The 57,671-nt window shown below is 46.5% G+C and carries 40 protein-coding genes (2 of these 40 running past the window's edge); 32 read left to right on the top strand and 8 right to left on the bottom strand.

Features of this window, described 5'->3' with window-relative positions:
* The 5 genes from J2Z66_RS16380 to hmpA all read left to right on the top strand — a co-directional run.
* Positions 1-22: the final stretch of an SWIM zinc finger family protein gene (locus tag J2Z66_RS16380; RefSeq protein WP_209972518.1), read on the top strand. 707 nt of this gene lie to the left of the window's left edge; the window shows 22 of its 729 coding nt (coding positions 708-729); its start codon lies off the left edge, out of view; the stop codon is at positions 20-22.
* A gap of 968 nt (positions 23-990) precedes the next feature.
* Positions 991-2,265 (top strand): DUF445 domain-containing protein, encoded by a 1,275-nt coding sequence (locus J2Z66_RS16375; protein ID WP_209972517.1) that lies wholly within the window; start codon positions 991-993, stop codon positions 2,263-2,265.
* A gap of 5 nt (positions 2,266-2,270) precedes the next feature.
* Entirely contained in the window at positions 2,271-3,620 is a 1,350-nt protein-coding gene (locus J2Z66_RS16370; RefSeq protein ID WP_209972516.1) for a DUF445 domain-containing protein, read from the top strand.
* Between the two features lie 30 nt (positions 3,621-3,650).
* Complete coding sequence (locus J2Z66_RS16365; protein WP_209972515.1) at positions 3,651-4,313, top strand: Rossmann-fold NAD(P)-binding domain-containing protein; 663 nt, start codon at positions 3,651-3,653, stop codon at positions 4,311-4,313.
* A 173-nt stretch (positions 4,314-4,486) separates the two neighbouring features.
* The gene (gene hmpA / locus J2Z66_RS16360) at positions 4,487-5,701 is read left to right on the top strand and encodes an NO-inducible flavohemoprotein (protein ID WP_209972514.1); all 1,215 of its coding nucleotides are present in this window, start codon (positions 4,487-4,489) and stop codon (positions 5,699-5,701) included.
* 97 nt (positions 5,702-5,798) lie between these two features.
* On the opposite strand, the gene J2Z66_RS16355 is transcribed toward hmpA, so the two are convergent.
* From J2Z66_RS16355 to J2Z66_RS16345, 3 genes are all read right to left on the bottom strand, one after another.
* A complete protein-coding gene (locus J2Z66_RS16355) occupies positions 5,799-6,314 on the bottom strand; it encodes a Crp/Fnr family transcriptional regulator (protein ID WP_209972513.1) in 516 nt (171 codons plus the stop codon).
* Between the two features lie 902 nt (positions 6,315-7,216).
* Positions 7,217-7,801: a GNAT family N-acetyltransferase gene (locus J2Z66_RS16350; protein ID WP_209972596.1), complete on the bottom strand. Its 585-nt coding sequence runs from the start codon at positions 7,799-7,801 to the stop codon at positions 7,217-7,219.
* Between the two features lie 117 nt (positions 7,802-7,918).
* Positions 7,919-8,818, bottom strand: a complete 900-nt coding sequence (locus tag J2Z66_RS16345) for an AraC family transcriptional regulator (RefSeq protein ID WP_209972512.1) — start codon at positions 8,816-8,818, stop codon at positions 7,919-7,921.
* A 307-nt stretch (positions 8,819-9,125) separates the two neighbouring features.
* Between J2Z66_RS16345 and J2Z66_RS16340 the strand changes: the two genes are divergently transcribed.
* From J2Z66_RS16340 to J2Z66_RS16310, 7 genes are all read left to right on the top strand, one after another.
* On the top strand, positions 9,126-10,559 hold the full coding sequence (locus J2Z66_RS16340; protein ID WP_209972511.1) for an ABC transporter substrate-binding protein: 1,434 nt from the start codon (positions 9,126-9,128) through the stop codon (positions 10,557-10,559).
* Positions 10,560-10,648: 89 nt separating this feature from the next.
* Positions 10,649-11,578: a carbohydrate ABC transporter permease gene (locus J2Z66_RS16335; protein WP_209972510.1), complete on the top strand. Its 930-nt coding sequence runs from the start codon at positions 10,649-10,651 to the stop codon at positions 11,576-11,578.
* A complete protein-coding gene (locus tag J2Z66_RS16330) occupies positions 11,575-12,399 on the top strand; it encodes a carbohydrate ABC transporter permease (protein ID WP_209972509.1) in 825 nt (274 codons plus the stop codon). Before J2Z66_RS16335 ends, J2Z66_RS16330 begins: the two co-directional genes overlap by 4 nt.
* A gap of 32 nt (positions 12,400-12,431) precedes the next feature.
* Positions 12,432-13,544: a Gfo/Idh/MocA family protein gene (locus tag J2Z66_RS16325; protein ID WP_209972508.1), complete on the top strand. Its 1,113-nt coding sequence runs from the start codon at positions 12,432-12,434 to the stop codon at positions 13,542-13,544.
* 48 nt (positions 13,545-13,592) lie between these two features.
* Positions 13,593-16,271 (top strand): glycoside hydrolase family 38 N-terminal domain-containing protein, encoded by a 2,679-nt coding sequence (locus J2Z66_RS16320; protein WP_209972507.1) that lies wholly within the window; start codon positions 13,593-13,595, stop codon positions 16,269-16,271.
* Between the two features lie 3 nt (positions 16,272-16,274).
* On the top strand, positions 16,275-16,433 hold the full coding sequence (locus J2Z66_RS16315) for a hypothetical protein (protein ID WP_209972506.1): 159 nt from the start codon (positions 16,275-16,277) through the stop codon (positions 16,431-16,433).
* 544 nt (positions 16,434-16,977) lie between these two features.
* The gene (locus tag J2Z66_RS16310; protein ID WP_209972505.1) at positions 16,978-17,742 is read left to right on the top strand and encodes a spermidine synthase; all 765 of its coding nucleotides are present in this window, start codon (positions 16,978-16,980) and stop codon (positions 17,740-17,742) included.
* A gap of 6 nt (positions 17,743-17,748) precedes the next feature.
* On the opposite strand, the gene J2Z66_RS16305 is transcribed toward J2Z66_RS16310, so the two are convergent.
* Both J2Z66_RS16305 and J2Z66_RS16300 read right to left on the bottom strand, forming a co-directional pair.
* Positions 17,749-19,413, bottom strand: coding sequence for a helix-turn-helix domain-containing protein (locus J2Z66_RS16305; protein ID WP_209972504.1), 1,665 nt, complete (start codon positions 19,411-19,413; stop codon positions 17,749-17,751).
* A 131-nt stretch (positions 19,414-19,544) separates the two neighbouring features.
* A complete protein-coding gene (locus tag J2Z66_RS16300) occupies positions 19,545-20,501 on the bottom strand; it encodes an ABC transporter substrate-binding protein (protein WP_209972503.1) in 957 nt (318 codons plus the stop codon).
* 238 nt (positions 20,502-20,739) lie between these two features.
* Here J2Z66_RS16300 and ilvD point away from each other — a divergent pair, with 238 nt between their 5' ends.
* From ilvD to J2Z66_RS16280, 4 genes are all read left to right on the top strand, one after another.
* On the top strand, positions 20,740-22,431 hold the full coding sequence (ilvD, locus tag J2Z66_RS16295; RefSeq protein ID WP_209972502.1) for a dihydroxy-acid dehydratase: 1,692 nt from the start codon (positions 20,740-20,742) through the stop codon (positions 22,429-22,431).
* A 1,006-nt stretch (positions 22,432-23,437) separates the two neighbouring features.
* Positions 23,438-25,198 (top strand): class I adenylate-forming enzyme family protein, encoded by a 1,761-nt coding sequence (locus tag J2Z66_RS16290; protein ID WP_209972501.1) that lies wholly within the window; start codon positions 23,438-23,440, stop codon positions 25,196-25,198.
* Positions 25,191-26,267 (top strand): acyltransferase family protein, encoded by a 1,077-nt coding sequence (locus J2Z66_RS16285; protein WP_209972500.1) that lies wholly within the window; start codon positions 25,191-25,193, stop codon positions 26,265-26,267. Before J2Z66_RS16290 ends, J2Z66_RS16285 begins: the two co-directional genes overlap by 8 nt.
* Before the next feature lie 105 nt (positions 26,268-26,372).
* Positions 26,373-27,131, top strand: coding sequence for a YheC/YheD family protein (locus J2Z66_RS16280; RefSeq protein ID WP_209972499.1), 759 nt, complete (start codon positions 26,373-26,375; stop codon positions 27,129-27,131).
* A 66-nt stretch (positions 27,132-27,197) separates the two neighbouring features.
* Here the strand turns inward: J2Z66_RS16280 and J2Z66_RS16275 are convergent, their stop codons facing one another.
* Both J2Z66_RS16275 and J2Z66_RS16270 read right to left on the bottom strand, forming a co-directional pair.
* A complete protein-coding gene (locus tag J2Z66_RS16275; RefSeq protein ID WP_209972498.1) occupies positions 27,198-27,734 on the bottom strand; it encodes a chromate transporter in 537 nt (178 codons plus the stop codon).
* 17 nt (positions 27,735-27,751) lie between these two features.
* Positions 27,752-28,429 (bottom strand): chromate transporter, encoded by a 678-nt coding sequence (locus J2Z66_RS16270; protein WP_209972497.1) that lies wholly within the window; start codon positions 28,427-28,429, stop codon positions 27,752-27,754.
* A 367-nt stretch (positions 28,430-28,796) separates the two neighbouring features.
* Here J2Z66_RS16270 and J2Z66_RS16265 point away from each other — a divergent pair, with 367 nt between their 5' ends.
* On the top strand, positions 28,797-29,315 hold the full coding sequence (locus tag J2Z66_RS16265) for a C40 family peptidase (RefSeq protein WP_245375599.1): 519 nt from the start codon (positions 28,797-28,799) through the stop codon (positions 29,313-29,315).
* A gap of 317 nt (positions 29,316-29,632) precedes the next feature.
* Positions 29,633-31,912, top strand: a complete 2,280-nt coding sequence (locus J2Z66_RS16260; RefSeq protein ID WP_245375598.1) for a TOTE conflict system archaeo-eukaryotic primase domain-containing protein — start codon at positions 29,633-29,635, stop codon at positions 31,910-31,912.
* A 214-nt stretch (positions 31,913-32,126) separates the two neighbouring features.
* Here the strand turns inward: J2Z66_RS16260 and J2Z66_RS16255 are convergent, their stop codons facing one another.
* Positions 32,127-33,242, bottom strand: a complete 1,116-nt coding sequence (locus J2Z66_RS16255; RefSeq protein ID WP_209972496.1) for a stalk domain-containing protein — start codon at positions 33,240-33,242, stop codon at positions 32,127-32,129.
* A gap of 471 nt (positions 33,243-33,713) precedes the next feature.
* Between J2Z66_RS16255 and J2Z66_RS16250 the strand changes: the two genes are divergently transcribed.
* The 14 genes from J2Z66_RS16250 to J2Z66_RS16185 all read left to right on the top strand — a co-directional run.
* Positions 33,714-34,637, top strand: coding sequence for an ABC transporter permease (locus tag J2Z66_RS16250; protein ID WP_312894608.1), 924 nt, complete (start codon positions 33,714-33,716; stop codon positions 34,635-34,637).
* Between the two features lie 50 nt (positions 34,638-34,687).
* A complete protein-coding gene (locus J2Z66_RS16245) occupies positions 34,688-35,545 on the top strand; it encodes a carbohydrate ABC transporter permease (protein ID WP_376774425.1) in 858 nt (285 codons plus the stop codon).
* Between the two features lie 32 nt (positions 35,546-35,577).
* Entirely contained in the window at positions 35,578-37,200 is a 1,623-nt protein-coding gene (locus tag J2Z66_RS16240; RefSeq protein WP_209972494.1) for an extracellular solute-binding protein, read from the top strand.
* A 58-nt stretch (positions 37,201-37,258) separates the two neighbouring features.
* Positions 37,259-38,368 carry a Gfo/Idh/MocA family protein gene (locus J2Z66_RS16235; protein WP_209972493.1) on the top strand — a complete coding sequence of 370 codons (1,110 nt, stop codon included), beginning with the start codon at positions 37,259-37,261 and terminating at the stop codon, positions 38,366-38,368.
* 85 nt (positions 38,369-38,453) lie between these two features.
* Positions 38,454-40,784 carry a helix-turn-helix domain-containing protein gene (locus J2Z66_RS16230; RefSeq protein ID WP_209972492.1) on the top strand — a complete coding sequence of 777 codons (2,331 nt, stop codon included), beginning with the start codon at positions 38,454-38,456 and terminating at the stop codon, positions 40,782-40,784.
* Between the two features lie 77 nt (positions 40,785-40,861).
* Positions 40,862-42,178 (top strand): Gfo/Idh/MocA family protein, encoded by a 1,317-nt coding sequence (locus tag J2Z66_RS16225; protein WP_209972491.1) that lies wholly within the window; start codon positions 40,862-40,864, stop codon positions 42,176-42,178.
* Between the two features lie 15 nt (positions 42,179-42,193).
* On the top strand, positions 42,194-43,258 hold the full coding sequence (locus J2Z66_RS16220) for a dienelactone hydrolase family protein (protein WP_209972490.1): 1,065 nt from the start codon (positions 42,194-42,196) through the stop codon (positions 43,256-43,258).
* Positions 43,259-43,956: 698 nt separating this feature from the next.
* The gene (locus J2Z66_RS16215) at positions 43,957-44,892 is read left to right on the top strand and encodes an AraC family transcriptional regulator (RefSeq protein WP_209972489.1); all 936 of its coding nucleotides are present in this window, start codon (positions 43,957-43,959) and stop codon (positions 44,890-44,892) included.
* Between the two features lie 218 nt (positions 44,893-45,110).
* On the top strand, positions 45,111-47,357 hold the full coding sequence (locus tag J2Z66_RS16210; protein ID WP_209972488.1) for a NosD domain-containing protein: 2,247 nt from the start codon (positions 45,111-45,113) through the stop codon (positions 47,355-47,357).
* A gap of 38 nt (positions 47,358-47,395) precedes the next feature.
* Positions 47,396-48,766 (top strand): ABC transporter substrate-binding protein, encoded by a 1,371-nt coding sequence (locus tag J2Z66_RS16205; RefSeq protein WP_209972487.1) that lies wholly within the window; start codon positions 47,396-47,398, stop codon positions 48,764-48,766.
* 298 nt (positions 48,767-49,064) lie between these two features.
* Positions 49,065-51,353, top strand: coding sequence for a NosD domain-containing protein (locus tag J2Z66_RS16200; protein ID WP_209972486.1), 2,289 nt, complete (start codon positions 49,065-49,067; stop codon positions 51,351-51,353).
* 1,015 nt (positions 51,354-52,368) lie between these two features.
* Complete coding sequence (locus J2Z66_RS16195) at positions 52,369-54,399, top strand: NosD domain-containing protein (RefSeq protein ID WP_209972485.1); 2,031 nt, start codon at positions 52,369-52,371, stop codon at positions 54,397-54,399.
* 21 nt (positions 54,400-54,420) lie between these two features.
* On the top strand, positions 54,421-55,785 hold the full coding sequence (locus J2Z66_RS16190; protein WP_209972484.1) for an ABC transporter substrate-binding protein: 1,365 nt from the start codon (positions 54,421-54,423) through the stop codon (positions 55,783-55,785).
* Positions 55,786-55,882: 97 nt separating this feature from the next.
* A protein-coding gene (locus J2Z66_RS16185; RefSeq protein ID WP_209972483.1) for an extracellular solute-binding protein crosses the window boundary here: on the top strand, positions 55,883-57,671 show its 5' portion. Its footprint extends 1,214 nt past the window's final position; 1,789 of the gene's 3,003 nt are visible here — the first part of the coding sequence; its start codon is at positions 55,883-55,885; its stop codon lies off the right edge, out of view.

Here is a 57,671-nt window from a genome sequence, read left to right as displayed (position 1 = left end):
GTTCGGGATTGATGTGGAATAGAAACACGCCTTTGCAGCGTCCTATGAGGAGCGTGTTCATGGCATTGGCGCTTTGCCGAGGGAATGGATGTGGGCTCCAGCCGCACGAATCGCAGAAACACCAAGCTCAAACGGACAGCCAGCAAGGTTTTTTCTCTTGATTGGAGGAGATTTCCCTGGTGGTCGCACGCGGTGTGGATGAAGAGCGCGCGCAGCTCCCACTGCTACTTTAACGATGTTTTTCATCGTTAAAAGCACGGAGTCGTCTCCACAACCTTACTTTAACGATGAAAAACATTGTTAAAATCCCTTTTTTCCACCCAGAGGAGCCATTCGTCCACTTTTAACGATGAAAAACATCATTAAAGTGACGAATCGACCTGGAAAACTTACTTTAACGATGAAAAACATCGTTAAGTGAGCGCATGCGCATTCGGGGGAGGCTGCTACGAAGCGTGAGACGGTGAGCGTTACGAGATAACGCTATTGACGAAGGAAATCTACCACATCCAAAACGTAAATGCATACCACCGGCTAATCAAAAACTTCTTATCTCCTTTTCGAGGAATGCTACGAAATACGCTAATCATTATTTTGGCTTGGCATCGTTTCCTCAACGAAAGGTCGGTTTTTCCCTCTTTGGTTAAAGCAAAATGATACAAAGTTGAAGCTTGTCATTTCCGGGGAAATAATTGGACATTATGACGAAATAACAACACTACTTTCTTCAATGATCTTCAATGATTTTCAACCATCTTCAATGATTTTCGCTCCACATCTGCTGCAAAACTACCCTCTCCAACGATGTAAATCCGCATTTTATACGAAACTGCGTGCATTCTCGCCCTCTCTTTTTCCAATACAAGGAATATTTCCGGGCAAACATACACATACAGGTACTAACAGGGTGATGCAATTTAAAGGAGTCTCCCGTCGAATTGTGGAATTAGTCATAACACGATTCATGGCTGGCATAAGGGGAGCACGGAGATGATAAGAAAACATATTAAAAAAATAGCTAATATCGGCATCATCGTTTCTGGTCTGGGAATACTTATTACTTTTCCATTCAAGGATGCTTTCTGGGGAGGTATGCTGTTTTCGGCGTTTAGTGCAGCGACAATCGGCGGCTTGGCGGATACGTTTGCAGTGAAAGCTCTTTTTGGTGATCCCTTGGGAGTGAAATGGTGGGATTGGGTTGGGACGCGGGTCCTTTCGAAGAAAAGGAAACACTTGATTGGCGAGCTCGTCAAAATGGTTAAGGAAGATTTGCTCAGCATATCTAATATTGAAGCGAAGCTGAATGCATATAATTTTGCAGCTGTTATGCTTGCTTATTTGAAGGAGCATGGAGGCGAAGAAGAGGCGAATGCGATCCTGCAGCGATTAGCCGGGGATGTGATCAATAGGGTAGACACAGAGGATTTGGCGAAAACGATTCAGGCTTTTTTGCTGGATCATGCTGACGCGTTACAAGTGGCTGAGATTGCTGCGGACATCGGCGACTGGACGCTTCGCAATCATTATGATGAACAAATTATCGATTTTGTTATTCATGAATGCATGAAGCTGGTGAAAACGAGAGAATTTCTGCTTATTATTGAGAGAATCGTGGATTCGGCACTTCGTTCCTACGAACAAGGCAAGTTCGGCCGAAAGCTGGTGGACTCTGCAGCAGGACTAAATGCATCTAAGGTGAGTGAGAGCATCCAGCAGTGGATCATTTCCTTCTTAAGGGAATTCGCTTCTACCTCTCATCCTTATCGGGAGCATCTCAAGAAGCAATTGGAGCAAATGGTTGGCAGGTTAAGAACGGATAATCAGCTTCGTGAACGTGTGGAAGCGGGCAAAATAAAGCTCTTGCAGTCGATCAAAAAGCATATCCACCTGGATGTGCTGCTTCAAGAATATCTAGAAGCATTCCAGCAGGCTGTAGCGGCCAAGTCAACGGTAAACGCAGACATATTTCCTTGGATCACGAACAAGCTTCATGATGGAATCACAAAAATATCTGAGGATAGCGCAGCAATTGAAAGGCTCGATCAATTTCTGAAAAAGCCATTATTAAATTGGCTCAGTCAAAAACACGATTACATCGGACAGGTCGTTTCCGATAAGCTCCACTCGTTTTCAGAGAAGGATCTTATCAAGCTGCTCGAGGAAAAAGTGGGCCATGATTTACAATACATTCGTTTAAACGGTATAGCAATTGGTTCACTTGTTGGAATTGTCCTGCATTTGTTTACATTTTGGATAGGAGGGTAACTGCGATGAAAAACATGCGAAGCAAAGCGAACCTCAGTCTGCTCATGGCAGCCCTCTTATTTGTAGTTTCAGCTGTATGCTCCTACTTCTTTCCGGGCCAGTGGTGGCCAAGATTTCTTCTGTACATATCAGAGGCGGGGCTGGTTGGTGCACTTGCTGATTTATTTGCGGTTACGGCCTTATTCCGTCATCCCCTTGGCTTGAAATGGATTCCGCATACAGCAATCATCCCGAAAAACCGTGACAAGCTCATTGAAGGCGTGGTGATCATGGTGGAGCAGCAGCTGCTCAGTAAAGATACCCTGAAGCAGCAGGTGCAGCACATCCATTTGGTTGATACGGCTATTCGCTGGATAGAGGGTAGAGAGGGGGGACGAAAAGCTGCTGAGCAAGGCTGGTCCCTGCTGTCGGGCATGCTGGCTAAGATAAATTTGGCGGAAGTTTCCGGGCAACTGGACAAGCAGATACGCAAGGGTTTGCAGAAAACAAACGTCTCCCTGTATGCAGGAAAGGCTCTGAAATGGGCACTGGACAGCGGGGATTTTCAAAATGTGGTTGGCAAAATTGTGGAGTATGCCGCGAAGCGTGCTTCAGGTTTGGAAACCAAGCTGGCAATTAGAAGGATGTTGGAAAATGAAAAAGACAGATACGTGAATAAAGGAAATAAGGTCGGTGGTTTCTTCAGGAAAATAGGTGTTTGGTTAGCGGAATCAACGAATTCCTTAAATCTGGACGATGCGGTTGAGGCGTTCTATGGAGATATACAAGTCTTTTTGATTGAGCTGCGCAGTCCTCGTCACGAGCTTCGTGTACTGATTGAAGACATGATTGTTCAGTTAGCCGATACTTTGCAAAACCGGACTGATGTCTCCGCCGCGGTAGATGCTTGGAAAAATGAGGTGATTGAGCGCATTTCGCTGCTTCCCTCGATTGAAGCTTTGCTGAATAACTTCAAGCAACTGCTTCAAGATGATTCTCCAATGAAATATTTAGCTATCGATAAGGAACTGCCTAGCCTGAAGCAAAGTGATGTAAAAGAATGGGTGGGCCGCTTCATTCAAAAGTATTGGGACTGGTTTAAATCCGACCGGGAGATCAAGGACTGGCTGGAGCAGTATATACAAGAGTTTGTTCGCAAAATCATCGACACGGAGCATGCATTAATCGGGCAAATCGTCCGCAAAACCTTGGATGATTATACAGATGTAAAGCTTGTTGAATTCATAGAGAGTAGAGTGACTGAGGATTTACAGCGTATTCGAATCAATGGCGCCGTAGTGGGAGGATTTGTGGGAGCCTGTATTTATGGTTTGCTGTATGGTGTGTATCAGCCGATTCTGGACAGGTTGATGTGAGAAATGAAAAAAGAATGAGGGGGGCGAGCTATGAAGATCAGGGCTGTTCTGACAGGGGCTACGGGTATGGTGGGCGAGGGCGTACTGCATGAATGTTTGCTGCACGATGATGTAGAACATATTCTCGTCATTAATAGAAAGCCATGCGGCCTTTCACATCCCAAGTTGAAGGAAATTATCATCCATGATTTTTTTGATCTTTCCTCTATTAAAGACCAATTGGCGGGTTATCAGGCCTGCTTCTTTTGCCTAGGGGTTTCATCTGTCGGTATGAAAGAAGAGGAGTACAAACGGCTAACATATGACCTCACTCTTTATTTTGCAGAGCAGCTTTTGGCGTTGAATCCTGGGCTGGTTTTCTGTTACATATCTGCATCTGGAAGCGATCGTACAGAGCATGGCAAAACGATGTGGGCCCGAATAAGAGGGAAAACCGAAAATCATTTGCTGAAGCTGCCTTTCAAAAAAGCCTATATGTTCCGCATTGGTTATGTTCAGCCCACACCCGGATTGAAAAATGCCCATAAATGGTATGCGATCTTTTCCTGGCTTTACCCGGTCTGGAGGTTACTATTGCCTAAATATGTATCCACTTTAAAAGAAGTTGGCCTTGCGATGGTTAACAGTGTTAATAAAGGCAATGAAGAGCCAATATTAGAAGCTAGGGATATTGTTAATTTGGCCAAATTGTAATCTCAAATGAACTAATAAACAGATGAACAAATGAGCTAATGAATATTAACATCAAGCAAATGGCAGGGGTTTTCACAAATCGTTGCTTTTTGTTGTGATTGCAATCACAGGGCAGCTTCCTCTCTCACTATATACTTGGTTTATACCAAGTGAATGAAAGTGAGGAGAATATCATGCTCAGCAATCATACGATTCAAATTATTAAATCAACAGTACCGGTGTTGGAAGTGCATGGGACTGATATTACAAAAAGGTTTTATCAAATGCTGTTTACGAGTCATCCGGAGCTCTTGAATATTTTTAATCATGCGAACCAGAAGCAGGGGAGACAACAGGCGGCTTTAGCGAATGCCGTGTATGCCGCCGCGCTGCATATCGATAAGCTGGAGACGATTCTTCCGGTTGTGAAGCAGATTGCGCATAAGCACCGCAGTCTTGGCATTAAAGCGGAGCATTATCCGATAGTGGGGGAAAATTTACTTGCGGCCATTAAGGACGTGCTTGGCAGCGCGGCTACTCCGGAAATTTTGCAGGCATGGGCGGAAGCATACGGTGTCATCGCAGATGCCTTCATTAGCGTTGAGGCGGAGCTCTATGATCAGGCAGAACGGCAAAGTGGAGGCTGGACTGGATTTAGAGCGTTTCGGGTGGAGCGGAAAGTGAGGGAGAGTGATGTCATCACCTCGTTCTATCTGGTTCCACAGGATGGGCAGGCTATCGCATCATTTGAACCGGGGCAGTATATTAGTGTGAAGGTGGAAATTCCAGGTGAGACGAATACGCATATGCGCCAATACAGCTTGTCGGACGCTCCAGGGAAGCCCTATTATCGGATTTCTGTTAAGCGGGAGGAAGGCATAAAGGGTAATCCTGATGGGCAGGTATCGCTGTATTTGCACAATCAGGTTGAACAAGGAGATGTGTTGTGGCTCTCCGCTCCTGCTGGTGAGTTTACAGTAAACCTCAGCGACAAGCGTCCCGTTGTCTTGATAAGCGGAGGAGTTGGATTAACGCCGATGGTCAGCATGCTCCATACACTCGCAGAGACGAATCCGGGCAGCCAGGTAACGTTCATTCATGCTGCTCAGAATGGCCAAGTTCATGCCTTGAGGGAACAAGTCGAGGAGCTTGCGCTTCGCCACTCGCAGGTCTCCGTCTATTGGTGCTACGAAAAGCCAACGGAACAAGATAAGATGCTGAAGGCTTTTCATAAAGAGGGTTATATCGATTTGCCGTGGCTGCAGCAGGTCGTTCCGACGAAAGAAGCTAGCTTCTATTTCTGTGGCCCTATCCCTTTTATGAAGGCTGTGAACAGTGCTTTGAAGGAATGGGGAGTACCTGAGGCAGATATTCATTATGAGTTTTTTGGTCCGTCCAGCAGCTTGTAATTGGGTGAATATTAAACATGGTAAATCTTCTGATAAAACAGGCGGAAAAGGACCTGCAAAGCAATGACAAGGCAATGACAAGGCAATGGCAAAGCAATTATATAGGAGGCTTTACTGCAGATTGGCCGCGGAGCAGCCGGTTGATCGTCTCGCGGCGGAGGCCAATAAATTGACCTATTTCGTCCTGTGTCAGCACTTCCGTCAATGTGGCAGGTGCGATATAGGCTGCGAACCAGGCTTGGAGCTTGCGCAGCTTCTCTGCTGGTGAGGCTTCAGTTAATTGGTCAATCCGCTGCTGCATCATGCGCAGCTTATCCTGCAGCAATAAGGCAATGGAGCGGCATTTCTCCGGATTTCGCTCCAGCTCCTCATACCACTCAACATTGGAAATTACCTCGATCTCGCTCGTAACGAGTGCAACTGCCGTGCCGTAATAAGGATTGGGACTGATGAGAGAATGATGCGGTATGATCTCACCCGGTACGATGATATTAACCAAAATCAGGGTGCCGTCTTGATGGACCCGGACAATTTTCAGCAGACCACTCCTCAGATGATAAAGCGGCCCTGATTCTCCTTGGCGAAACAGCGTTTCACCCTTGTGTATGATCATGAATGCCTCCATCTATAAACAATTTCTTCTCATGAACTGGAAACCCCAATGGACTCATTCCCCTTTTGATAATATTTTACCATATATGGAGACAGAAGGACGCTGATTTATAGGCAGCAACTTATAGCCGTGCTCTTGCAAAATAATTTTTCGAGGTAAAGCTATATAGTGATAAAGTGGATGCTGACTGTGGGTGGAAAGCGATAGCGGCAGTCTGCCTTCCCTGATTTGAGAGTTTGTTTTACTTAACGATGTTTTTGAGGCTGTCGATTAACTGTGGATTAAAAATACGAACCTCTAAAAATCAATTTTTTGTGAGAAAAACGTCGCTTTTCACCCCGAAAAGTCGATTTAAACAGGTTTAAGTGGCAAGTTTTGATCGATTTCAGTAAACGTTTTGAGTTGTACACAGTTAATCGACAGCCTCTTTTTGATCGTTAAAGCAAGTGTTTCAAGGTCCAACCTAGCGTTAATGATGATTTTCATCGTTAAAAGAGGCCGGATGACCTCTCTGGATGGTTAAAATGGATTTTAACGATGATTTTCATCGTTAAAGTAAGGATGTGGACCGGACCTTAGGCTTTTAGCGATGAAAAACATCGTTAAAGTAGCAGATCCTCTCGGTTATGAGCGCTAGGAAATTCCCTCCAATCGAGAGAAAAACCCTTGCTGGCCGTCCGTTTGAGTTGGTGTTCGTGCGATTGTAGCTAAAGGGAGGTAAGGGGTGTGGGAGGAAGAGCGATAGCGTCCGCCTTTAAAGATTTGTTCCTACCCCTCATCCATTTCATTCAAGGGAACAAATCTTTAACAGCGGCTGGAGCCCACGCCCCTTACCTCCGCAACGCTCCCACGTCACGAACACACACATCAAAGGACGCCGCAAGGCGTCCTTAGTCTTTCTCTCAAAACTCCACCCCACGAACCTTGGAAAAAATCATCGTATCTCTCAATGAACCATCTTCAGCGCATTTCTCCTTGCGTAGAACTCCTTCCAAGGTGAAGCCTGAACGCTCGGCAACCCTTGCACTTGGTGTGTTACGGGAATCACATCGGATTTCGATGCGATTGGCCTTCAGCTCATGTATGGCATAATGGGTAATAGCTTTAACAGATTCGGTCATATAGCCTTGTCCGGTAAAAGAAGTACGCATCCAATAACCAATTTCAAATTTACGCGCTTGCCAGTCTAAGCGGTGTAAACCACTGCTGCCTATAAATTTTCCAGTTTCTTTTAAAAATAGAAGTAGTCTAAGGTCAGTCCGTTCCAGAAATGCTAAGCGGGCTCGGCGGATATTGATTTCTGATTCATCTACAGTTGAAATGTGCTGGGCCCAAGGCATCCAAGGACGCAACTCTTCGATACTTTCTTTAATGGCCTCGTTTACTTTTAAGCCATCTTCCTCTAATGGAGCACGAATAAGTACACGGTTGCTTTCAAAACTCTCGGGTATTGAAAATAAAATCGGATCGGTTATTTGAACGCTCATCATCAACATCCCCTAAGAAAATATTTCCATATATATTAGCACCCTTACTTACTTTCTACAATGTTTGTTTTCTAAGATGTTTGCTTTCTAAAATGTTTACTTTCTACAAGTCAGTAATTAACGAGGGTGATGCGTAATTTGCGCTCGAACGGAACGTGAATATTGCGTAGGTGTCATCTTGGTAGACCGCTTGAAGTGGCGGGAGAAATAGTGGATGCTGTTGTACCCAAGAAGCTTGGCAATTTCCGTATAGTTGTATTTTTCCTCCCGAATCATAGTTTTGGCCCGTTCCACTTTAAGGTCATTCAAATATTCAATAACCCCACATCCGGTGTTAGCTTTGAAAATACGTAACAGCTGCGACCTGCCGATAGCAAATTTCTTGCAAATGTCTGTCAATGTCAGCTTTGATTCAACATGGTGCTTCAAGTAATCGACAAGCTGGGCCGTCAAATCTTCATCCATATTGCCGTTATCGCCGGCACGAAGCGGGGGCTCCGTATCGGCGGTTTTAAGCCTGCGAATGAAATGGATCAGCAGCGCCTCCAGGTATACCTTAATGAGCTGTTCACTCCCGAAGGGAGCATTCTTCTTCTTATGCATGACGCGCTTGAAAGGCTTGTCAAGTCGTGGGCTCAGTGCATTGTAGCCCTCATTTACGAGCCAGGTCAGCATTTTTTTCTCCTGCGTATCGACCCTAAAGCGAATATTCTCAAATATATTCATTGCTGTGGAAGCGCAATCAAAAGTAATAATAATTAGATTCGGAGGAGACTTAACGTCAGCCCGCCCGCCATGAAACTGATTAGGCTTATAAAAAATCACTTCGCCTTGCTTCAAAGTAAATTCCTCATTTTCCCTCTTGACGTGAATTTCCCCTTTATCTACATACACAAACTCCCAAAAATCGTGCCGTTCTCCTTTAGTCGAATAAGAACCGGAAAGCTCGTAATAATGGAACGTAATAATGCTGTCCACAACGATTTCCTGATGAAGCGGCACGCGTTTATATATCATGAGGTTGTCACTCCTTCAAATAAATGTAAATTCAAGAGGGTGGGAAAAGTATAGCTTGATTATACTCGAACACTACTTTACGATACAATGCGTTAACCTACGAATGACACAATAGTGCAAAATAAACGGACATAATGCTAAAGATGAAAATCGGCTAAGGTCCTAATATGAAGGTAAGCTCTTATGCTTGAACCGCAAGCGTAGAAAGGTTATCTAGCCTTATAGGAGGGGTCTGGTTCTGCACGCCGGAACTGCACGAACAAATTCTATAGAAATGAAAGGAATGTGGAAAGGGATGGGAATGGACATGAGTAAGAGCAAGCAACGGTATACAAGATGGGGAGCGATAGTCCTCATTGCAGTAATGGTGTTTACACTGGCAGCTTGTGGAGGTAATAACAACGGCAGCAGCACAACCACAAGCCCATCGTCCAAAAGTGAGGCGACAACGGCACCCAAAAGTGATGTGAAGCTCACCATGTGGCACTGGAAGATCGCCTTTGATCCAGGCTTCAAAGCTGTAGCGGATGCTTTCAAGGAGAAGACGGGAATTACGGTTGAAACCCAAGCGACAACACCAGACGATGCTTATTTTCAAAAGCTTACAGCTTCAGCGGCTGCTGGCAATTTGCCTGACATATGGGCCTATCATGCAACTCCACTCGGTGGTGCTTATGATGGCAAGGCGGTAGATTGGTCAGAGTCATTAAAAGAGGATGAAGCATGGAAAGCCGGCTTTCTTCCGGCAGCGCTTTCAGGCATTACAGTATCTCAAGCTACCATAGATGCTAATGCCAAGTCTGATAAAGCGAGCAGTTGGAGCAAAGCTGCAAAGATTGGGCAAACATACGGGGTACCGCTTGATGTAGGTGCATTTTACATGGTGTATGGCAATAAAAAGCTGGTTGAGAGCGCGGGTCTGGAAGCAAAAACTCCGAAGTCAATGGAGGAATGGCAGGCCATGATGGGCACGGTCAAGGAGAAGACAGGTATACCTGGGTTGGTGTTCAGCGCCAAATCAGCTGGTGTATACGCTTCCTGGTTTGTAAACTTCGTTGATTATATGAAGAACGGTTCTGAATCGTTTACTAAATTCATGAAGCGGGAAGAGCCGTTGTCGGATCCGAAGCATATCTGGTCTTTGCAGCTTATTGATGATATGGCTAAGAAGGGTCTGATCCTGCCTGGTTCAGTTACACTTGATATTGACACGGCTGACCAGGCGTTCTCACAAGGGAAGGCAGCATTCAGCATTGGAGGCACGTTCACTTATGCTTCATTGAAAGCGATTGGCATGAATACGGATGACATATTCAGCTTCCGTGTTCCAGCCTTTGAAGGCTCTGTTGAAGCTGATGCAACGGTAACACCGTTCCCGCTCGTACAGATCGTGGCCAACAATGATAGCCCGCATAAGAAAGAAGCGATGGAATTCGTCAAATTCCTGACATCCGAGGAAGGTCAGATTTTGTATGCGAACAACGCATTTGATTTGCCGGCCGTTAAGATCAAAGATACTTCTAAGCTTAATGACTCGCTCAAGGCAATGGCTGAATCCCTAAGCAGTGAAAGCAATTGGTGGTCGGAGAACCCGGCGATCGGTCAGGAAGTGTTCAAGGAAGACTGGAAGGTGTTCCACAATAATATGGTGAGGGTCATGCTCGGCGAGATGACTGTCGAAGACGCGGCCAAAGATTACGATAAGGCAGCAGCAGCCTTTAAAGCTAAAGAGGCCAAGTAGTCACAGTAAAATCAAGACATGCATGTAAGACGGAGAAGGAGGAAGCGTCTCCTTTTCCCATTTTTTTAAAACGGGGGTGTTGGTTAAAGATGAGTATCCGAAAAGATGTACTACGGGAGAGAATGGCTGGATATTTACTCATTGCTCCCGCGGCCATACTGTTTTTGGTTATTGGGTTATTTACTGTTTTATTTTCTCTTGTGCTGTCTTTTTTCCATTTAGGGCAGGGACAAATGATCTGGAATGCAAGATTTGCGGGACTAGATAATTTCAAAGACTTTTTACTGGGCGACAACGTGATTTTGACCCGTTTTTTTTGGCAGGCGCTGCTTAATAATGTTTGGATTGCTTTGATTATGGTTCTGGTTGTAATTCCTGTTTCATTAATTCTTGCTGTATTACTGCAAAATATCGTTCGTGGCGGTAAATTGTATCGTACGGTATTCCTGATGCCGATGGTGACCTCGTCTGTGGCGATCTTCTATGTGTGGCAAGGGATTTTTGAACCGACTGGTTCGCTTAACGATCTGTTATCTGCCATTGGACTAGAGAAATGGGTTGCGGTAAATGGTTGGCTCGGTGAGCTGAAAACAGCACTGCCTGCTGTGCTTGTTACGATTATTTGGGGCTCGATTCCTGGCAATCTGATTCTGTTCTTCGCCGGTCTGCAAACTGTAGATCCTAATCTGTATGAAGCAGCTGATATTGACGGAGCCAATGCTTGGCATAAGCTGCTGCACATCACATGGCCGATTCTGAAGCCAATTACGGTTATTGCGGTCATCATGAATCTGGACGGGGCCCTCCAGGTGTTCAGTCAAATATGGATCATGACGAAGGGTGGTCCCGCAGGAGAGACAATGGTCGTGAACGTGCTGATTTATCAGGAGGCTTTTCAAAATGGAGATTTGGGTCGGGCCAATGCAATGGGGTGGACGATGTTTCTGTTAACCTTTGTGTTATCGCTGATTAGCCTACGGTTATTCCGTGACAACGCACAGGGAGGGGAAACAAAGTGAAGAAAGTAAATATTGCCTTTCTGTATTTGCTGCTAACCATCTGGGGAGCACTATGCTTGTATCCGTTAGTATGGATGATTGGTGCTTCTTTCAAAGCTCCGCTCGATGTCATGAATAGTTACTCCATATTTCCCAAGGGGAAGTGGCACTTAGAAACTTATGTGGATGTATGGAACCGGTTGAACTTCTTTAAATATTTCTTGAACAGCGTTAACGTGGCATTCTGGACTTTGGTTGGGATTAATGTCTTATTCTCTATGGCAGGCTTTGCCTTTGCGAAGATTCGTTTTCCCGGAAACAATGCCATCTTCCTGCTATTCCTTAGCATGATGTTCGTGCCAGGCATCACGATTATGATTCCTTTATATCTGGTGGAAAATTATTTGAACCTGCTGGATACACATCTTGGGCTCATTTTGCCTTCCGTGAACGGCGCAGCGCCGATGGCCTTGTTCTTGTTCCGCAATTACTTCCGTTCCATTCCGCATGAGCTGTATGAGTCAGCAAAGATGGAAGGAGCAGGCGTTATGCGCATTCTGTTCTGGATATACATTCCTATTTCGCTGCCGATTATCGCTACGATCACGATGGTCAATTTCCTTGGATCCTGGAACAGTCTGATCCTGCCCATGATTATGCTGAGCAACCAGGACTTGTTTACACTGCCGCTTGGCGTCATGCTGCTCGATACGGGTGTGTTCAGACAATGGAATATTTTGATGACTGGATCGCTGATCTCCGTAATTCCCATCATTTTTTGTTTTGCTTTTTTGCAAAAGTATTACATTCAAGGCTTGACAGCCGGAGCTATTAAATCATAAAACCTGACTAAGGATAAAGGAGAGAGACACTTATGAGTACGAATAACACTACTAACGCAAACAGCACAAACAGCATAAATAACACGGGTAAAATACGTTTGGGGGTTATTGGCTGCGGGGGCATGGCGGGTACACATAGCAGCGGATATCAGGAGCTGAGTGATCGGATGATTATCACCGCAACATGTGACATTATCGAGGAAAGAGCGCGTGAAGCGGCGGAACTTACTGGAGCTTCCCTCTTCGTCACGGACTATCACGAGCTGCTGGATGCCGTCGATGCTGTACTCGTAGTTTTACCACATGATTTGCACTTTGAGGTCGGAATGACCTGCTTGAAAGCTGGCAAACACGTATTAATGGAAAAACCGATGTGCAACACAGAGGAAGAATGCATCGAGCTGATTCGTACTGCTGAGGAGACAGGCAAAGTGCTGATGACTGCTTATCCGGTTCGATTCTTCCCGGCTGTGCGGATGATGAAGGAGTTGATTGACAGCAAAGCTTATGGCGACTGCTTTCAAATGTCAATTTGGACGGAGCAGTTCACGAAGTATCCGGAAGGTCACTGGGCAACATCGGCTGAGCGATTAGGCGGAGGGCAGTTTTTCAGTCATGGCTGCCACTATGTCGATCTGCTGCTCTGGTTCCTGGGCAAGCCTGTAAGAGGTATTCATTTAGGCACAAACTTTGGTACACCTTGGATGGAAAAGGAAGGTACCAGCAATGTAACGATTGAGTTTGAGAGCGGAGCGCTGGGTTATCACTTCGGGACATGGGGAGCCAGAGGTACCCGGCTCGGGTGGAGCATTCATGCGCATTGCACGGAAGGCATGCTGGAGATTCACCTTGCAGATCAAAAGCTCTATTTGCACACACATATCAAAGAAGAGCGTGCGAATCTGGATACAGAATCACGGACGACCGTACTGCTCGACATGAACATGTCCAGTAAATTTACGCATTTCGAAATTGGACATTTTCTGGATTGTATCCGGGACGGTTCGCGTCCGATGACAGATGGACCAGCAAGCTTGCAGGGACTTCGCGTTGTTTGGCGCTTGTACGAGGCAGAGCTGAACAACACCTTCGCTGATTTACGCGGACTTGGACTGGGTGAAGATTGGGAGCGTGTTACATCTTAGTCCCCAAAAAGGAACGTGTTTATATGAAGTAACGGGAGGTTATGAAAAGTGACGCCGAAAACCATATACTATTATTCTGGAACGCATTGGGACAGGGAGTGGTATCAATCGTTCCAAGGGTTCCGCTACCGGTTAGTGACGATGATGAATGATTTAATCGAGGTGCTGGAATCGCAACCGGACTTCGCTGTGTTTCACCTGGACGGTCAGACGATCGTACTGGAGGATTTCCTGGAGATCGAGCCCGGGAAGCGGGGGCGGCTGCAGAAGCTGATCCAAGACAGACGTATTATTATTGGTCCTTGGTATGTGATGCCTGATGAATATTTGTTATCTGGGGAAAGCTTGATTCGCAATCTAATCAAAGGCATTCATATAAGCGGTGAATGGGGCACTGAAGCCTGGAAATACGGATATTTGTGTGATATATTCGGTCACATTGCGCAAATGCCACAAATTTTCAACGGCTTTGGCATCTCGCATGCAGTAGTTGGAAGAGGTGTTAACGACCATACCGTCCCTGCTCATTTCCTGTGGCGGTCTCCTGACGGGAGTGAATGCATTACGTTCAAGCTGCAAGATGAAGGTATGTATGGGGCATTCCTGGTAGCACTTAACGAAGCGGATAGCAAGAAACTCTCTGGGGAAGAGAAGGATGCTTTTTTGAAGGAGCGTACTGATTTTGAGCTGAAAAGGAGTCCTTTCCCGGTGCATCTGTTAATGGATAGCTGCGACCACGGGCATATTCGCAAAGATACGAACAACGTGCTTGAGACGTTGAGACGGTTGTATCCGGAAGCTGAGTTCAAGCATGTCAATATAGAGCAGATGGGCGTCCAGTTGGAGCAATACCGGGATCAGATGACGGTCAGGACAGGTGAATTGAACGAGTCGACGAAGAAGAAAGGGTTCAATCGTCTGCTGCCCAACATTTTATCCAGCTATTATCCTCTCAAGCAGGCGAATGACAATTGTCAAACACTGCTGGAGAAATGGGTCGAGCCATTAACCGCACTAGCTGCGCTCAAAGGAAAAGCGCTCCAGAAAACTTATGTGGATTTGGCGTGGACCTATTTGATCCAGAATCATCCGCATGATTCCATCTGCGGCTGCTCGATTGATCAGGTGCATCAGGATATGCGATACCGCTTTGATCAATCTGCCGGGATATCCGAGCAGCTCGTCCGTGATGTGATGAATCAAGAAGCTAATAAGTACGTCCCCTCAGAGGGCAGCTGGCGCAATGTAATAAGTATATGGAATCCGCTTCCTTTTGCCAGACGCACAGTAGTTACAGTTGATCTGGACCTGCCTGTGAACTATCCGTTCAAAAATGAAGTCCACTATGGCTACGAGGCTAAAAATAGCTTCAAGCTGCATAACCATCTTGGGGAGGAAGTGCCCTACGGGCTGGTCAGCATGCGCAAAAACTGGAAGTATCGTGCGTTTAATCAGAAAGTAGGGGCATACAATCGCCATACGATCTCGTTCGAGGCGGACCTGCCAGCAATGGGCTATGCGGAATACGATGTTGTGCCTTTCGAGGGAACATGCCGTTATTTACAGGTGATGTCTCGTCATGAGCGTGAAGTGGAGAACGAGCATCTGAAACTAAGCATCGATAACGACGGGACGATTAACATCTATAACAAGGCCAGCGGCAGCCGCTACGAGCATCTGTTGAGCTATCTCGATGATGGGGAAATCGGAGACGGTTATAATCATGCCAACCCTGTAGAAGACCGGCTTATCTCCAGTTATGGTGCCCCGTGCATCATCGAGCGAATAGAGAATGGTCCGGTGCGTACAGTATTCCAGATTACCCACACCATCATGGTCCCGAGCCGGATCGAGGAGCTTCCTTATGGTTTCATTCGTTCGGCAGAGATGACAGCTCTTACGATTCGCTCCAAAATAGGCTTATCCCAAGGCGCAGCCTATGTGGATGTGGAAACGGTAGTGGAGAACAACGTCCGTGATCACAGGCTGCGCGTATCATTGCCGACAGGCTGTCAGTCTGACACCTACTTCGTGAACCAGCCTTATGCTTTCATGGAACGACCGACAGGCGTAGATACGAGCACACAGGACTGGAAGGAATGTGCGGTAGCCGAGAGGCAGATGGGTGGAATTGTGGGGAAACGGGGTTCAGACGGGAATGGACTTGCGTTCGTGTCCGCATACGGCCTGCATGAGTGTGCTGCAATTGATGATGAGTATGGAACCATCCATGTAACCTTGCTGCGTTCCTTCAGGAGGACGGTGGAATCGAACGGGGAAGAAGGCGGTCAATTGATTGGCAAGCTGAACTATAAATACGTCATTGCCCCAATGGATCAAAGTACTTCTTACGCGGATCTGGTTCGTCTGCAAGATGCGCTTCAAGCAGGAGTACGTACCTGGTCCGCCAAAATCGGGGAAGCGTACACGATTGCAGCTCCGACGAGCCATTTTCAATTATCTGAATCGAATATTTGCCTAAGCGCACTGAAGCAACCCGAGAATGGGAGCAAGAACGAGATCATCGTCCGCTGCTGCAATATGTCCTCCGACAGTTCAACAGCTCGTTTCTCATCCAGCCATGTGGTAAGAAATGTGATGAAGGTGAATTTGAATGAGGAAGGCAGCGAAGCTCTGTTACATGAAAAGGACGGATTTGACATTCAGCTAAAAGCCTGGGAAATTCAGACGTATCGTGTACACTTCTTGGAAGATGGAGATAGTTAGTGAGTGGAGCGAAGCATGAGTATGATGATCCGGGCAATCGTGTGCTTTGTGCTTGACTTAACGATGTTTTTGATCGTTAAAGCAAGTGTTTCCAGGTCATCGGTCACGATAATGATGATTTTCATCGTTAAAAGAGGACGGATGGCCTCACAGGGTGGCTAAAAGGGATTTTAACGATGAAAAAACATCGTTAAAGTAAGGATGTGGGGAGGACCTGATGCTTTTAACGATGAAAAACATCGTTAAAGGAGCAGGTCCTTCTCACCTGGGTGCGCTCTTCATCACCAGCGCCTGCGCCAGCTAGGAAATCTCCTCTAACCCAAAGAAAAACCCTTGCTGGCTGTCCGTTTGAGCTTGGTGTTCGTGCGATTGTAGCTGAGAGAGGTAAGGGGTGTGGGCGGAAGAGCGATAGCGTCCGCCTTTAAAGATTTGTTCCTACCTCCTCATTCATTTCATTCAAGGGAACAAATCTTTAACAGCGGCTGGAGCCCACAGCCCTTACCTCCGCAACGCTCCCACGTCACGAACACGCTCATCAAAGGACCCCGCAAGGCGTTTTCTCAATTGTTCGGAAGTTCATAGGTTTGTTTAAAGCTGGTATACTGTAACCAAGAAGCAGTTAGCGTTCATGCCCGTTCATGCCAAGCATGGACCGGATTGAAAAGGGGGAAGGGTGGCCCCTGCGGCTGCGCAATAACCTTTTGATTTGAAGGAGATTGATGACTTGGATTTACTGTTTAGGGAGCTTAGTGATAATCATGAGATAACGGTTTACGATACTACGGAGCTGTATGGAGAGAAGGGGAAATTTCGCGTCCTGAAGTTTTCAAATGAAGCCGTACAGGGCGCGATGGATTTGAATAATCCGCAACGTATCTTATTTGAATACCCGAGGGCAATCATCCATTTAATGGAATTTAACGAGCCGTCTTTCGAGAACGTATTTGTGATAGGACATGGGATAGGGACAATAGCCGGATATTTCTCGGAAAAGCGCTTTAAGATAGCGGAGCTTGATGGCAAGGTGGCGGAGCTAAGCAAGCGTTTTTTTGGATATAATAAGGATAATGTGATCATAGGTGATGGGCGTCATATACTCGGGAGCGAAGAACCGCAGACCTATGATTTTATTATTTTGGACGCCTTCACCGAAAAGGGGACCCCGCGGCATCTATTATCCAGTGAATTCTTCAATATGACCAGGGAAAAGCTCGAAAGCCGGGGAGCTGTGATTATGAATATAATGGGCAGAGGCATTAATGATTCGTTGATCAACGCTATTCATAAAACCCTGGGTGAAGCATATGCCTATACCAAATCGTTTTACCTGCCGTCTGAAGGGATTGGCGACCAGAAAAATATCATTATTATCGGAAGGAATAAGCCAATCGGCTTCCAGGCACGCAATATGGCAGGTTTCGTTGAGAACAGGCTCGGACAAGGCTATATGATTAGAGATAACCAATTATAGATAAAATCAGGAGAGCAGGCTGGCTGTAATGACTTGAAGCTGCTCATCAAGGGAATACGGATCTTCAAAGGCGAATCGGTATGGATTGCAAAAGTAGACGCGGCGCTTCATAACGGCAGGAAGGTTTCGCCAAATCCTGCTGTCTATCAACGAGGAAGGGTCGCCGTAGATGGAAATGAAAATATGATCACCAGCATATGCGGGCAAAGCTGAAAGTGGGATTTCCATGCTTAACGCATTTTCGTTCAACTCCCGCCGCTGTAGGGGAGGAGTTTGCAACTGCAGGGCTTGATAAAGGCTAAAGCTTCCGTATCCTGCATGCTGGCCAAGCACGAATAGCTGCCCGTTTATAAGCAGCAAATTCGTGACGGAGCAGCCAAACCCAAGTTTGCTAACAAGTTGTGACCGAGCTTGTTCAATTCGCCACTCATAATCCTCAATCCATTGTTCTGCCATATCGGTTTTGTCAAAAACACTGCTTATCAAGCGAAGCTTCTCCAACGGACTGGTACTTTGATAAGGGATCAGAAGCGTGGGAGCGATTTGTTCGAGCTGTTCGTATTGGTGTTCATTTTGCGTCACTATCAAGTCAGGCTGCAGTCTGGATATACGGGGCAGGCTGATTGGAAAGCCAGTCCCCAGATCAGTGATGCCATGCAAGCTGCAGCTGCTTTTCTGATAGGCAGCAATGAATTCTTTCCTGAGCATACCCGTTCGGGCGCCAACAGGAATAACCCCCAGCTTCAGCAGCTGTCCCATATATTGATCAGCGACGACACGCTGCGGACTTGATGGGAGTGTGAAGCTCCGAAGCAGCCCCTGCTTGTTCTTAGCATATTGGCGGGGGGACTCTCCTACAGTCTGCTTGAAGCGGCGATTGAAATAAAACTCATCCCGATAACCGACTGTCCGTGCAATGTAAGATAACTGACCACCAGCGAGCAGCAGTTTCTTGGCTTCTTGAATTCGAAGCTCGGTTAAGTAATCAGTGACACTCCTATTTGTTAACTTTCGAAACAGCTCGGTAAATCGTCTTCGGCTAATTCTGGCCTCAGCGGCCAGCTTATCAACTGTAATGTCTTCATGATAAGCGGCATGCATATATTCAATGGCATGTTCAACGGCTTTCTTGCTGTCCTGCTCCTTGCCATGAAGCAGGTTGCGTTCCGAGAGAATGAACATGATCCATTCCTGAAAATGTAAGTGATTGGCCAACTGCTGCATGGGGTCAGTGCTCCATCTATCTTTGCAGAGCTGTTCCAATCCTCTCGCGAGTCGCTGCCAAGAAACCTTCCACACCTCTTGGTGAGGGAAGAAGGGGGAGTGGGGCGCTGAGGATTGACTAGTGCTTATATCGGATTTCACTTCCAGATCGCCTGTTTGTTGTATGGCATAGGAGATGATATAACAGGAGGAAGGAAGCCCAGCTGTGCTGCTTATCTGAACGATGGCAGGTGAGGCAAGCGATAACAGCTCTCCCGGATGCAGGTCCAGCTTCATATCATCAGCTTCAACATGAAGGCAGCCCCGGATTATTGCAATTAATGTTGGTTGATTTATCGTATAACGGGATAACTGCTGATCTCCAGACGTATCGTATTGCTCTATATGAAGAAGTGTAAAGGAAATGGAACGCGGCGTGTGCCCTGTCTGATCCCGTCTTTCGATCATAAGTTTCCTTCCTTTCTTTCTTTTCTGTTCTGTTTATGGCTGTGTTCGTATCCCAATGATACCTAAGAAACCCGTAATCCACAAGAGTGTGGAGAACAGGTTCATGGTCAAAGGCATGCTCGCTGCGAGGGCTATTTGGCACCTGTCAGCAGGTTTACGATAGCATCAAGCTGAGCTTCCAACGAATAAGGATCATCCATTGCAAAAATTTTCGAATCATAGAAATAGACTTGCTCATTCATGACAGCAGGGATACTTTTCCAAAAATCACTTTCCAGCAATTCTTTCGCTTTGTCCTCATTCACAACAGTAATAAAAGCATGGTCACCCATATATTCAGGAACAGCTTCCAGCGACAGCTCGGCACTGCCCATATCTTTATTACGCAGCTCCTCAACTTTGTCAGTTGGCTTCAGCTTAAGGTAATCATAGATCATATACCCGCCGTATGCCCCATTAGGACCGAAAACAAACACATTTTTGTCAAAAACAGCCATGACGGATACGGTTTGTCCTTCCTTCAATTTACCAGCATCAGCAATTTTCTTTTGCGCATCCGCCAGCTTTCCTTCAAATTCTTTGATCCAATTTTCTGCTACTGCTGTTTTGTCGAACAGACTGGCAATTTTGAGCAGCTTGTCCATAGGTGTTTTATAGCTTTCTGACCAGTAGGGGATATGGACCGTAGGTGCGATTTTGCTATATTGTTCCTGGTTATTCGGCAGCGCACTAATAATCAGGTCCGGCTCCACTAGAGTAAGCTTCTCCAGATTAAGCGGGAAGCCTCCCAAATCCTCAATGCCTTCAAGCGCCTGCTCATCCAGATTAGCATAGGGAATCCATGCTTCCTTGAGCATATTCTCACGAACAGCAACCGGTTTAATGCCCAGCTTCAGCAGTTGGCCCATATGCTGGTCTGAGGCAACGCGCAGAGGCTTAACAGGCACCTCGGTCTTACCAGCCGCATGCTCAAAGGAGCGCGTGGGAGGGGTAGAAATGTCGGTTTGCTTACTGCTGCAGGCAGCGAGTAAAAGAAAAATGATGCCTAGCAGGCATAGTCGTGCGGAAGTTGTTTGGATCCTTACCAATTTGCATACCCCTTTTGTTTAGTAATAATAATAATCATTATCACTCATTATAAGGGTAGAAAGATTTAGTCTCAATGGAAATACAGGCTTTTTTTTTGCACTTTCTAACTAAGAGGAGTATAGTTCTTGACTAAAATATATGTATGCGATATATTGCATATAAGTAAAAGAGCTGAAAGTGTAGGGTGCATTGTAATTATCACGATCACATGAAAATATTAGAGGAGGAGAAACTAACATGCAGAATAAAGAAGACTTAAGGATTCGCAGCAAGGTTATCAGCGAAGGTGTTAATCGGGTGCCCAACAGGGCAATGCTCCGTGCTGTAGGTTTCAAGGATGAGGATTTTAAGAAGCCAATGATTGGTGTTGCCAGCACTTGGAGCGAAGTAACTCCTTGTAATATGCATATTGATGTATTAGCTAGAGAAGCAAAGAAGGGGGTTCAAGCGAACGGAGGGGCTCCACTTATTTTCAACACTATCACGGTATCTGATGGGATTTCTATGGGACATGAAGGCATGCTCTTCTCACTTCCAAGCCGGGAGATTATCGCAGATTCGATTGAAATCGTCGTAAATGCCGAGCGTTTTGACGGATTAGTCGCTATCGGAGGCTGTGATAAAAACACTCCCGCTTGTTTAATGGCCATCGGACGCATGAATCTTCCTGCGATTTACGTGTATGGCGGTACCATTCAGCCGGGTAAACTTAACGGTCAGGATGTTAACATTGTGACTGCTTTTGAAGCCGTAGGCCAATACCATGATGGGAAAATGACCGATGAAGAATTACATGAAATCGAATGTCATGTATGCCCGGGTGCCGGCGCTTGCGGTGGGATGTATACAGCAAATACGATGGCTTCGGCTGCGGAAGCACTTGGAATGAGCTTGCCGGGGTCATCATCTACAGCTGCTATTGCCAACAATAAGGCCGCGGAGTGCATAGAAGCAGGGAAGATGGTGGTAGAGCTTCTTAAGAAGAGGATCTATCCGAGAGATATCATGACGAAACATGCATTTGAGAATGCGATCACTGTAGTTATGGCTCTTGGAGGCTCAACCAATGCGTTTCTACACCTTTTGGCTATGGCACATTCTGTTCAAGTTGATTTAACTATTGATGATTTTGAGCGTATTCGTCAAAAGGTTCCGCATCTGGCTGATCTGAAGCCAAGCGGCCGTTACATGATGCAGGATCTAAATGATGCCGGAGGTGTCCCCGCGGTCATGAAGCTGCTCCTTGATCAAGGGTTACTGCATGGTGATTGCTTAACGGTAACAGGAAAAACTATCGCAGAAAATCTGGCAGATGTTCAGCCGCTCAGCGATCAGCAGGACGTTGTCAGATCGTTCGATAATCCACTGAAGCCTAACGGCCCGCTGGTTCTACTGAAAGGTAATCTTGCTCCTGAAGGGGCAGTAGCCAAAATGTCTGGCTTGAAAAAGCTTCGTTTTACAGGTCCAGCCCGCGTGTATAACAGTGAGGATGAAGCAACACAGGCAATTGTAAATGATGAAATCCGTAAAGGTGACGTACTGGTCATCCGCTATGCTGGTCCCAAAGGCGGGCCTGGGATGCCTGAAATGCTTTCCATCACAGCAATGATCGTAGGAAAAGGTCTCGGCGGCGACGTCGCACTTCTCACAGATGGAAGATTCTCTGGGGGATCGCATGGGTTTGTAGTCGGTCATGTCGCTCCTGAAGCTCAGGTTGGCGGCCCGATTGCTTTATTGCATGAGGGGGATATCATCACCATTGATAGCGAGACTCAGGAGATTAATTTCGAGGTATCCGCTGAACAATTGGAGGAAAGAGCGAAAAATTGGATCAAGCCTCCGCTCAAATTTCCATCTGGAGTGCTGGCCAAATATGCACGACTTGTCTCCTCAGCCTCTAAAGGGGCAGTGACAGATTTGGATATTTAAGCTTGGAATACAAGTTTGGAATACAAGTCTGGCGTTTAAACCGGATTGTTAGGTTGGAATATAAATCTGGAATGTAAATCTGGAAGGAACAACTGCTTACATAGCGCTGTTCCTTTTTTTCATGATTTTTATTCGAAAAGTATACGTTTGTGGAAGGATGCCTGGAGTGAGCACAGATTTTCCATATAGCCACTATCCCTTTCCCTCAGGAAAGCAACTTTTGCTGTCTGTTTGTCTGTTTGCTGGCTGCCCGCTTGAGCGCATGCTTGACTTAACGATGTTTTTCATCGTTAAAACAAGTTTTTCCAGGCCAAGCAGCACGTTAACGATGATTTTCATCGTTAAAAGGGTTCGGATGGCCGCATCAGGACGGATACCAGGGATTTAACAATGAAAAACATCGTTAAAGTAAGGATGGGGAGAGGACCTGGTGCTTTTAACGATGAAAAACATCGTTAAAGCAGCAGATCCCAGCAGATCTCCACGGATGTGCACACTGGCGGGGCCGTTTTTCATCCCCAGCGCCTTTGCCCGACAGGAAATCTCCTCCACTCAAGAGAAAAAACCTTGCTGGCTGTCCGTTTGAGCTAGGTGTTCGTGCGATTGTAGCTAAAGAGAGGGAATGGCTGTGGGAGGAAGAGCGGTAGCGTCCGCCTTTAAAGATTTGTTCCAACCCCCTCATCCATTCCATTCAGGGAACAAATCTTTAACAGCGGCTGGAGCCCACAGCCATTCCCTCCCTCCTCGCGCTAACGTCACGAACATGCACCTCAAAGGACGCCGCAAGGCGTTTCCTATATTATATTTTGGAAGTTGTGGTATAGCGATCAAGATAATGAAAATTTGTTCTTTATGAAGAACTTCATAAATGGTATATTAGACCTATAATCAGTGATTCTTCATAATTTTGATCGCTATAATTTTGATCATTATGATTTTTATCGTTATAATTTTGATCGTTATGAAGAACTATTTCACTTACATGATTTCGGGGGGAAAGGTCAAAATGAAATACATAAAGGATTTGAATAAGGATACGATTCCGTATTTACTGCTTAAACGGGCAGCGTATTCTCCGCATGATATCGCTTACAGCTTTCCGGAGCTTCAGCAAAATTACTCATGGTCGACCATCTGGCACGACGTCCGGCTTCTGGCCAAGGGCTTCTTGCAGCTTGGCATCACCAAAGGAAATTCCATAGCACTACTGATGCCGGGCAGAATGGAACTGATCCTGTCGATGTTTGCGGCTGCTTGTGTGGGAGCTATTGTGGTTCCGCTTAATACATATTCCAAGAAGCATGAGCTGCAAATCTATCTGAAAGATTCAAGGCCCACAGCGATGATCATAGGAACAGAAGGGCACCATTTGCATTATCCTTCCTTGTTGGAAGACATCATTTCCGAAAGCAAGCTAAGCGGTGACAGCTCCTGGGTTCCTGCGAATATTTTTGTTTTGGAGGATAAAGCAAAGGTTTTCGCTCCTTTCCGTCCTTTTGAGGAATTGGCCAGGTTAGGGGAGCGTGGAGCTGATCAGGACTTTTTGTCGGCATGTCAGTCCGTTTGCTCCAAAGATCCTCTTATTCTGCTTTATACTTCAGGGACTCTTGGCACTCCGAAAGGTGTCCTCCGTTCTACGGCCTCCTTTGTGGTTTCTCCAAGTGCTGCGGGCAGCCGGGGTAAAGGTGCTTCGATAATGCAAAGAATGACCGACCGTATAACGCGGTATTTCTCGATTATGAATTTGCTGCCTTTGTACCATATGGGCGGTTTTTCGACGATTTTTACAGCCTTAAAGGTTTGCAATGTTCGTATCGTGATGCTGACGCACTTTAATCCTTTGAAAAGTTTGGCTGTGATTGACAAGATGAAATGCAAGGTTTTGGTGGGGACACCCTTTATGATCCAGCACATGCTCAGCTCCCCGAAGCGAAATCAATTCGACTTGACGTCTTTACTCGGCGTGGCGTTTACCTCTGCGGCGGTGAATAATTCCATTTTGCAAAAAGTAACCAAAGACCTGAACCTGTACTTCTTTATGGTGAGCTATGGCTCTTCCGAAGCGGGGGCTGTCGCCAATGGGACTTGTTTTATGGATCGAAAGAACAATCTGATGGTGTCACTTTTGTACAAGCTGTTAAAGCGGGTGAATTTGTTAAGCGGACTGATCCAACAGAAGGATTTTGAACATGGCTCCTACAGTCTTGCGGGCAAGCTGGACAAGGGCGTGGAAGTAAGGATATTGGACCCGGAAACAGAGGAGCCCCTGCCTCTCTATGAGCATGGCGAAATTGTTATCCGAAGCCATAGGGTTATGCGCTACACAAAGGAAAATCAGGGCAAGCCAAGCTTCACAAAAGACGGATGGTACAAATCTGGAGATCTGGGCTTTCTCGATGAAAGAAGGCATTTGACGATTACCGGAAGGCTGCATCGGTTAATTTCCCGCGGTGGAGAAAAAATTTCCCCTGTAGAAATAGAAAATGTGCTGCTGTGCCACAAGGATGTGGAAGAAGCTATCGTGTTCGGGATTCCGGATGAGCTGTATGGAGAGCAAATTTGTGCTTGTATCGTCACCAAAGATGAAGCAGCCTTGAACGCTGAAAAACTTAAAAATGATATGACGCCCTTTTTGTCCGCTTTTAAAATTCCAAGATATGTTGTGTTCCTGCCTTATTTTCCGCTGTCACCGACAGGGAAGATTTCTATTGCTGAACTTCAGCTGCTGGCCTTGGACCGGATAGGAGAGCTAAGAAAAAATGCGTAGGTATTATTCAGGCATTACCATTTTTAAGCTTGCAGGCTCTCTGCTCGTTTTACTGGCACATGTGATGTACTTTCGTTATGTAGAGTTCATGCCGAATCAACAAATGCAGTTTGTGCTTCTCATTCTTAGGGTCATTGTGCCATGCTTCTATGTGGTTGCAGGCTTTCTAGCGTACAAGGGCTGGGTGCATGCGGCAAATTCAAGGCAATATGTACGCAAATACTTACTCCGGATTGTTTGGATGTACGGCTTTTTCTGCCTGATTTTTATAGCGGAATTTATCGTTCCGGAGTTGATTAGCAAAGGCTTATCCTTACCAAATCTCTTTCTGCAGGCGAAAATTTTGTTTATGACCGTGTTTTTGAATGGGCCTTTTGTACAGCTATGGTTTATCCCGCCGCTTATTTTTAGTATTCTAGTTTGTTATTGGTTTTATGAAAAAAAATATGTGCGACTTGCCGTTATACTCGGACTGCTCGGATTTGTAGTGAGCCAATTTGTATCCGGAACGCTTATGACCGCTCTGGCGCCTGCTGTGGGCAGCACTCCAATCACTAACCCAACCTACCTCCATTATCTCGATCTGTTTGTTACCAGGTATTTCGGGTATGGCTTTACCTTTGTTCTGGCTGGCGTGATCCTGGCCAAATATGAGGACAAGTTTGTTCAAAGCAAAATATGGCCGCTTCTGATCCCGTCTGTAGTGCTCACGCTTGTGGAGACCCTGCTGCTGCTTCGTTTTGCCCAGTGGAGCCTCGAGTATAAGCTCGCTTTCAGTATTCTTCCGAATACAATCCTGCTCTTTTATGGGGTTCTCCATATCAAAAGCCAGGCTATCCAGTCCTATCATAAGGTGATTAATCTGTTCAGCATCGTCACGTTTTGCGGTCATGTGCTCTTTATGAAATTAAATCTTCTTCTGCTGAACTGGGATACAGCGACTATGACGATTTCCCAGGATTTTGTATTCTTATTCTTAACCTTTTTCGAGTGCCTTGCTGTAACCTATTTGTTCACGTTTAGAGCAAAGTATTTTGCTGCCAAGCAGGCAAGAAACCTCTCTTCATGAGCAAATGACCCAATAATGAGGAGGATCCGGGTTGTATAGGCAAGTGCGGTGACAGGCTCCCATTTCCAGACATAAGCTGAGGGGATGGGAGGTGAGTGGCTTTATATGAAGAGATATAGAAGCAGCACATTCGGCAGCAAGTGGATTAAAACCAAATGGCTGTTGCAGCAGCGGGATTTACGGAGGCATGTCCCCCGCACGGCACTGTTTAATAAAGAGAACCTAATATCGATGCTTTCCGCCTATTCGATCATTTACTTCAAACCTACGGGAGGAACGGGCGGGGCTGACATTATTCGGATCAAAAGAAAAAATCATGGGTACCGGATCCAATTAGGCACTAGAAAGAATGCCTGCTCAAGTATGGATCATTTGTACAAAAAGCTATCTCGTTTTGCCCGTGGCAGATCTTTTTTGCTGCAGCAGGGCATTCGTTTGGCTAAAACCAATGGAAGACCTTTCGATATTCGTGTCATGGTCCAGAAGACGAATAAAGGAAGATGGGTAAGCACGGGGATGTTCACGAAAATAGGCATACCGGGAAAGGTCGCTACCAATTACGCCCAAGGCGGTAAAGTTGACTATTTGTCCCCAACCTTGTCTGGAGCAGGGTACAAGAAAGCGTTGATTCAACGTACCGAATCACAATTGAAGCAATTAGGCGTATCCGTTGGCTACAACTTTGATCAGCATAAAAAGGGGTTCAGAGAACTTGGCCTGGACGTAGCACTGGATGAAAAGGGAAAACCATGGATTCTGGAAGTGAATACGAGCCCACAAATATATCCGCTAAAGAACATGAGGGATAAAAGCTTGTATCGGCACATACTTTCCTATGCCAAGCAGTACGGAAGGACGAAATAAGCTGTACAGCCGCCGCCACGACGCTTCGGAAAACTCCCATTCGGCTTTACGCTGGGAGTTTTTCTTTTAAACATAAATGGCTATATTCACAAGAGCAGACAAAATAATAACAAACAAAGGATGCATGTTATAACGAACGATTGCCACAATGGCAGCCAGAATTAACAAACATGCTATCAGTGCGTTGATTGATAAACTGTTGAAGCTTGGATGTACCATAGCAAGACGGATGGCAGCATACAGAATAAGTCCGGCAATTACTGGCCGTAATCCGTAAAACACGGCTTTCACCCATTTATGATCGTACCATTTATAAAAAACGATGCTTACCAGTACAATGACAATGACGGAGGGAAGGATCATTCCGACAGTTGAGATGATGCTGCCCGGCCAGCCTGCGGTTTGATAGCCAATGTAAATGGCGCTGTTCGTTGCAATAGGACCAGGAGCCATCCCAGCCACAGCAACAGTATCGGCAAATTGTGCATCGGTCATCCAACCATGGGCCAGCACCTCATGCTGGATGACAGGGATCATCGCATAACCGCCACCGAAGGAGATACAGCCGATAATAAAAAAAGTCCCAAATAACTCTAATAGCATAATGGACCGCCTCGCCTTCAAATACCATCGCCAAAGTAATATTCATGAACCTTTGGCGCAAAAGTGATTTTTGTTTGGGTCATGGAGGCCTTTGCCGATGCTGTCTTGCTTCGCTCTGTAGAAATAGAAAGGCGCAGCTTCTCCTTGATATAAATGCTGGCAACTCCTGCAGCAGCACCAAGCAGGATCATAACAGCTGGATGAACACCAAGAAGAAGCATAACGATGCTAATTATTAATAGGGTTAAGGTGGTTTTGTCTAAAATCGCCGAGCGGGACATTTTTACACCTGCATATGCCACCAGAGATATAATCGCTACCTGGATGCCTAGCAGCGCTGCCATTACTTTCACATTTTGCCGCGTGGCTTGCAAGAAAACGCCCAGACTCACAATAATAAGGAAGGTTGGCAGCATAATGCCCGCAACAGCTGCGATAATACCCCGCCAGCCCATAAGCTTGAAGCCGATAAAGACGGCGAAATTAACACCGATCCCTCCAGGTGAGGCGCCTGCTATGGAAATAGCCCTGGCCATTTCTTCTTCTGTTAACCATTTGTGGTGCTTAACGACCTCACGTTCTACCGCAGGCAGCATCGCGTAACCGCCGCCAAAGGTTGCGGGAGCAATTTTACAAAAAGACCAAAAAATTTGCAGCAGCATGTTCCAGCTTCGATGGTTCGATCGCTTCGTCATTGTACTCATCCTTTTACTTATAGTCATGATGTTGACCTAAGTATAAACTACTTTATTTCATTTTGGAATAAACTTTGAAGTATTTTTTGTGAAAAGTAGAAATTTTGGAATTGTTGACGGATTTCCAGGACTTTTTATAGAGACATTTATTTAAAATGGGGTTAATATAAGTTTATTAATTGTCAAGTGATAAATAACCATATTATTCTCTTCAATTTTTAATAAAAGGACAAGCCTTGACTGTGCCTGGTTTTTTGCGGGTCAACCTGGCAGGATGTAATTGTTTCCATTGTAATATAAATACATAAACTGCTATATTCAAATTGTGAAACCGGTTACAACGAGAATCTACTGGGAGGTTTTTAGAATGGGTTTGAAATTGAAGTTTCCAAAGAGGTTTTTATTTTTGTCATTTTGTATGGCGCTTTCATTGTTATTAAGTGTATCTGTTGTTCCTCCTGCTGCTCAAGCCGCTGCGACGAGTGCCCAGCAGAAATCAGTTATTGATATGGGCAAACGTTTCTTGGGAACCCCGTATGAATGGGGGGCTAAGTCCGGTTCCACGCGTACATTTGACTGCTCATCTTTTACTCAATATATATTCAAAAAACATGGAATTAACCTGGCCCGGGGAGCTAGAGGACAATCTGAAAATGGTACTAAAATCTCCCGGAAAAATTTACGTGTCGGAGATCTGGTATTCTTTTCGACTAGAGCCACTATGAAGTACAGCTCATCTTCCATTAAACGCATTGGCCATGTCGGTATTTATGCTGGCAACAATAAAGTCCTGCACACATTTGGCAAAGGCGGCGTCAAGTTCAGTGATATGGGTTCCGGCTGGTGGGACGATCATTATGTAAGTGCTGTTCGCGTTCTTAAATAAGTGGACAGGCTGCTCTCACTTTTAAAGCGCTCTCAATATGAATTTGAAACGAGACACACTATTGGGCATCCTGTTGAGGGTGTCCTTTTTATTTTACTTGATGTTTGTTGTATAGAAAGATTGCGCCGCGGCATCGCGCTTATTGTATTGTAGATTCGCATTTAGGAGTTCTTTTTTTGTGAACCTCTAGCTCAAACGATCATACCTGCGATATCATATTGTATGAAGCGAGAACTTTATACAAAAAATATACTATGATACGACTCATTTGTTATTGATAAAAAAGTTCACTAACTATGAAAGGGAAGTGAAGTTAGTTGAATAACATTAAGGAGCAGCTTCGTCAGGCAATGATAGAAATCGAAAGGCTAAAGCGTGAAAATGAAGATCTTAAGTCAAAACTTAATCTAATTTCTACGGAAATAGTGACAGTGGATCATAGAACTTTGGATATAAATAGAGATAAAACAGTAGCTACAATAAGACATTCAAAGACAGAGGGTATTCATCAATTTTCTACAGTTGAAGATAAGTTGGAATTATACCGGAGCTGTTTTCGTGGACGTGAAGAAGTTTACCCAATTCGATGGCAGAACAAACAAGGGAAATCGGGATATTCGCCGGCTTGTGGTAATGAGTGGACGGCTGTTTGTCAAAAACCAAAGGTGAAATGCTCAGTATGTCTTCATCAAGATTTCCTGCCAGTAACGGATCAGGTAATTTCAAACCATTTAGATGCAAGGGCCGATCAAACAATTGGCGTCTATCCAATGTTGAAGGATGAGACTTGCTGGTTTCTAGCTATTGATTTTGATAAGAAAAATTGGCAGGAAGACACTGCAGTAGTGATGCGTGTATGCAAGGAGAGACAGATCCCCGCTGCGCTAGAGCGCTCCCGTTCAGGAAATGGTGGGCATATTTGGATTTTCTTTAGTGAGCCACTATCTGCGAGTTTGGCTAGAAAACTGGGAACTACACTTTTAACTTTAACGATGAAACAGAGATATCAGCTGGGATTAGACTCCTATGACCGATTATTCCCCAATCAAGATACCCTCCCCAAAGGTGGCTTTGGTAATTTAATTGCGCTCCCACTTCAAGGAGGGCCACGGAAGAGTGGGAATAGTGTTTTTGTAGATGAGTTTTTTCAACCTTATGAGGATCAGTGGCAGTTTCTTTTTGGATTAGGCAAACTAACAGAGGATGAAGTTATCAGTTTTTTACAAAAGTATGACTTGGAAAGCAATTTTCTTCAATTAGGTTTTTTAGACTCTGAAGGAGATGAAGATAGGCCGTGGGAAGCGAAAGGGAAAGCATTAGATATATCTAAACGTGAACAGTTACCTGATACAGTAACGCTTGTCATATCGAATCGTCTCTATGTTTCCAAAAAAGGCCTTTCCCCCGACATGCTTAACCAATTAATGAGACTTGCTTCTTTTGCTAACCCAGATTTTTATAAAACACAAGCTTTGCGATTATCTACCTACGGAAAACCAAGGGTGATCTGCTGTGCTGAGGATCTTTCGAATAATATGGTATTGCCCAGAGGGTGTTTGCAGCAAGTACAGGCGTTCTTTAAACACCATGATATCGAATTGAGCATAAGTGATGAGAGGTCTGAGGGTTCACCCATTCATACTAAGTTTTGTGGGACTTTGACAACCATGCAGGATACCGCGGCAAGGGCGATCATGGCCCATGATATGGGAATTTTAGCAGCAGCGACGGCATTTGGGAAAACGGTGGTTGCTTCCAACATCATAGCGAACCGCCAAGTTAACACTCTGGTATTGGTACACCGCAGGGAACTTATGGACCAATGGAAGGAAAGATTGCAGACTTTTCTTGATTTACCGAAAGAATCAATCGGTATTGTTGGAGGAGGTAAAGATAAACGAACAGGCATCGTGGATATTGCCGTTATTCAAAGCTTAAATCATAAGGGTGAAGTAAAGGATTATATCAAAGATTACGGACAGATTATAGTGGATGAATGCCATCATGTTTCAGCATTCAGTTTTGAGCAAGTTTTGATGCAGGCGAAATCCAAATATGTATTTGGATTAACGGCAACACCTAAACGTCAGGATGGTCAAGAAGCCATCATGATCATGCAATTAGGTCCTGTGAGAATACGTGTTGATGCTAAGATGCAAGCAGTTTCACGAGGGTTTTCGCTGACTGTAATACCACGTTACACTCAGTTTCAATTACCAGGAGGTTCAGAAACTAAGGGCATCCAGGATATTTATCAATTACTTGTGACGGATGAGGAACGTAACTCGAAGATTTTCGACGACTTGCTGAGCTGCTTGGATAAAGGGAGATCTCCTTTACTGCTATTAGAACGTACGGCCCATGTTGCCTATTTTGAAAAACGTCTTGAAAAATTCGCCAAAAATATAATCGTCCTCCGCGGTGGAATGGGGAAGAAGCAGAGGGAAGCGATCAGGCAGCAAATCGCAAGCATTCCTGACCATGAAGAACGCGTATTTATTGCAACGGGCAAATTAATCGGCGAGGGCTTTGACGATGCCCGATTGGATACTTTGTTTCTTGCACACCCGATCTCATGGAAAGGAACCCTTCAGTAGTATGCGGGTAGACTGCACCGTTCCCATGTCAATAAGAGTGAAGTGGAGATCTATGATTATGTGGACAAACAAGTACCCGTCTTAATGAGTATGTATAAGAAACGAGTTAAAGGCTATCGGATGATGGGATATAAAGGGGCGGAGCAGTAAAGGGGGTGAATACCCAGCCCAATCCCACCACAAAAGTTGTTTTCTAGACACTTGATGCGTCCTTCTACTTAGCAAACCGATCAATTTGCTCTTGAGTAAAATCATACTCCCACCTTGATTGTTTTGTTAAGGTTGATATTGTTTTTACTTCATCACTGCCCTTAATTGTATAGTTAAGGGATTCAGGCGCTATAAGCCGTAACACATATTTGCCGGGTGATATAGGCTTGCCGCTTTTATTCTTGAAATGCCATGCTGGGAGCCAAGCTTCGTATTCTGATTTTGCCGGAATCATTCCTTCAAGAGCAGCCAAGGGGTACCTATCCACAAGCTGTTCTTTGGTTCCATTCAGCTTTAGAATCTGTAGTTCAGATTGAAACGGATGGATGGTGATACTTTGTTCGTAAACATTTAAAAATCGAACTTTAAATATGAATCCATTTTTCTCAAAATCTACAAGACCTCCGTCAAAGGCAATTCCGACATCTTCAACAAGCGACCCAACAAAAGCCAAATCGGAGTTATTCGTAAGCGCCCAAGTATCTCTGACTTTGATCTGATAGGTGACGGCTTCCTCGTTTTGAGCTAAAGTAACCCCGTAACCAGCACCAAACCTGCGCACATCCCCCACCGATAGTTGAGCTGGACCTTCGATAGTTAAACCGGCTGTGCCAATAACCTGATTAGTTTTATTTAACGCTGTTATTTCGATGGCTTTTCCAGTCATATCCTTATTGATTTTGATTACTCCTGAAAGCCCGCCCCAATTTTGGTCGATGCTGCTTTTCGCATGGGTAATACTAACGTATCCCTCGGAATCCTGCAGGGTAAGCTGATCGGGGTCTTTTTCGAAAATGTGAATGATGCTTTTGTTTTCCGATGCTTCGGTTGGAGCTTGATACGTAACCGTGGATCCTGTTGTCTCAGCGAATAAGCGTAAGGGTATGTAGGTTTTGTTGTTATAATTGATTATCGGTTCTTCTCCAGTCGTGTCCAGCTCCTTTTCTGCTCCATTGATGTGAAAGACGACCTTGCTTGGAAAAAGTACTGCTTGAATACCATTAGACGCAATGGCTGCGGAACTTGCAGTGATGCCAACACCAACAATTAACCCTGTTAAGAAATTTAATTTTTTCATGGCATAATCTCCTTTTTTGTTTGTAGATTCGTTATCAAACATCTGGAATAGGCAGCTTAAACAATCAAGTAAGGGGGCAAGGGGGCGCACTCATCATCGTTACGGACATCAGAGCGCTTATTTATCGTAATTCCCCTAATTTAGGAAAGCTTACGGACAGCTGCTTTTGATTTGCTCTTTCCCCGTTTGCACCCGGATAAATAAGAGCTTCGGGTTCGTTAGATGAAAATCCTTTCTGGATGTCCGTTTTAATTTGTTTCAACACCTACATCCATTCTATTCAAGGGAACAAATCTTTAACAGCGGCTGGAGCCCACATCCATTCCCTCCCTCTAGCACAAACGCCACAAACACGCTCCTCAAAGGGTAAAAGAAGGATAAGGAGCCATATGTAAAGAACTGCATACTAGGTCAAAAATGCAGATATACACCTATTAAGGTTAGTTTATATACTGTACCTATTCATCCAGAAAGGAGGGGTAGGCAGTGGCCTCATATTCTCAAACGCAGCAAATAACTGTCAAGCCAAAGAAGCCAACCAGGTTTTCCGCCTGGCGCAAGAATTGGGATTTGTATTTGTTGATAAGCCCGGTAGTCGTGTATTTTATTGTTTTTCACTATTTACCGATGTACGGGGTGCAAATCGCCTTTAAGGATTTTATCGCGAGCAAAGGCTTTTGGGACAGCCCATGGGTGGGGTTTAAACATTTTCAACGTTTTTTTGACAGCTATTACTTTTGGCGGCTGATCAAAAATACGCTCGGCATCAGCTTGTACCAGCTGGCGGTCGGGTTCCCTGTACCGATTTTGCTTGCGCTTATGATCAATGAAGTTCAGAGCAAGCGATTCAGGAAAACCGTGCAAACGATTACGTATGCGCCGCATTTTTTATCGACAGTCGTTGTGGTCGGTATGATTTTCATTTTTCTATCGCCGAAATCAGGCCTTCTTAATCTGGCGCTGCAGGCACTCGGGTTTGGTCCTGTTTTTTTCATGACGGATGCGGGCTGGTTCAAAACGATTTACGTCTTTTCGGACGTATGGCAGCAGATGGGCTGGAGCTCTATTCTTTATCTGGCCGCTCTTGCCGGAGTGGACCCCCAGCAGCATGAAGCAGCAAAGATGGACGGAGCCAGTAGGCTTCAGCGGATATGGCATATCAACCTGCCTTCCATTTTACCGACCATTATTATCCTGCTCATTTTGAGCATGGGCTCGATGTTCAGCCTTGGCTTCGAGAAAATCTTTTTGATGCAAAACGATCTCAATATGGAAGGGTCAGATGTCATCAGTACTTATGTATACCGGTCAGGGATTTTAGGTGCGCAGTACAGTTTTTCTACAGCCGTAGGCTTGTTTAATTCGGTTGTTAATTGCATACTGCTTATATCTGTTAATCAGATAGCCAGAAAGGTGAGTAGGACCAGCCTATGGTAAAAGTAGAGAAGCTCAGACAAAATCGCATAGGCCAGACAAAGGGTGATCAAATGTTCAGCGTGCTGAATTACTTGATCCTGTCCATGACGCTGCTGATCGTTCTGTATCCGCTGGTTTTTGTGCTCATCGCCTCGCTTAGCAGTCCGGAAACGGTTATCCGCGGCGAGGTATGGATTTGGCCGAAAGGCTTTAACCTGGATGCTTATTCCCGCGTATTTCAGAACAAGGACATTATGAGTGGTTACTTGAACACGATTATGTACACGATAGCCGGAACAGCCATCAACCTCGTTATGACTGTGCTGGCCGCTTATCCGCTATCGCGTAAAGATTTAAAGGGCCGGAACGTGATCGTGATGTTTATGATGTTCACGATGTTTTTCAGCGGGGGGCTCATCCCTACCTATATGATTATCAAAAACATGGGACTCATTAACACATTCTGGGCAATGGTTATTCCAAATGCCGTCTCAGTATTTAATATTATTATTATGAGAACTTTTTTTCAGCACACCATTCCGAACGAAGTGCAGGAAGCCGCTGTTATGGACGGATGCTCCAACATGAACATTTTGGTGCGAGTTGTGCTGCCGCTGTCTATGCCCATCATTGCCGTTATGATTTTGTTCTACGGCGTCGGGCACTGGAATGCGTATTTCAACGCTTTGATTTATTTGTCTGACAGAGATAAGTATCCGCTGCAGCTCATCCTGCGGGAAATACTGGTGCAGAACCAGACCCAGGATATGATGGATCTGAACAGCGAGTCGTCCTCACAGCAAGCGCTTGTAGCGGCTTCGATCAAATATGCGGTCATTATTGTGACCAATGTGCCTGTACTTTTGCTGTATCCGTTTTTACAGAAATATTTCGTCAAAGGTGTCATGGTTGGCGCCATTAAAGGCTAGTGCTTGATTGACTAATTAGGAGGAACGATCCCATGAAACGTGTCACACTGATCATCTTAATGCTTGTCCTTTTCTCTACTGTTCTCCTGACTGCCTGTTCCGGAGGTACGGAAAAGCCGACAACGTCCCCGTCCCCATCCGATGCCCCATCCGGCAGCGATGCTTTGAACCCTGGAATGCCTATCGTCAATTCGCCGATTTCTTTAAAGGTATTCTCTTACTATCCCGCAGCAGTTAATCCGGATTGGAGCAATATCAGACTGTGGAAAGATTACGAGAAAATGACCGGCATTCATATCGACTGGGATTTGGTGCCGGCAGCGAATATGACAGAACGGCTGAATTTGATGCTGGCCAGCGGGGATTACCCGGAAATTATTTATGGAACTGGCGTTTCCAATCTGGATTTAGTTAAATATGGGGAAACCAAGGTATTTTTACCGCTCAACGATTTGATTGACAATCATGCGCCTAATTTGAAAAAGCTGCTGGATGAGAATCCGTCTATCAGAAAAAGCATCACCATGCCTGATGGGAACATCTATGGGCTGCCTGCGCTCTTCGATCCCGAGTTCTCTTCTGTATTGAGCGGCCAGAAGTTCTGGGTGAAGGAAGATTGGCTGAAGCAGCTTGGCATGAAGCTTCCGACGACGGTTGATGAGCTGTACCTGCTGTTGAAGGCGATGCATGAAACTGATTTGAACAAAAATGGCAAACAAGATGAGATTCCCATCTCCTTCTTTGGGCCTCAACACTTGCTCTCCTATTTAAAAGGGGCATGGGGTCTCGGCAATCGTGGATACAAGCATGCTTTAGTGGATGTTGATCCGAAGACGAATGAATTGCGTTTTATTCCGACCGATCCAGGCTACAAAGAAATTTTGGAGTTTATGAACAAGCTGTATAAAGAAAATATTTTCACCAAAGAATTGTTTACCATTACGAATGAGGAATTCGTCGCAAGAGCGAGTGAAGGCAATGTAGGCACGTTTCTTGGTATTGGGCCGGCTGCGTTCAACGGCACAGGATACGTAGGAGGGGAAGTTCTTAAGGGTCCTCACGGTGATCAAATGTATGCGCTGGTCAATCCTTCCGTTATTATCAATGGTGCGTTCGTGCTTACAGACAAAAATAAACACCCGGAAGCATCCATGCGCTGGGCAGATTACTTCTACAGCGAAGAAGGGGTCCGCATGTACTTTATGGGATTTGAAGGGGATACGTACAAAGTAACTGAAGATGGAAATTACGAATATACCGACGAAATCGTCAAAAATCCGAAGGGACTTAATTTGAATCAAGCCATAGGCCAATACTTGGTCTGGCCGGGTCTGGGTTATCCGAGCATCGTCAAACAGAAGACGTTCAAAGGGACGGAAGGCAGTGCGGATGCGGTTGCAGCGGCGGAAAAACTGAAGCCTTATTTCCCTAAGGAGACATGGGCGGATTTCAGCTATACACCAGAGGAAAACGATCAGTTTACTGCTTACGGCACAGATATCTATACGTATATCATGGAAATGCAGGCTAAGTTCGTCAGCGGTGAAATTCCGTTCACCGATTGGGATAAATATGTCTCTACGCTCAAGAAAATGGGACTTGATAAATATATGGAAATCTACAACCTTGGTTACCAGCGGTATCAGAATAATTAAGACAGCCGGGGCCATTCAGTCGTAAGCTATCTAACTATTAAGGATAAGGGAGAGACCTATGAACACGAATATTACGAATAATACGAACAGCAACAGCACGAACAGCACGGATAAAATAAGATTGGGAGTCATTGGCTGCGGGGGCATGGCGGGTACACACAGTATCGGATATCAAGAGCTGAATGAGCGGATGGTTATTACGGCTACGTGTGATATTGTGGAGGATAGAGCACGTGAAGCTGCCGAGATCACAGGAGCTTCCCTGTTCGTCACTGACTATCACGAGCTGCTGGATGCCGTTGATGCGGTGCTTGTTGTACTGCCGCATGATTTGCACTTTGAGGTGGGAATGACTTGCTTGAAAGCTGGGAAGCATGTATTAATGGAAAAACCGATGTGCAACACAGAGGAAGAATGCATTGAGCTGATTCGTACATCGGAGGAGACTGGCAAAGTACTGATGACCGCTTATCCGGTACGATTCTTCCCTTCTGTGCGCATGTTGAAGGAGTTAATTGACAGCAAAGCTTATGGTGACTGCTTTCAGATGTCAATCTGGACGGAGCAATTCACGAAGTTTCCCGATGATCACTGGTCCACATCAGCTGAGCGATTAGGCGGAGGACAGTTTTTCAGCCATGGCTGCCATTATGTCGATCTGCTGCTCTGGTTCCTGGGCAAACCTGTGAGAGGCATTCATATGGGCACGAATTTCGGAACACCGTGGATGGAGAAGGAAGGTACAAGTAATGTAACCATTGAGTTTGAGGGTGGTGCACTAGGCTATCATTTCGGGACATGGGGAGCCAGAGGCACCCGGCTTGGATGGAGCATTCATGCGCATTGCACGGAAGGCATGTTGGAAATTCATCTGGGCGATCAAAAGCTGTATTTGCATACCCATATCAAGGAAGAGCGTGCAAATCTGGACACAGAATCACGCACTACCGTACTGCTCGACATGAATATGTCCGGCAAATATACGCATTTTGAAATTGAACATTTTCTCGATTGTATCCGGGATGGTTCTGTTCCACTGACGGATGGTCCGACAAGTTTACAGGGGCTTCGCGTCATCTGGCGCTTATACGAGGCCGAGCTGAACAACACCTTCGCTGATTTACGCGGATTGGGACTGGGTGAAGATTGGGAGCGTGTTCCATCATAAGCCCTAGTTAGCCTTCTCTATTGACAGCGGTTCAAAAATCCAGCAAGCTCTAGATATCGACTGAATTACGGACAGGGGAAAATCAATGGAATGGTTCAAAAGTAAATGGAAACGGCCGAACTGGTCCAGAACGTTTTATGACTACCTCTTTTCCTATATCATCATCGTCTGCATCGCTCTGGCGATTGTAGCCACGGTTGTATTCGCCAGGCTGATTCCCGAAATCGAGCAGGAAGTGAAGGCAGCTAATCTGTCCTTGCTCACCCAGGTGAGAGAAGCGATGGACATGAGGACGCAGGAAATGAATCGGATTGCAAATCGAATTTCCATGAATCCGGATCTAATGCCGTTTGTGTTAGGCAACAGCGGTTACGGGCTTTTAAAAACGCAGCGCTTGATGGAAGAATATCGTTCGTCTAACAGCTTTATCTATGACCTTGCTGTTTACTACACGTTCCGCGACGATCCCAACGTCTATGCAGCAAGCGGGACGTATACGATCGACAGATTTTTCGATTATAAGTACCGATACGAGAACTGGGGGAAGCCCGGACTTCTGGAAATGCTGGAGGAACCGGGAATGCCCGTTATGCGCCCGTTGGAAAATGTTCTGCTGAATGACCGGGAGACCCAGATGTTTGCCACTTATCTCTACCCGCTGCCAAACAACGCCAGCAAGCCTTACGGCACGGTCATCTTTCAGATTGATGGCAAGTCGTTTGCTTCGTTGTTCCGGAACGTGCTGCATACGGATGTAGGGCATGCGTTTATTTTAAATAACAAGAACGAGTTAGTCGCTTATGCTTCCGCGAGTTCGCAGAAGGAAACTCCACAGTCCGTGCTGGAGCAGCTGCAGATCATGCCGCTTCCGGAAGGCGTGCATACAGTCCAGGTCCAATCTGGTAAATGGTCCGTCGTCAAGTTGAAGTCGGAAGTGAACGGATGGACCTACTTATCGGCGATGCCGAGTGATCGGATTATGAAGCAGGCCTACAACCGCCGGACACTCTTCCTGAAGACGCTGGCTGGGCTGCTTGTGGCCGGAACGCTGGCTTCCTTTCTTCTGACACTGCGGAATTATCGCCCTCTCAGGGGGCTGGCAGATATGATTCGCAGCCAAAATCTGATTCGTGAGTTCTCGGCCAAACGCGACGAAATCTCGATCATCGGTCATGCCGTTGGCGAGGTGTCGAAGGAAAACCGCGGACTACATTCGATTATCAAAAATCAGGCCGGTGTCCTCAAGGAGAATGTGCTGCTGACGCTGCTGAAAGGAAAAGTGTGGAGAAAAGCGGAGCTTGAGCATGCTCAGAAGCTGGCTAATATACCGCTCGATGATCCGCAGTTCGCGGTGCTCCTGTGTCTGATTGACGATTATCCCCGCTTCGTCAAAACAAATACGCAGTCGATGCAGCAAATTCTTAAATACAGCCTGATGAACATCCTCGAAGAGCTGTCCAGCAAGCAGGGCTGCGGCTATGGGCTGGAATGGACGGAAGACCGGGGAGTTGTACTGATTCTTAATATGCGTGAAGGGGTGGGGAGAGACGAACTGCAGGATTTGGCCGAGCAGGCGAGTCAATATTTCAAACAGTATTTCCATTTCACGCTAACTGTCGGTATCGGCCGGATTTATAGCGATTCGTTCATGATCCATCGTTCCTATCTGGAAGCGGCAAATGCCGCCAAGTACCGCTTCCTGAAGGGACACGGGCATATTTTGTTCTACGATCATACCGCCCCCAGACAGGAAGGGGAATTCTGGTATCCCACGGAGCTGCAGTCCCGTCTCGTCATTGCGATCAAGCAGGGGAATGGCGATGAGGTACAGCGGGTGGTCCAGGAGATGACGGAGCGGATCGCCGAAAGGGCGATGATGATGGAGACAGTGGAATTCATCTGCTTCGACATCATCAACACCGTTATGAAAACGATGATCGAAATGGGCATCGAGCTGAAGGACTACATTGACGAAAGTATGGAGAACCTGTTTTCCCCGAAATACGAAACGATGGAGGAGCTAGAGGAGCTCGTTGTCAATTTCTGTTCCAGGGTATGCAGCTACATCGAGGGTCAGAAGGAAAGCAAGAACGTGAATCTGTATCAAAACGTACTGGCCTATGTGAACGATTGTTATACGGACCCGTCTGTCAGCCTGGAAAACATCGCGGAAAAGTTCGGTGTATCGCCCTCCTATTTATCCCGTTATTTTAAAGATCAAACCGGCTATCCGCTGATGCGTTATATGGATGGGATGCGGATGAACAAAGCGAAGGAATTGCTGAAAAATACGGATATGAAGCTAAAGGACATTGTCGAGCACGTCGGCTACGTAGACCAAAATAATTTCATCCGCAAATTTAAAAAGAACGAGGGCATTACACCGATACAGTATCGCAATGTGGGCAAAGAGTGATGATGGGAAAAGACTGACGGAGTATCGATAAAAGGATAGTTCAAGTTCAAGGGATTGTGACAAGGTAGGGAGGACCTATGACAGAAGGAACCATAACAGAAGCAACCATAACAAAAGTCTGCAAAGCAGCGATCATTGGTATCAATGGCTTCGGAGGCCAACATTTGAAGCAGATGCTTCTTCTACAGGATGAGGGTTTGCTTGAGGTGGTGAGTGTGTGCGAATCGCGGCTCTCCCAGAAAGACAATGATCTTCTAGGCAATAGAGGGATCAGCCTGTACTCGGATTACAAAGAAATGCTGCGGCTGGAGACCAGGATTGATTTCGTTGTCATAGCGACGCCTATTCACCTCCATGCCCCAATGGGGCTGGCTGTGATGGAAGCCGGTTATCATGTGCTGCTGGAGAAACCGCCTGCCGCAGTCATTCAGGATATTGATCGTTTAATTGAGGTTTCCAAAAGAACGGGAAAACATTGTGCCGTGAATTTCCAGATGTTATCTGGTAAAGCATTTACTGAACTTTTGCATTTGCTTGAACAAGGCGCGCTTGGGCCCTCAATCCAGACCATCACTGGAACAGGCATCCTGCAAAGAACGGATGATTACTTCAAAAGGGCGAGATGGTCCGGTAAGCTCCATTTGGACGGAAGCTTCGTATTGGATGGGACCATCCACAATACTGCTGCGCATATCCTCAACAATATGCTGCGGCTGGCCACTGCGAGCAATCGTTTGGGTTCAGCTGCACCTAGACCGATTCAGGTGACGGGGGAATTGTATCGGGCCAACGATATTGAAGGGGAGGATACTTCGTGCATGCGAATCCGCATGAGCGATCAAACCGAGCTGTATTACTATGCAACTCTCTGCAGCAAAGAATCGCCTACGCCCAGTATCCGTGTAGAGGGAACAGCAGGAACAGCGGTATGGACTTATGATAACACACTGACCATCGAGAAGGATGGTGAAGTCATTAGATATGACTACGGGGCAGAAAATTATTTAAGTAATATGTATATGAACCTTCTGCATACCATCCGTGGAGATGGTCAGGAACTAATTTGCCCTGTGCAGGCAGCGAGAAATTATATGCTGGTGTCTAATGGAGCCTTCGAGTCATCACGCCGCATCCATGCTATTGCACCGCCATATAGGCATGAACTATTGCTAGCTGAGGGCGGTGATGGTAGTGACGGAAGTGATCGCAGTGATGGAAGTAATGGAAGTGACGGAAGCGACGCCAGGATTGTGATCGTCAACGACATCGCGGACGCTATTCAATCGGTTTCCAGCAGCAAGCAGCTTTTTTCAGAAGCTGGCTTACCGTGGGCTATTTCGACACAACCTTTTGATTTGAAAGAATATGATAAATTTCCTAAATGGTTTGAATAAGAGGGAGTGTGCCGTATGTCGCATTATTATTCTATGGGTGAGTATTTGAAAGAGAAGTACAAGGAGACAGCGAGACCCTTTAGTTTCAGTGCCGATAATAAGGAAGATTGGGAGCAATGGAAGCATCAATTTACGGAAAAGCTGTATGAGCTGTTGGGCGAATGGCCGGCGAAAATCGTCGATCCACGTCCACTTGTTCTTGAGAAGGTGCGCTATGAGGGGTACATATGTGAGAAAGTAATGATTCACAGCGAGGAAAATATGCAGGTGCCATTTTATTTTCTCATCCCGGATTCAGATAACCCCAAAGCAATAGCTCGCAGCAGAAACGGAAAGCTTCCTGCGGTGTTATGCATGCATGGTCATGGAGGAGGCAAGGATGACGTTGCCGACATTCAACACGGGGAAAGACAGCGGGAAGTTGCTTATAAAATGCACAATTATAACATGGCGCCAGCCTTAGCACGGGAAGGTTACATCGCGATTGTTCCTGATGCCAGAGGTTTCGGTGAGCGTAATCTGGGCTACGGCAAACCTCACGCAGGGGGAGAGAAGGACGGCTGTGATCTTGTTTTCTTAAAGTCCATTATGCTTGGCATAAATCCGCTCACTCTGAATATTTGGGATGCCATGCGCTGCGTCGATTATTTGGAATCCAGGGATGAGGTCGATATGGAGAGAGTCGGCTGCATCGGGCTATCGTTTGGTGGAGCCTGGGCGCTGTATACGTCGATACTGGATGATCGCATCCGGACTGCTGTGATTAGCGGGTATTTCAATTCATTCGAGTCCCATGCCATCCAGTGGGGGAATTTCTGCGGCTCGATGACGATCCCTCATCTGTTGAAATATGGAGAGATGGCTGACCTTGCTGCGCTCTTGGCCCCTAAGCCTGTGCTGCTGACCAGTGGCAAGCATGATATGGGATTTCCTTATGAGGCATCGGAGCAGGCCTATGAGACGGTAAAAAGAGCTTATACCGCAGCGGGCTGTGAAGAGAAAACGAAGTTTGACGGATTCGAAGGTGGGCATCAGTTCAATGTTCCGACTACATTGGATTGGCTCAATCAATGGTTGTAAGTCTTTTGTGAAGGCGGATTTCAACCGCTAGAGTCTAATAAAGGAACACATTTTTAACAGCGATGGGGGGGATCAACTTTTGCTCTCAGTCCGTTTGAGCGTTAGTAGCATCCTAGTAGCAGCCCGCACCCCGCAGAAATGAGAGGTACTCCACTTAACGATGTTTTTCATCGTTAAAGTAAATGTTCAAGGTTAATCCGTCACGTTAATGATGATTTTCATCGTTAAAAGAGGTCGGATGGCCTCTCGGGGTGGGTAAAAGGGATTTTAACGATGTTTTTCATCGTTAAAGCAAGGTTGAGGAGCGGACCTGGTGCTTTTAACGATGAAAAACATCGTTAAAGCAGCAGATCCTTCTCGGCTGCGCACGATCCTCTTCCCCAGCGCCTTTGACCGCTAGGAAATGTCTTTCAACCAAGAGAAAAACCCTTGCTGACTGTACCTTTGAGCTTGGTGTTGGCACAATTGTAGCTGAAAGAGGTAAGGGGTATGGGGGATGGGTGGAAAAGTGGTAGCGTCTGCCTTAAAGGTTTGTTCTCGCCTCTGCATCCGTTCCATTCAAGGGAACAAATCTTTAACAGCGGCTGGAGCCCACAGCCATTCCCTCCGCAACGCACCCAAATTACGAACACGCACATCAAAGGACGTCGCAAGGTGTTTTCTTAAAAAATAACCGTTCATGTCTGGAGGGGTAAAGCGTGGAGATCAAGACGCTTGAAATATGTCAGATGAGTGGGCAGTTTCCTTTCTCAATCCAGAGACAAATTCATAATCAGGGTGATATGCCTTTGCTGCATGGTCACTGTTTTACGGAGCTTGTTTATGTGGTAGAAGGGGAAGGCATACATCGCTTTCAGGATATGGAATATGAAATCCGTGCAGGCGATATATTTGTCATTAATCCAGGTGAAGTGCACGGATACTACCTGCAGCCGGATCAGCAAATTGAGATCATTAATTGTCTCTTTCTTCCGGAACTTATCCACGAAGCGCTGTTCCATGAACTGCAAATTTCGCATAGTATGGACTTTTTTTACGTTCAGCCGTTCATCAGCGAGGGGGTGCGTTTCAACCATTGTTTGAATTTGCATGGAAAGGATGCCGATAAAGTTCTATATTTGCTTAATGGTATGCAGCATGAGCTGGATGGTGGCCGTCCCGGTTACGAAGTGTGTATTCGTCTGCAGATGATTGAATTGATGATTCATTTGTCAAGGATCCTGGGGGATCGCCAGAGTGGAAGAACGGAACATTCCAATACACAAGATTTACTGATACGGCGCATTGTCAGCTATTTGAAGCGGTATTACAATCAGAAAATAAGCATTGCCATGCTTTGCAAATTATTTCATCTTAGCGAAAGGCAGCTGAACAGGCAGTTTAACCGTTATTTGGCCTGCAGTGTTATTGATTATGTACAGCAAATCCGGATGGAAAAAGCAAAACAGCTGCTGGCAGAGACCGATGAAATTATTCCTTCAGTCGCCAATTCGGTTGGGTATGAGGATGCGGCCTTCTTCAGCACATTGTTTACGAGAAAGATCGGATGCTCGCCTGGGAAGTATCGAGAGCTGAATTATAGGGTGTGGAATGAGCAGAAGAAGTCTGTTCCCTACGGTTATACAGCTCCATGATACAAGTTGACTTACTTTTGAAAGCGCTCTTTTCATTTTTTTTTTACGATCATCTTATTTGAATTCATCCCAAGATTTGTCACTATTCGTTGGAGTTGACTGAATCAACAAGCAGAACGTCCGTATTGCCAATGGTCGAATCCTTGTATTCCCTTTACACTTAGGCTGAGAACGGCTCAGTCGAGCTTCTTCTAATCCATTTTCAGGAGGCAGGGTACATGTCAGAAATCATGGATATTGTTAGGCAAAATGACGGACAGCAGGGGGCAGACACAGGAGCAAGCACAGGACCGGGCATAGGAGCAGGCACAGGAACGGACACAGGGGGAAACACTGGGAGAGCCACAGAAACAGAAGCATCTTTCTCACCGTCCGGATTAAGCAGGAGAAAATTGCTTGCTGCAATGGGCGGCTTGGGGGCAGCTGTTGCTGTTGGCGGTTTGTTATTTACCAGTCCCCGGACGGCCACAGCAGCGATCAGCGGCGATGTGATCTCGCTGGAAAGTGTGGCGGATATTCAAACTCTTAATTTGACAACGCTTACAGATGGCCAGCATTTCAGTGTGCGCAGCTTTCATCCTGGTACAACAGTTGGCGGAGATATTTTCTACTTGGATAAAACCCGGCCAAAATCAGCACACAATGGTGCAAGCATCGTTTCCACTACCGTTCCGTGGGATGGCATGGCCGCAAGTCTGGAAGCTTTTCTGAGTGGAACAGGCGAAACCGACCCGACAGGCACCGGGTGTCTCATCCGTTTGTATGGGGAGAGTATTAATCCTTATATGTTCGGTGCACTCGCCAATGGTACAGCCGATGATACCAAAGCCATCCAGAGGGCTATCGACTTCGCCATCCTGCTTGGCAAAGGTGTCGTGATTGAAGGTGTTTTCCAAACCAGCTATCTTCGTATCAAGAATGGACTTGTCTATTTAAGCGGAGGAAACGGAGGGGGAGAGTTAAGGGCTATCTCGGGTGTTGGATTAGCCATGATTGAATTGTGGGGGCCATTTTTTGGAGGCCAGGTCCAGGCGGTGAGCGGATGTACGATTAGCGGACTGAGATTAAACGGAAATCATCTGGCGAAAAGAGGCATTTTTGGAAGTGCGTCCAATCAGTGCCTGATTACGGGGAATTCGGTTTACAATCTGTATGATGCTGCTCCGGATGACCTGTGTGGAATCCGATTGCACCAGGGTTGCACGTTTAATAAAATCATTGGGAATCATGTAACGCTGCCCACCACGCCTCCTGGTGGCCCACTTTTGCTAGGCTACGGCATTCAGGTTACTGGTGAAAGTATAAGCGGATATGGCGGATTTGAAAGCGGAGCCTTCATACCTCCAACCCTTGTTTGTTCCCACAATTTGATTGTCTCCAACCAGATTGAACAAGGCACACATGGGATCTCGCTTGTTGCTGCTGAACACAATACCATTTCCGATAATATTTGCAAAGGACAACTGCATCGCGGCATCATTCTAAGTCCCCAGGCCAGCAACAATATGATCAGCGGGAACCAGTGCCTCGATTTTGATTCCAGCGGCATTCATCTCGCTTATGGATCCAACTACAATGTCATTTCTGGCAACAAATGCAGGGCCCTGTCATCTGCTGGGGAGGGAGGAATCCAGCTGTACGTGGGAACGGTTGGCAATGTCGTAACAGGCAATGAAATCTATTGTGGATCGAACTATGGCATTTATGCTGCCGTAGAGTCAACCTCTCATAAAATTACCTCCAATATTATAGTTGCCAGCAGGAACAGGAAGGCTGCTATTGCTGTAGAATCGGACTGGAATTCCCCGCTACCGGCGAATGCAATCTACTCCCGGCCGAACTATGGCCCACCTCCTGCCCCCCGTACTGTCTGGGGGATATCGGCTACAGGTCATATGGATATTTCGGACAATACGATTATGGAGCCTGCGGCGGGTATAGCTGCTATCTACCTCGCACAATTAAATGATGCAAAGCTCACGGGAGTAAATGTAAGAGGCAATGTGATCATTGGAGCTGAGCCGAATCATTACTGGTATTTTTTTGAGCAAACCGCAGGGAAAAGCACGGGCAATCAGTTGATTGGCAATTCAGCAGCAGGCAAGGATGTGGCACGGCAATATTACTCCAGAGGGCGTGAACAGATCGGGGTTGTCTCGAGTAACGTTCCAGGGAACAGTCTGGTCGCATATGAGGTGCCACCAGGAACTGCTCAGCCAAGCGTCGCATTCGCGGATTATATCAGTCTTGTCGGATATACCGCGGCCACGAACATTACCGATTTTATTGGAGGTATGGAAGGACAGGAAATCATCGTGAGACTTTCCGCCCACGCCACCCTTATTCATAATTCTGCAAAAATTCGCTTGAAAGGCGGCAGCAACCTGACAGGTTTGTCATCGGACAACTATGTGAATCTGAAACGGACCTCGGGTATATGGTTTGAGATTTCACGGAATTTTTAAGAAGCCGCAAGGTAATTATTTGAAAAAGAGGGTTAGCCATGGAAAATAAAGTCGGAATATTCAAAATATTAATGTTAATTGCGCTTATCACCACTCTGCTCAATGCTTGCAGCGGTAATAACAACCCGAATGAACAAACGACCGAACCTGGTCCTGAGGCGAATACAAACAAGGAAACGAGTACGAGTACCAGCACAAGCACAACACAGCCGGACACCAAGCCTGTCACGATCCGTGTAGGCGTTATAAATGATCCTTCTGAAACAGCGAATGTGCAGGCAGTAGCCGATATTTTGAAGAAGGATTTCCCTCATATTACGGTGAAAATAGAGCCTTATATCGGTGATATGAAGCAGAAAGCGCTTCTTCAAGCTGCTTCCGGTGATCTCCCCGACGTTACATGGATGGGGGATGGTTACGTCAGAGAATTTGCTGACGCGGGAATTCTTGAGCCTTTGAACGATTATATCAAGCAGTACGGTGTAGATACTTCCGATATTTATCCAGCCATGCTGGCTTACGGTACGGTGGGCGACACGGTCTATATGCTCCCGCGCGACGCTCTGCATATGGTGATGATGGTCAACACGACACTACTCAAACAAGAAGGATTATCGTTGCCACCCAATGATTGGGACTGGGCTACTTTTCTCGAGTACACTAAGAAGTTAACCAAAAGAGATGCATCCGGCAAAACCACACAGTGGGGAGTAAACATTGCGCCAATAGGACCCACGATATGGGGACCCTGCGCGCAAGGAAGAGGCGTGAATTACTTAAACAAAGAGACAGGTAAAGTTCAATTCTCGGATCCCAAGGTGGTTCAGGGGCTAACGGACTGCTGGAGCCTGGTCAAAGAAGGCGTTTCCGTTGATCCTTTTGGCGAATATCCGGAAGATCCCTTCTATGCTGGCAAGGTGGCATTTTTGGTCTCCGCCAAATGGGCGGCGGAAGGTGTGAACAATGCCGCCATTGCTAAGGGATTCGAATGGGATGTTGCGACATTCCCGAAATTGCCAGGGAAGCGTGCTGTCGGTTCAGGAACAAGCGGTTACTCCGTGTATGCCAAGTCCAAGCATAAAGAAGCGGCAGCCGCGTTCGTTACGGCCTTTGTCAAAAAAGAAGGTCAAGAAGCCTTTATGAAAGTGGGGAATGGAGTGCCCATCCTGATGTCCATGAAAGATAGTCTGGATTGGCAGAATAACCCTGTACCAGGAAAAAACGTGAGCGCCTATACGGCATTTCCGGAAGACGATGTGCTGAAGGAGCATGAACTGTTGTTTTCAGCCAAGAAAGCGAATGCAATCAGCAGCGGTGTATTGGCAGCGTACCAAAAATATATGGAGGGTACTATGTCTCTGGATGACTCCCTAAAGGAATTGGATGAAAGTATAAATGCAATGGAATAAGAACATTTAGTCCAGCGGTTGTATGAGGCCTCTCCATTTTTTTTGGCGGGGCCGATAATGCAACCTTTTTAGCAACCGGTGTTCTGAAATTCCTTAAAGGAGGCAAATGAAATGAGTACAAATGAAAACTTATCCGCACAGCAGGTAGGGTCATGAAAAAGGAGAGTGGGATCGGATGTGGCTGAATCAACAAGCAGAACGTCCGTATTGCCAATGGCCGAATCCAGGTATTCCCTTTACACTTAGGCTGAGAACGGCTCAGTCGAGCTTCTTCTAATCCATTTCAGGAGGCAGATATATGTCAGAAATCATGGATCATGCTAGGCAAAATGACGGACAGCAGGGGGCAGACGCGGGAGGGGGCACAAAAGTAGGCATAGAAGCAGGTACAGGCACAGGCACAGGCACAGGCACAGACGCAGACGCAGATGCAGGTGTGGCCACGGAAACCGCTGTGGGCAGGGATATGGATCAAATCACACCTCTCTCCTCAACCGGATTAAGCCGGAGGAAATTGCTGGCTGCAATGGGTGGCTTGGGGGCCGCAGTTGCTGCTGGCGGATTATTGTTCAGTGTTCCCCAGACGGTTAAAGCAGCGATCAGCGGCGATGTGGTCTCGTTGGATAGTGTAGCGGATATTCAAACTCTTAATTTGACAACGCTTACAGATGGCCAGCATTTCAGTGTGCGCAGCTTTCATCCCGGTACAACGGTTGGAGGAGATATTTTCTACTTGGATAAAACACGTCCGAAATCAGCACACAATGGCGCCAGCATCGTTTCCATTACTGTTCCGTGGGATGGCATGCCAGCAAGTCTGGAAGCTTTTCTGAGTGGAACAGGCGAAACAGACCCGACAGGCACCGGATGTCTCATCCGGTTGTATGGAGAGAGTATCACTCCCTATATGTTCGGCGCACTCGCCAATGGTACGGCCGATGATACCAAAGCCATCCAGAGGGCTATCGACTTCGCCATCCTGCTTGGCAAAGGTGTCGTGATTGAAGGTGTTTTCCAAACCAGCTATCTTCGTATCAAGAATGGACTTGTCTATTTAAGCGGAGGAAACGGAGGGGGAGAGTTAAAGGCTATCTCGGGTGTTGGATTAGCCATGATTGAATTGTGGGGGCCATTTTTTGGAGGCCAGGTCCAGGCGGTGAGCGGATGTACGATTAGCGGACTGAGATTAAACGGAAATCATCTGGCGAAAAGAGGCATTTTTGGAAGTGCGTCCAATCAGTGCGTGATTACGGGGAATTCGGTTTATAATCTGTATGATGCTGCTCCTGATGACCTGTGCGGGATCAGACTGCATCGCGGCTGTACGTCTAATAAAGTCATAGCGAATCATATACAACTGCCTATATCTCCTGCCGGAGGTCCTTTCCTGCAGGCAGCGGGCATTCAGGTTACTGGTGAAAGTATAAATGGATATGGGGGATTTGATACTGGAGCCTTCATACCTCCAACCGAAGTATGCTCTCATAATTTGGTTGTTGCTAACCATGTTGAGAATGGATCACACGGGATATGGCTTGTTGCAGCCGAAAACAATACCATTTCAGATAATATTTGCAAAGGGCAGCTGCACCGCAGCATCATTCTAAGCCCCCAGGTAAGCAACAATGTGGTTAGCGGGAACCAGTGCCTTGATTTTGACTCCAGCGGCATTCATCTCGCTTATGGATCCAACTACAATATCATTTCTGGCAACAAATGCAGGGCCCTGTCATCTGCTGGGGAGGGAGGAATCCAGCTGTATGTGGGAACGGTTGGCAATGTCGTAACAGGCAATGAAATTTATTGCGGATCGAACTATGGCATTTATGCTGCTGTAGAGTCAACCTCCCATAAAATTACGTCCAATATTATAGTTGCCAGCAGGAACAGGAAGGCTGCTATTGCTGTAGAATCGGACTGGAATTCCCCGCTGCCGGCGAATGCAATCTACTCCCGGCCGAACTATGGCCCACCTCCTGCCCCCCGTACTGTCTGGGGGATATCGGCTACAGGTCATATGGATATTTCGGACAATACGATTATGGAGCCTGCGGCGGGTATAGCTGCTATCTACCTCGCACAATTAAATGATGCAAAGCTCACGGGAGTAAATGTAAGAGGCAATGTGATCATTGGAGCTGAGCCGAATCATTACTGGTATTTCTATGAGCAAACCGCTGGGAAAAGTACGGGCAATCAGTTGATCGGCAATTCAGCAGCAGGCAAAAATGTGACCAGGCAATACTACTCGAGAGGGCGTGATCAGATCGGGGTCGTTGCCAATAACGTTCCAGGGGACAGTCTTGTCTCTTATGACGTGCCATCAGGAACCACTCAACCAAGCGCTGCCCTTGCAGATTATGTCAGTCTTGCCGCGTATACTGCTGCTACGAGTGTAACCGATTTCACCGGAGGTGTGGAGGGACAGGAAATCATCGTAAGACTTTCCATTCATGCCACGATTATTCATAACTCTGCGAAAATCCGCTTGAAAGGCGGCAAGAACCTGAAAGGCCTGTCAGCGGATTACTATATCAACCTGAAGCGCATTTCGGGGATATGGTTTGAGGTTTCACGAAGCTTCTGATTTATGGGGGTTCCTGGAGAAAGAAATCCAACTACACCTTGCAGCTTTATAGTGATAAATCGGACGATATGTCCCTTTATTCTCCAAGGGAATCAGAAAGGAAGCGCAGATTTCCCTATCGCCACTATCCCCTTCCCTCAGGAAAGAAGCTTCTGCTGGTAGTCAGTAATCCATTTGAGCGTGGCACATTTGGTAATTTGCAGCTGAGAGGGAAGGGATGTGGGAGGAAAGCGTTAGTATTAGCCTAGTAATAGCTCCTCCTCCGCCCGAAATGAGCGTGTGCTCCACTTAACGATGTTTTTAATCGTTAAAGTAAGTGCTCCAGATCAATCCGTCACGTTAACGATGTTTTTCATCGTTAAAAGAGGACAGAGGGCCTCTCAAGGTGGTTAAAAGGGATTTTAACGATGTTTTTCATCGTTAAAGCAAGGATGTGGAGCGGACATGGTGGTTTAACGATGAAAAACATCGTTAAAGCAGCAGTCCTAGTTCCAGTTCGTTCCTCTCGGTTGCTAGCGTTGGCGGGGGCGTTCTTCATCCTCAGCGCCAGCGCTGGCTAGGAAATTCTCCTCTAATCAAGAGAAAAAAACTTGCGTCTGTCCATATGAATTGGTTGTCTGTCTGTATTTGAGCTGGCTGTCTGTTTGATCTTGATGTTCATATGATTCGTGAGATTGTAGCTGCGAAGGGAATGGCTGTGGGAGGAAGAGCGGCAGCGTCCGCCTTTAAAGATTTGTTCCAACCCCCTCATCCATTCCATTCAAGGGAACAAATCTTTAACAGCGGCTGGAGCCCACAGCTATTCCCTCCCTCCTTGCACCAACGTCACGAACACGCTCCTCAAAGGACGCCACAAAGGGCGAACTGTATGAGATTGGCTGAATCAACAAGCAGAACGTCCGTATCGCCAATAGTCGAATGCTGACATACGCTTTACACTTAGTAAGAACGAATTCAGTTGAAGAGAAGTATCTTGAAGCTGCTCTTCTTCTAATCTTATTCAGGAGGCAGACATATGTCAGAAATTATGGATAATGCCAAGCAAAGTGAAGGGCATGTGATTTCACTGGATAGCGTGGCGGATATCCAAACCCTTCAATTGGCATCGCTTGCAGATGGCCAGCAGCTCAGTGTGCGCAGCTTTCATCCAGGTACTACGGTTGGTGGAGATATCTTCTACGTGGACAAAACCCGTCCGAAATCAGCGCACAATGGCGCAAGTATCGTTTCTGCTACGGTTCCGTGGGATGGCACACCAGCAAGCTTGGAGGCTTTTCTCCAAGGAACAGGTGAAACAGACCCTGCAGGTGCCGGATGTCTCATCCGGTTGTATGGGGAGAGTATGAATCCCTATATGTTCGGAGCGCTTGCCGATGGTACAGCCAATGATACAACAGCCATTCAGGCGGCCATCAACTTTGCGGCACGCCTTGGCAAAGGTGTCATAATTGAAGGTGTTTTTCAGATTAGCAGGCTGCGTATCAAGAATGGGCTTGTCTATTTAAACGGGGTAAGTGGAGGGGGAGAGCTGCGGGCTAATGCAGGCCCAGTAGACGACGCAGAAGCTGGAACAGCCGTGATCCAACTGGATGGACCTTTTTTTGAAGGCGAAGCAGTGAGCGGGTGCACGATTAGCGGATTGCGAATAAATGGAAATAATACAGCGGTAAGAGGTATTTTTGGCAGTGAGATGACGCAATGCGTGATTACAGGAAATACCATCTTTAATCTGTATGAAGGTCCCACCCCTGAGCTGATTGGCATCAAGCTGCACCAGGGCTGCACGTTTAACAAAATTATAGGCAATGATGTCAGACTGCCTGCCACTCTCCCTGAGGGTCCTCCCATGTCCACAGTGGGCATCCATATTACTGGCAAGAGTGCGAACGGATTCGGAGGTTTTAACACGGGGGCCTTCATACCTCCAACCTTGATTTGTTCCCACAATTTGATTGCCTCCAACTATGTTGAGTATGGTACACATGGAATAGCGCTAATGTCCGCTGAAAACAATACCATTTCCGATAATATTTGCCGGGGACAGATGCATCGTGGCATCATTCTAAGTCCGCAGGGAAGCAATAATGTGATTACGGGGAACCAGTGCGTGGATTTTGAATCCAGCGGAATTCATATCGCTTATGGATCCAACTCCAATATGATTACAGGCAACAAATGCCGGTCTCAGAACGCTTTGGGCGAAGGAGGGATCCAGCTGTATGTGGGCACAGTCGGGAATGTGATAACAGGCAATGAGATCTATTGTGGATCCAACTATGGCATTTATGCCGCTATTGAGTCTACGGGTCATAAGATCAACTCCAATCTTATTATCGCAAGTCTGAACAAAAAGGCCGCTATAGCTGTAGAATCCGACTGGGCTTCACCGCTTCCTTCGGATGTGGCTTATTCCAGACCTAACTATGGTCCACCTCCTGCCCCTCGTACGGAATGGGGGATATCCGCTACGGGTTATATGGATATTTCCGACAATACGATTATGGATCCGGCTGCGAACATACCTGCTATCTACCTTGCCCAATTAAATGAGGCAGAGCTCACCGGAGTGAATGTGAGAGGCAATGTGATCCTGGGATCCGAACCGGAGTATTACTGGCATTTCTTTGAGCAAACAGCTGGAAAAAGCACGGGCAATCATCTGACCGGCAATTCAGCAGCAGGCAAGAATATGGCTAAGCAATATTATTCCAGGGGACGGGAGCAATTCGAGACTGTCGCCAATAATCAGCCGGGAGATGGCCGGACTGCTTATGTGGTACCATCAGGGACTACGGAGCCAAGTGCCGCATTGGCGGATTATATCAGTTTTGCCGAATATACTGCTGCCACGGACATCACCGATTTCATTGGAGGCATGGAAGGGCAGGAAATAACCCTGAGGCTTTCTGAGCAAGTAACCGTAATTCACAATTCTGCGAAAATTCGTTTAAGGGGCGGCAGCAATCTTACAGATTTGTCATCGGACTGTTATATGAATCTGAGGCGTACCTCGGAAGTATGGTGTGAGGTCTCACGGAGCTTTTAAATGAATAAGGAGGGGTCAGCCATGAAAAAGAAAGTCGGAGTATTTAAAATATTAACAGCTATTGCCCTTATTGCTATGCTGTTCACTGCTTGTACTGGCAATAACGCACCCAATAAATCAACGGCAGAACCAGGAACGGATACGAGCAAGAGCACGGAAAAGAGTACCGCTACAGCTACACCTCAGCCGGACAAGAAACCTGTCACTATTCGCGTAGGTGTTATCGATGATCCATCTGAAAAAGCCAATGTGCAGGCAGTAGCAGACATCATGAAGAAAGATTTTCCCCATATTACTGTGAAAATAGAGCCTTATATCGGTGATATGAAGCAGAAAGCGCTTCTTCAAGCTGCTTCCGGTGATCTTCCTGACGTTACGTGGCTAGCGGATGGTTACGTTAAAGAATTTGCTGAAGCAGGGATTCTGGAGCCGTTGAACGACTATATCAAGCAATATGATGTGGACATCTCTGATATTTATCCAGCCATGCTTTCTTATGGCAAAGTGGGTGAAACCATCTATATGCTTCCGCGAGATAATTTGCATATGGTGATGGCTGTGAACACTACGCTGCTTAAGCAAGAGGGATTATCTCTGCCGTCCAACGACTGGGATTGGGCTACCTTTCTGGAATATGCCAAAAAATTGACCAAAAAAGATGCCTCTGGTAAAACAACGCAGTGGGCGGTATCGCTGCAGCCAGTAGGACCTATTGTATGGGGACCCTGTGCGCAAGGAAGAGGCGTGAACTACTTGAACAAAGAGGCGGGAAAAATTCAATTCTCGGATCCCAAAGTTGTTCAAGGGTTAACCGACTGCTGGAGCCTGGTCAAAGACGGAATGGCTGTTGATCCATTTGGCCAATATCCGGAAGATCCGTTCTACGCGGGTCAAGCTGCATTCATGGTCACCGCGAAATGGGCAGCGGAAGGCATTAATAATGCCTCGATTGCCAAAGGCTTCGAATGGGATGTAACGACGTTCCCGAAATTGCCAGGGAAGCGCGCTGTTGGTTCCGGAACAAGCGGTTACTCCGTGTATGCCAAATCCAAGCATAAAGAGGAGGCTGCGGCGTTCGTTACCGCGTTTGTCAAAAAAGAAGGTCAGGAAGCTTTTATGAAAGTAGGAAATGGCGTTCCGATCCTGATGTCCATGAAAGATAGCAAGGGCTGGCAGGATAATCCTGTACCTGGTAAAAACGTGAGCGCCTATACGGCATTTCCGGAAGATGATGCACTCAGGGAGCATGAACTGGCGTTCTCAGCCAAGAAAGCGGGCGAAATCAACAGCGGTGTATTGGCGGCGTACCAAAAATATATGGAGGGTACGATGTCACTCGATGATTCTTTAAAGGAATTGGATGAAAGAGTGAACGCGATGGAATAAGTTCATCAGGGGCGAGTGGATGTGAGGTGACATCCCCCGCCCTTGCTGGAATTCGCAGTTGAAAACATGGCTTGGCTTATGGCAAGGGGGAAAAAGGATGATAGAGAGATCGGGAATCGCTAGCCGCAAGGGCTTATATATCGGCTTGGCTGCAGCCTGTGTGTTCCTTATTTTTGCTGCCTTTAATGGGATAAGATACATACCTCCGGCGGGTGCTCCTTTTGCTGATACGGTCAATCAAGACCAGTTGATGGATACAGTCCTCAAGACCGGGCAACTGAAGTCAGAGGAAGTTTTGTATGGACGGCTTCTGTCAGACTACGTCCGGAAGGAGACCCCCCGGTATACAGGTGAAGAGATTGAGGAAAGAAGCGCGCCGTTTCTGCAAATGTCACAAGATGCGCATGTGAGTGAAATTGATGGTGTCACGTCTGCGATGACAGAGGGGGAGAACGGTTGGCTGGAGTGGGAAGTGGACATTCCGGAGACCGCCCTTTACCAGATCCAGGTTCAGTATCAGATGCTGCCCGGCGGACGGATGGGAGCGGAACGCTCCCTGCTCATAGACGGCAAGCGGCCATTTGCCGAAGCGGCGCGCTTTCTTTTCCCCAGAATGTGGCAAGATAACGCCAATGTCCGATTGGATGATCAAGGCAATGAAATCAGACCTGAACCTATAGAGCTGCGGGAATGGCGGGAGATGACGCTTCAGCATCCGGAAGGATTCTATAAAAGACCCTTTCTATTCCTGCTGGAGCAGGGGAAGCATACGATCCGGTTGACGGATATCAGAGAGCCGATGGCAGTCTCGCGAATTTCTCTCACGAAGCCAGTGGAGCCGAGGGCTTATACTGAAGTGGAAAGTGAGTATGTCCGTCTTGGATTCGCTAACGCTACTGCAGAGATGTTGACCTTCCAATCAGAGCATCCCAAAGAGAAGTCTGAGCTGTCTCTGTGGGCAGAGTGGACGGACGATCCTCGCGCTGAGCCCAAGGCTGTGGAGAACATCCGCTATAACGCTTTTGGCGGCGAACGCTGGAAACGGGGCGGACAATCGGCTGCCTGGGAAATCGAAGTGCCTGAAGATGGCTTGTATACACTTGGATTTCGTTATACGACCATGGTGCTTAATTCGGCAAGCCGCCGGGATATTCTGATTGATGGCCGCGTGCCTTTTGCAGAAATGGAAGAGTACGCCTTTCCTTTCGTCCGCGGCTGGCATACTGAACCTTTGCAGGATGGAGCGGGTAAGCCGTTCCACTTTTACTTGACGAAGGGCAAGCATACGATCACGCTCGTTTCCAAAGTCGGCCCGCTGCGAAGTCCTGCGGTACGAACGGATGAGATGGCTTCCGAGTTAAATCTGATTGCGCGACAGGTTATTCAGATTACTGCTTCATCCAAGGATGCGGAAGGGAAAGTGACGAGCGATCGTAATCAGGATTGGAATCTGGAAAGAAATATTCCCGATCTATCCGAGCGATTGCAGCGCATTCGTTCAGCACTTGCAGGCATTGAGGATGAAATACTTGCAGCGAATGGCGGAGCCAGACCCTCGTACTTATCGACTTATGCTTCTATGGCGCACTTGCTCGATGGCATGATTCGCGATACGGAAAAAATTCCTTACCGGCTGAATGAGCTCGGCAATTTGACCGGGGAGCTCAATCGTGCTGCTATTGCTATGCAGGAGCAGCCGTTAATGCTCGACTACCTGGCAGTTGGAGCAGCGGATGCCCAGTTTCCTCAGAGCACCTCAAGCTATCTCGATCTGCTGGTCGCTTCGGGACAGAGGTTCTGGTCCTCCTTCAGCTCTAATACGAGCCAGGTCGGGAAGGTCTACAGCGAAGGCAACCTTCAGGAGAAGCCGGTCCTGAATATTTGGG

The organism is Paenibacillus eucommiae (genome assembly GCF_017874215.1).
In the GTDB taxonomy this organism is placed as follows: Bacteria; Bacillota; Bacilli; order Paenibacillales; family NBRC-103111; genus Paenibacillus_AI; species Paenibacillus_AI eucommiae.
Note: the sequence above shows the minus strand (reverse complement) of the source record. Positions and strands in the feature narration are given on the sequence as shown.

Bases quoted from the DNA above. Each gene is read 5' to 3' on its own strand.
- J2Z66_RS16355 (WP_209972513.1), bottom strand. From the start codon at position 6,314: ATGATCATACACAAGGGTGAAACGCTGTTTCGCCAAGGAGAATCAGGG.
- J2Z66_RS16205 (WP_209972487.1), top strand. From the start codon at position 47,396: ATGGAAAATAAAGTCGGAATATTCAAAATATTAATGTTAATTGCGCTT.
- J2Z66_RS16265 (WP_245375599.1), top strand. From the start codon at position 28,797: ATGGGTTTGAAATTGAAGTTTCCAAAGAGGTTTTTATTTTTGTCATTT.
- J2Z66_RS16200 (WP_209972486.1), top strand. From the start codon at position 49,065: ATGTCAGAAATCATGGATCATGCTAGGCAAAATGACGGACAGCAGGGG.
- J2Z66_RS16245 (WP_376774425.1), top strand. From the start codon at position 34,688: ATGTTCAGCGTGCTGAATTACTTGATCCTGTCCATGACGCTGCTGATC.
- J2Z66_RS16230 (WP_209972492.1), top strand. From the start codon at position 38,454: ATGGAATGGTTCAAAAGTAAATGGAAACGGCCGAACTGGTCCAGAACG.
- J2Z66_RS16240 (WP_209972494.1), top strand. From the start codon at position 35,578: ATGAAACGTGTCACACTGATCATCTTAATGCTTGTCCTTTTCTCTACT.
- J2Z66_RS16285 (WP_209972500.1), top strand. From the start codon at position 25,191: ATGCGTAGGTATTATTCAGGCATTACCATTTTTAAGCTTGCAGGCTCT.
- J2Z66_RS16365 (WP_209972515.1), top strand. From the start codon at position 3,651: ATGAAGATCAGGGCTGTTCTGACAGGGGCTACGGGTATGGTGGGCGAG.
- J2Z66_RS16190 (WP_209972484.1), top strand. From the start codon at position 54,421: ATGAAAAAGAAAGTCGGAGTATTTAAAATATTAACAGCTATTGCCCTT.
- J2Z66_RS16350 (WP_209972596.1), bottom strand. From the start codon at position 7,801: ATGAGCGTTCAAATAACCGATCCGATTTTATTTTCAATACCCGAGAGT.
- hmpA (WP_209972514.1), top strand. From the start codon at position 4,487: ATGCTCAGCAATCATACGATTCAAATTATTAAATCAACAGTACCGGTG.
- J2Z66_RS16225 (WP_209972491.1), top strand. From the start codon at position 40,862: ATGACAGAAGGAACCATAACAGAAGCAACCATAACAAAAGTCTGCAAA.
- J2Z66_RS16270 (WP_209972497.1), bottom strand. From the start codon at position 28,429: ATGACGAAGCGATCGAACCATCGAAGCTGGAACATGCTGCTGCAAATT.
- J2Z66_RS16255 (WP_209972496.1), bottom strand. From the start codon at position 33,242: ATGTTTGATAACGAATCTACAAACAAAAAAGGAGATTATGCCATGAAA.
- J2Z66_RS16280 (WP_209972499.1), top strand. From the start codon at position 26,373: ATGAAGAGATATAGAAGCAGCACATTCGGCAGCAAGTGGATTAAAACC.
- J2Z66_RS16375 (WP_209972517.1), top strand. From the start codon at position 991: ATGATAAGAAAACATATTAAAAAAATAGCTAATATCGGCATCATCGTT.
- ilvD (WP_209972502.1), top strand. From the start codon at position 20,740: ATGCAGAATAAAGAAGACTTAAGGATTCGCAGCAAGGTTATCAGCGAA.
- J2Z66_RS16210 (WP_209972488.1), top strand. From the start codon at position 45,111: ATGTCAGAAATCATGGATATTGTTAGGCAAAATGACGGACAGCAGGGG.
- J2Z66_RS16305 (WP_209972504.1), bottom strand. From the start codon at position 19,413: ATGATCGAAAGACGGGATCAGACAGGGCACACGCCGCGTTCCATTTCC.
- J2Z66_RS16275 (WP_209972498.1), bottom strand. From the start codon at position 27,734: ATGCTATTAGAGTTATTTGGGACTTTTTTTATTATCGGCTGTATCTCC.
- J2Z66_RS16340 (WP_209972511.1), top strand. From the start codon at position 9,126: ATGAGTAAGAGCAAGCAACGGTATACAAGATGGGGAGCGATAGTCCTC.
- J2Z66_RS16290 (WP_209972501.1), top strand. From the start codon at position 23,438: ATGAAATACATAAAGGATTTGAATAAGGATACGATTCCGTATTTACTG.
- J2Z66_RS16235 (WP_209972493.1), top strand. From the start codon at position 37,259: ATGAACACGAATATTACGAATAATACGAACAGCAACAGCACGAACAGC.
- J2Z66_RS16345 (WP_209972512.1), bottom strand. From the start codon at position 8,818: ATGATATATAAACGCGTGCCGCTTCATCAGGAAATCGTTGTGGACAGC.
- J2Z66_RS16220 (WP_209972490.1), top strand. From the start codon at position 42,194: ATGTCGCATTATTATTCTATGGGTGAGTATTTGAAAGAGAAGTACAAG.
- J2Z66_RS16335 (WP_209972510.1), top strand. From the start codon at position 10,649: ATGAGTATCCGAAAAGATGTACTACGGGAGAGAATGGCTGGATATTTA.
- J2Z66_RS16325 (WP_209972508.1), top strand. From the start codon at position 12,432: ATGAGTACGAATAACACTACTAACGCAAACAGCACAAACAGCATAAAT.
- J2Z66_RS16370 (WP_209972516.1), top strand. From the start codon at position 2,271: ATGAAAAACATGCGAAGCAAAGCGAACCTCAGTCTGCTCATGGCAGCC.
- J2Z66_RS16195 (WP_209972485.1), top strand. From the start codon at position 52,369: ATGTCAGAAATTATGGATAATGCCAAGCAAAGTGAAGGGCATGTGATT.